This window comes from Actinophytocola sp. NPDC049390 (assembly GCF_044466355.1).
Lineage (GTDB): Bacteria > Actinomycetota > Actinomycetes > Mycobacteriales > Pseudonocardiaceae > Actinophytocola.
This window is the reverse complement of record NZ_JBITMQ010000014.1, coordinates 69,101-124,672: the sequence shown is the minus strand read 5'-3', so window position 1 is coordinate 124,672 and position 55,572 is coordinate 69,101. Positions and strand designations below refer to the sequence as shown.

59 protein-coding genes (1 of these 59 running past the window's edge) are annotated in these 55,572 nt (G+C 70.8%); 40 read left to right on the top strand and 19 right to left on the bottom strand.

Going from position 1 to position 55,572, the window contains the following annotated elements:
• The first annotated feature begins 308 nt into the window (after positions 1-308).
• From ACIBVP_RS33905 to dapC, 11 genes are all read left to right on the top strand, one after another.
• Complete coding sequence (locus ACIBVP_RS33905) at positions 309-2,015, top strand: ABC transporter substrate-binding protein (RefSeq protein WP_396110519.1); 1,707 nt, start codon at positions 309-311, stop codon at positions 2,013-2,015.
• A 119-nt stretch (positions 2,016-2,134) separates the two neighbouring features.
• A complete protein-coding gene (locus ACIBVP_RS33900) occupies positions 2,135-3,067 on the top strand; it encodes an ABC transporter permease (protein WP_396110518.1) in 933 nt (310 codons plus the stop codon).
• A gap of 12 nt (positions 3,068-3,079) precedes the next feature.
• Positions 3,080-4,036, top strand: coding sequence for an ABC transporter permease (locus tag ACIBVP_RS33895; protein ID WP_396110517.1), 957 nt, complete (start codon positions 3,080-3,082; stop codon positions 4,034-4,036).
• A gap of 28 nt (positions 4,037-4,064) precedes the next feature.
• Entirely contained in the window at positions 4,065-5,111 is a 1,047-nt protein-coding gene (locus tag ACIBVP_RS33890; RefSeq protein WP_396110516.1) for an ABC transporter ATP-binding protein, read from the top strand.
• A 53-nt stretch (positions 5,112-5,164) separates the two neighbouring features.
• The gene (locus tag ACIBVP_RS33885) at positions 5,165-6,175 is read left to right on the top strand and encodes an ABC transporter ATP-binding protein (RefSeq protein WP_396110662.1); all 1,011 of its coding nucleotides are present in this window, start codon (positions 5,165-5,167) and stop codon (positions 6,173-6,175) included.
• 77 nt (positions 6,176-6,252) lie between these two features.
• Positions 6,253-7,203, top strand: a complete 951-nt coding sequence (locus tag ACIBVP_RS33880; protein ID WP_396110515.1) for an ABC transporter permease — start codon at positions 6,253-6,255, stop codon at positions 7,201-7,203.
• A 2-nt stretch (positions 7,204-7,205) separates the two neighbouring features.
• Complete coding sequence (locus ACIBVP_RS33875; RefSeq protein ID WP_396110514.1) at positions 7,206-8,156, top strand: ABC transporter permease; 951 nt, start codon at positions 7,206-7,208, stop codon at positions 8,154-8,156.
• On the top strand, positions 8,156-8,998 hold the full coding sequence (gene mshB, locus ACIBVP_RS33870; RefSeq protein ID WP_396110513.1) for an N-acetyl-1-D-myo-inositol-2-amino-2-deoxy-alpha-D-glucopyranoside deacetylase: 843 nt from the start codon (positions 8,156-8,158) through the stop codon (positions 8,996-8,998). Before ACIBVP_RS33875 ends, mshB begins: the two co-directional genes overlap by 1 nt.
• Positions 8,995-9,390 (top strand): hypothetical protein, encoded by a 396-nt coding sequence (locus ACIBVP_RS33865; protein WP_396110512.1) that lies wholly within the window; start codon positions 8,995-8,997, stop codon positions 9,388-9,390. Before mshB ends, ACIBVP_RS33865 begins: the two co-directional genes overlap by 4 nt.
• An 86-nt stretch (positions 9,391-9,476) precedes the next feature.
• Positions 9,477-9,803 carry a ferredoxin gene (gene fdxA, locus ACIBVP_RS33860; protein ID WP_396110511.1) on the top strand — a complete coding sequence of 109 codons (327 nt, stop codon included), beginning with the start codon at positions 9,477-9,479 and terminating at the stop codon, positions 9,801-9,803.
• Positions 9,800-10,885 (top strand): succinyldiaminopimelate transaminase, encoded by a 1,086-nt coding sequence (gene dapC, locus ACIBVP_RS33855; protein WP_396110510.1) that lies wholly within the window; start codon positions 9,800-9,802, stop codon positions 10,883-10,885. Before fdxA ends, dapC begins: the two co-directional genes overlap by 4 nt.
• On the opposite strand, the gene ACIBVP_RS33850 is transcribed toward dapC, so the two are convergent.
• Both ACIBVP_RS33850 and dapD read right to left on the bottom strand, forming a co-directional pair.
• A complete protein-coding gene (locus tag ACIBVP_RS33850; RefSeq protein WP_396110509.1) occupies positions 10,874-11,677 on the bottom strand; it encodes a CHAD domain-containing protein in 804 nt (267 codons plus the stop codon). The genes dapC and ACIBVP_RS33850 overlap by 12 nt on opposite strands.
• A 16-nt stretch (positions 11,678-11,693) precedes the next feature.
• Complete coding sequence (gene dapD, locus ACIBVP_RS33845) at positions 11,694-12,665, bottom strand: 2,3,4,5-tetrahydropyridine-2,6-dicarboxylate N-succinyltransferase (protein WP_396110508.1); 972 nt, start codon at positions 12,663-12,665, stop codon at positions 11,694-11,696.
• A gap of 43 nt (positions 12,666-12,708) precedes the next feature.
• Between dapD and dapE the strand changes: the two genes are divergently transcribed.
• The 8 genes from dapE (at position 12,709) to ACIBVP_RS33805 (ending at position 18,399) form a co-directional block, all read left to right on the top strand.
• Positions 12,709-13,773: a succinyl-diaminopimelate desuccinylase gene (gene dapE / locus ACIBVP_RS33840; RefSeq protein WP_396110506.1), complete on the top strand. Its 1,065-nt coding sequence runs from the start codon at positions 12,709-12,711 to the stop codon at positions 13,771-13,773.
• 186 nt (positions 13,774-13,959) lie between these two features.
• Positions 13,960-14,277 carry a DUF6235 family protein gene (locus tag ACIBVP_RS33835; RefSeq protein ID WP_396110505.1) on the top strand — a complete coding sequence of 106 codons (318 nt, stop codon included), beginning with the start codon at positions 13,960-13,962 and terminating at the stop codon, positions 14,275-14,277.
• A 27-nt stretch (positions 14,278-14,304) separates the two neighbouring features.
• Positions 14,305-14,832 (top strand): NADAR family protein, encoded by a 528-nt coding sequence (locus ACIBVP_RS33830; RefSeq protein WP_396110504.1) that lies wholly within the window; start codon positions 14,305-14,307, stop codon positions 14,830-14,832.
• A 10-nt stretch (positions 14,833-14,842) separates the two neighbouring features.
• The gene (locus ACIBVP_RS33825; RefSeq protein ID WP_396110503.1) at positions 14,843-15,613 is read left to right on the top strand and encodes a TIGR00730 family Rossman fold protein; all 771 of its coding nucleotides are present in this window, start codon (positions 14,843-14,845) and stop codon (positions 15,611-15,613) included.
• Positions 15,614-15,695: 82 nt separating this feature from the next.
• Positions 15,696-16,565 carry a dihydropteroate synthase gene (gene folP / locus ACIBVP_RS33820; RefSeq protein WP_396110502.1) on the top strand — a complete coding sequence of 290 codons (870 nt, stop codon included), beginning with the start codon at positions 15,696-15,698 and terminating at the stop codon, positions 16,563-16,565.
• Positions 16,565-17,485, top strand: coding sequence for a glucosyl-3-phosphoglycerate synthase (locus ACIBVP_RS33815; RefSeq protein ID WP_396110661.1), 921 nt, complete (start codon positions 16,565-16,567; stop codon positions 17,483-17,485). Before folP ends, ACIBVP_RS33815 begins: the two co-directional genes overlap by 1 nt.
• A 30-nt stretch (positions 17,486-17,515) precedes the next feature.
• On the top strand, positions 17,516-17,827 hold the full coding sequence (locus ACIBVP_RS33810) for a DivIVA domain-containing protein (protein WP_396110501.1): 312 nt from the start codon (positions 17,516-17,518) through the stop codon (positions 17,825-17,827).
• Positions 17,824-18,399: a DNA-3-methyladenine glycosylase I gene (locus ACIBVP_RS33805; protein WP_396110500.1), complete on the top strand. Its 576-nt coding sequence runs from the start codon at positions 17,824-17,826 to the stop codon at positions 18,397-18,399. The genes ACIBVP_RS33810 and ACIBVP_RS33805 overlap by 4 nt, the downstream gene beginning before the upstream one ends.
• Here ACIBVP_RS33805 and ACIBVP_RS33800 read toward each other — a convergent pair.
• Entirely contained in the window at positions 18,388-18,972 is a 585-nt protein-coding gene (locus tag ACIBVP_RS33800; protein ID WP_396110499.1) for a DUF4245 domain-containing protein, read from the bottom strand. The genes ACIBVP_RS33805 and ACIBVP_RS33800 overlap by 12 nt on opposite strands.
• Positions 18,973-19,087: 115 nt before the next feature.
• Here ACIBVP_RS33800 and glpX point away from each other — a divergent pair, with 115 nt between their 5' ends.
• The 4 genes from glpX to ACIBVP_RS33780 all read left to right on the top strand — a co-directional run bounded on the left by glpX (position 19,088) and on the right by ACIBVP_RS33780 (position 22,312).
• On the top strand, positions 19,088-20,155 hold the full coding sequence (gene glpX / locus ACIBVP_RS33795) for a class II fructose-bisphosphatase (protein WP_396110498.1): 1,068 nt from the start codon (positions 19,088-19,090) through the stop codon (positions 20,153-20,155).
• Between the two features lie 138 nt (positions 20,156-20,293).
• Positions 20,294-21,061, top strand: a complete 768-nt coding sequence (locus ACIBVP_RS33790) for a S1 family peptidase (RefSeq protein ID WP_396110497.1) — start codon at positions 20,294-20,296, stop codon at positions 21,059-21,061.
• A gap of 105 nt (positions 21,062-21,166) precedes the next feature.
• Entirely contained in the window at positions 21,167-21,745 is a 579-nt protein-coding gene (locus tag ACIBVP_RS33785) for a L,D-transpeptidase (RefSeq protein WP_396110496.1), read from the top strand.
• Positions 21,746-21,814: 69 nt separating this feature from the next.
• Entirely contained in the window at positions 21,815-22,312 is a 498-nt protein-coding gene (locus ACIBVP_RS33780) for a L,D-transpeptidase (RefSeq protein ID WP_396110495.1), read from the top strand.
• Positions 22,313-22,441: 129 nt separating this feature from the next.
• Here the strand turns inward: ACIBVP_RS33780 and ACIBVP_RS33775 are convergent, their stop codons facing one another.
• Together ACIBVP_RS33775 and ACIBVP_RS33770 are read right to left on the bottom strand one after the other, a co-directional pair.
• Positions 22,442-22,837 (bottom strand): DUF2784 domain-containing protein, encoded by a 396-nt coding sequence (locus ACIBVP_RS33775; protein ID WP_396110494.1) that lies wholly within the window; start codon positions 22,835-22,837, stop codon positions 22,442-22,444.
• Entirely contained in the window at positions 22,838-23,833 is a 996-nt protein-coding gene (locus ACIBVP_RS33770; RefSeq protein WP_396110493.1) for an NAD(P)/FAD-dependent oxidoreductase, read from the bottom strand. It abuts the gene before it with no gap.
• Positions 23,834-23,922: 89 nt separating this feature from the next.
• Between ACIBVP_RS33770 and ACIBVP_RS33765 the strand changes: the two genes are divergently transcribed.
• Entirely contained in the window at positions 23,923-25,317 is a 1,395-nt protein-coding gene (locus tag ACIBVP_RS33765; protein WP_396110492.1) for a class II fumarate hydratase, read from the top strand.
• Here ACIBVP_RS33765 and ACIBVP_RS33760 read toward each other — a convergent pair.
• Positions 25,269-26,213 (bottom strand): DMT family transporter, encoded by a 945-nt coding sequence (locus ACIBVP_RS33760; protein ID WP_396110491.1) that lies wholly within the window; start codon positions 26,211-26,213, stop codon positions 25,269-25,271. The two genes, ACIBVP_RS33765 and ACIBVP_RS33760, sit on opposite strands and share 49 nt — an antisense overlap.
• 47 nt (positions 26,214-26,260) lie before the next feature.
• On the opposite strand from ACIBVP_RS33760, the gene ACIBVP_RS33755 reads away from it, so the two are divergent.
• Complete coding sequence (locus ACIBVP_RS33755) at positions 26,261-27,637, top strand: PLP-dependent aminotransferase family protein (RefSeq protein ID WP_396110490.1); 1,377 nt, start codon at positions 26,261-26,263, stop codon at positions 27,635-27,637.
• Here the strand turns inward: ACIBVP_RS33755 and ACIBVP_RS33750 are convergent.
• A complete protein-coding gene (locus ACIBVP_RS33750; protein WP_396110489.1) occupies positions 27,624-28,643 on the bottom strand; it encodes a MerR family transcriptional regulator in 1,020 nt (339 codons plus the stop codon). The two genes, ACIBVP_RS33755 and ACIBVP_RS33750, sit on opposite strands and share 14 nt — an antisense overlap.
• Before the next feature lie 142 nt (positions 28,644-28,785).
• On the opposite strand from ACIBVP_RS33750, the gene ACIBVP_RS33745 reads away from it, so the two are divergent.
• Genes ACIBVP_RS33745 through ACIBVP_RS33735 form a run of 3 tightly spaced genes read left to right on the top strand, consistent with a single transcriptional unit; the run spans position 28,786 to position 32,247 of the window.
• Positions 28,786-30,300, top strand: coding sequence for an ATP-dependent DNA ligase (locus tag ACIBVP_RS33745; RefSeq protein WP_396110660.1), 1,515 nt, complete (start codon positions 28,786-28,788; stop codon positions 30,298-30,300).
• Positions 30,301-30,313: 13 nt separating this feature from the next.
• A complete protein-coding gene (locus tag ACIBVP_RS33740) occupies positions 30,314-31,786 on the top strand; it encodes a GuaB1 family IMP dehydrogenase-related protein (protein WP_396110488.1) in 1,473 nt (490 codons plus the stop codon).
• A 2-nt stretch (positions 31,787-31,788) separates the two neighbouring features.
• The gene (locus ACIBVP_RS33735) at positions 31,789-32,247 is read left to right on the top strand and encodes a GNAT family N-acetyltransferase (RefSeq protein WP_396110487.1); all 459 of its coding nucleotides are present in this window, start codon (positions 31,789-31,791) and stop codon (positions 32,245-32,247) included.
• Between the two features lie 6 nt (positions 32,248-32,253).
• On the opposite strand, the gene ACIBVP_RS33730 is transcribed toward ACIBVP_RS33735, so the two are convergent.
• Both ACIBVP_RS33730 and ACIBVP_RS33725 read right to left on the bottom strand, forming a co-directional pair.
• Complete coding sequence (locus tag ACIBVP_RS33730; RefSeq protein WP_396110486.1) at positions 32,254-32,934, bottom strand: DUF998 domain-containing protein; 681 nt, start codon at positions 32,932-32,934, stop codon at positions 32,254-32,256.
• Positions 32,935-33,008: 74 nt separating this feature from the next.
• Positions 33,009-34,352 carry a PhoH family protein gene (locus ACIBVP_RS33725; protein ID WP_396110485.1) on the bottom strand — a complete coding sequence of 448 codons (1,344 nt, stop codon included), beginning with the start codon at positions 34,350-34,352 and terminating at the stop codon, positions 33,009-33,011.
• Positions 34,353-34,605: 253 nt separating this feature from the next.
• Here ACIBVP_RS33725 and ACIBVP_RS33720 point away from each other — a divergent pair, with 253 nt between their 5' ends.
• A complete protein-coding gene (locus tag ACIBVP_RS33720; protein ID WP_396110484.1) occupies positions 34,606-34,902 on the top strand; it encodes a hypothetical protein in 297 nt (98 codons plus the stop codon).
• A gap of 39 nt (positions 34,903-34,941) precedes the next feature.
• Positions 34,942-35,163 carry a hypothetical protein gene (locus ACIBVP_RS33715; protein ID WP_396110483.1) on the top strand — a complete coding sequence of 74 codons (222 nt, stop codon included), beginning with the start codon at positions 34,942-34,944 and terminating at the stop codon, positions 35,161-35,163.
• Between the two features lie 35 nt (positions 35,164-35,198).
• Here the strand turns inward: ACIBVP_RS33715 and ACIBVP_RS33710 are convergent, their stop codons facing one another.
• Entirely contained in the window at positions 35,199-35,990 is a 792-nt protein-coding gene (locus ACIBVP_RS33710) for an isoprenyl transferase (RefSeq protein WP_396110481.1), read from the bottom strand.
• Positions 35,991-36,038: 48 nt separating this feature from the next.
• Between ACIBVP_RS33710 and ACIBVP_RS33705 the strand changes: the two genes are divergently transcribed.
• Genes ACIBVP_RS33705 through ACIBVP_RS33695 form a run of 3 tightly spaced genes read left to right on the top strand, consistent with a single transcriptional unit; the run spans position 36,039 to position 37,776 of the window.
• Positions 36,039-36,476: a CoA-binding protein gene (locus ACIBVP_RS33705; RefSeq protein ID WP_396110480.1), complete on the top strand. Its 438-nt coding sequence runs from the start codon at positions 36,039-36,041 to the stop codon at positions 36,474-36,476.
• 51 nt (positions 36,477-36,527) lie between these two features.
• Positions 36,528-37,205: a hemolysin III family protein gene (locus ACIBVP_RS33700; RefSeq protein WP_396110479.1), complete on the top strand. Its 678-nt coding sequence runs from the start codon at positions 36,528-36,530 to the stop codon at positions 37,203-37,205.
• A 40-nt stretch (positions 37,206-37,245) separates the two neighbouring features.
• Entirely contained in the window at positions 37,246-37,776 is a 531-nt protein-coding gene (locus ACIBVP_RS33695) for a pyridoxamine 5'-phosphate oxidase family protein (protein WP_396110478.1), read from the top strand.
• A 104-nt stretch (positions 37,777-37,880) separates the two neighbouring features.
• Here ACIBVP_RS33695 and ACIBVP_RS33690 read toward each other — a convergent pair whose 3' ends face one another.
• Positions 37,881-38,483, bottom strand: a complete 603-nt coding sequence (locus ACIBVP_RS33690; protein ID WP_396110477.1) for a hypothetical protein — start codon at positions 38,481-38,483, stop codon at positions 37,881-37,883.
• A gap of 161 nt (positions 38,484-38,644) precedes the next feature.
• On the bottom strand, positions 38,645-40,651 hold the full coding sequence (locus ACIBVP_RS33685; protein WP_396110476.1) for a thioredoxin domain-containing protein: 2,007 nt from the start codon (positions 40,649-40,651) through the stop codon (positions 38,645-38,647).
• A gap of 128 nt (positions 40,652-40,779) precedes the next feature.
• On the opposite strand from ACIBVP_RS33685, the gene ACIBVP_RS33680 reads away from it, so the two are divergent.
• The 4 genes from ACIBVP_RS33680 (at position 40,780) to ACIBVP_RS33665 (ending at position 47,624) form a co-directional block, all read left to right on the top strand.
• Positions 40,780-44,652, top strand: a complete 3,873-nt coding sequence (locus ACIBVP_RS33680) for a Calx-beta domain-containing protein (RefSeq protein ID WP_396110475.1) — start codon at positions 40,780-40,782, stop codon at positions 44,650-44,652.
• Between the two features lie 64 nt (positions 44,653-44,716).
• Entirely contained in the window at positions 44,717-46,069 is a 1,353-nt protein-coding gene (locus tag ACIBVP_RS33675; RefSeq protein WP_396110474.1) for a serine hydrolase domain-containing protein, read from the top strand.
• Positions 46,066-46,983 carry a sensor histidine kinase gene (locus ACIBVP_RS33670; protein ID WP_396110473.1) on the top strand — a complete coding sequence of 306 codons (918 nt, stop codon included), beginning with the start codon at positions 46,066-46,068 and terminating at the stop codon, positions 46,981-46,983. The genes ACIBVP_RS33675 and ACIBVP_RS33670 overlap by 4 nt, the downstream gene beginning before the upstream one ends.
• Positions 46,980-47,624, top strand: a complete 645-nt coding sequence (locus tag ACIBVP_RS33665) for a response regulator (RefSeq protein WP_396110472.1) — start codon at positions 46,980-46,982, stop codon at positions 47,622-47,624. Before ACIBVP_RS33670 ends, ACIBVP_RS33665 begins: the two co-directional genes overlap by 4 nt.
• Here the strand turns inward: ACIBVP_RS33665 and ACIBVP_RS33660 are convergent.
• Positions 47,621-47,992 (bottom strand): hypothetical protein, encoded by a 372-nt coding sequence (locus tag ACIBVP_RS33660; RefSeq protein ID WP_396110471.1) that lies wholly within the window; start codon positions 47,990-47,992, stop codon positions 47,621-47,623. The genes ACIBVP_RS33665 and ACIBVP_RS33660 overlap by 4 nt on opposite strands.
• Entirely contained in the window at positions 47,989-48,870 is an 882-nt protein-coding gene (mca, locus tag ACIBVP_RS33655) for a mycothiol conjugate amidase Mca (protein WP_396110470.1), read from the bottom strand. Before mca ends, ACIBVP_RS33660 begins: the two co-directional genes overlap by 4 nt.
• Positions 48,871-49,010: 140 nt before the next feature.
• Here mca and ACIBVP_RS33650 point away from each other — a divergent pair, with 140 nt between their 5' ends.
• Positions 49,011-49,451, top strand: coding sequence for a DUF4307 domain-containing protein (locus tag ACIBVP_RS33650; RefSeq protein ID WP_396110469.1), 441 nt, complete (start codon positions 49,011-49,013; stop codon positions 49,449-49,451).
• A gap of 176 nt (positions 49,452-49,627) precedes the next feature.
• A complete protein-coding gene (greA, locus tag ACIBVP_RS33645; RefSeq protein ID WP_396110468.1) occupies positions 49,628-50,125 on the top strand; it encodes a transcription elongation factor GreA in 498 nt (165 codons plus the stop codon).
• A gap of 30 nt (positions 50,126-50,155) precedes the next feature.
• On the opposite strand, the gene ACIBVP_RS33640 is transcribed toward greA, so the two are convergent.
• A complete protein-coding gene (locus ACIBVP_RS33640; protein WP_396110467.1) occupies positions 50,156-50,665 on the bottom strand; it encodes an Lrp/AsnC family transcriptional regulator in 510 nt (169 codons plus the stop codon).
• 124 nt (positions 50,666-50,789) lie between these two features.
• Here ACIBVP_RS33640 and hppD point away from each other — a divergent pair, with 124 nt between their 5' ends.
• A complete protein-coding gene (gene hppD, locus ACIBVP_RS33635) occupies positions 50,790-51,959 on the top strand; it encodes a 4-hydroxyphenylpyruvate dioxygenase (RefSeq protein WP_396110466.1) in 1,170 nt (389 codons plus the stop codon).
• Between the two features lie 54 nt (positions 51,960-52,013).
• Here the strand turns inward: hppD and ACIBVP_RS33630 are convergent, their stop codons facing one another.
• The 4 genes from ACIBVP_RS33630 to ACIBVP_RS33615 all read right to left on the bottom strand — a co-directional run.
• Positions 52,014-52,283 carry a hypothetical protein gene (locus ACIBVP_RS33630; RefSeq protein ID WP_396110465.1) on the bottom strand — a complete coding sequence of 90 codons (270 nt, stop codon included), beginning with the start codon at positions 52,281-52,283 and terminating at the stop codon, positions 52,014-52,016.
• 79 nt (positions 52,284-52,362) lie between these two features.
• A complete protein-coding gene (locus ACIBVP_RS33625; RefSeq protein ID WP_396110464.1) occupies positions 52,363-53,520 on the bottom strand; it encodes a cystathionine gamma-synthase in 1,158 nt (385 codons plus the stop codon).
• A gap of 138 nt (positions 53,521-53,658) precedes the next feature.
• Positions 53,659-54,894, bottom strand: coding sequence for a hypothetical protein (locus ACIBVP_RS33620; RefSeq protein WP_396110463.1), 1,236 nt, complete (start codon positions 54,892-54,894; stop codon positions 53,659-53,661).
• 117 nt (positions 54,895-55,011) lie between these two features.
• On the bottom strand, positions 55,012-55,572 hold the 3' end of the coding sequence (locus ACIBVP_RS33615) for a cystathionine beta-synthase (protein WP_396110462.1). The gene runs 816 nt beyond the window's last position; 561 of the gene's 1,377 nt are visible here — the last part of the coding sequence; the start codon falls outside the window, past its right edge; the stop codon is at positions 55,012-55,014.

Sequence of the window (55,572 nt, the reverse complement as noted above, 5' to 3'; positions counted from 1 at the left end):
TAATCGACAGATCGCGTGCCGCCACCACCGTGTCACCCTTTGGTCACGATCAAGGCCAATCCCGTGACGGGACCAGGTGGAGTTCCTACCGTCCTGCAACGGTGCGTCGGCGACAGGGCTCCGACGCGTCACAAGATCGACATGACTCGTGGTCCGCACATAGCACAAGAGGCGACCGCGCGGCTGCACGGTGCATCCCCGACCTGGCCCCCGCCGCGCGGTACCCACCGGCTCCGTGCACGATGTGTCACGACAACACCGGGCGCACGCTCGTCGAGTGCGTGCTCGCTCATGGAGGAACTATCTTGATGAGGAAACAAGCGTGGCTCCGGTCCGCGGCCGGCCTCACGGCTGCCGCGCTGGTGCTCACGGCCTGCTCTCAGAAGTCGAACGAGGGCTCCGGTGACACCGGTGGCGACAACTCCGCCCCGTCCGCGGGCTGGCCGGAGACGCCCGAGGTCGAGATCAAGGAAGGCAAGCCGGGCGGCACGTTCCGCTTCGGCATCACCGAGCCGACCGCGATCGACCCCTACAACGCCCAGGAGTCCGAAGGTCTGCTGGTCACCAAGTACCTGTTCACGGGCCTGACCCAGGTCGAGCCCGATGGCGAGGTCGTGCCCGGTGTCGCCGAAAAGTGGGAGCCGAACGACGACTGCAGCGAGTGGACCTTCGAGCTGAAGACGGGCACGAAGTTCCACAACGGTGAAGAGGTCAACTCCGAGTCGTTCAAGCGCGGCTGGGAGCGGGTCTCCGCCAAGGGGTCGGCCTCCGAGGTGGCCTACCACCTGACCGGCATCGAGGGCTTCGCCGAGATGCAGGCCGGCACCGCGAACGCGCTCTCCGGCGTGGACGCCTCCGACCCGGCCAAGCTCACGGTGAAGCTGACCGACCCGAACTGCGAGTGGTTCCTCCGGACGGTCCACCCGGTGTTCAGCCCGGTGCCGTCGACCGCAGGCGCCCCGGCCACCAACACCGCCTACGTCGAGGCCCCCATCGGCAACGGCCCGTTCATGATGGACGGCAAGTGGGAGCACGACCGCGGCATCAAGCTCAAGCGGTACGAGGACTACTCGATCGGCCACAAGGCATACCTGGACGCCGTTGAGATCACGATCACGGCGAACGGCGCCGACGACGAGTACGCCGGTTACCAGAACGGCACCTTCGACTGGGCGCGCATGCCGACCCCGGTCCTGGAGCAGGCCCGTGCGACCTACGAGCCGCAGGACCAGTGGATCACCAAGAACACCAACGGCATGAACTACCTGCTGGTGATGGGTACGCAGAAGCCGCTCGACAACGCGAAGGCCCGCAAGGCCCTCTCGATGGCGATCGACCGCAACGCGATCATCAACGGTGTGTTCAAGGGCTCGCAGACCCCGGCCAGCTCGTTCGTGCCGCCGGTGTTCCCGGACGCCTTCCAGGAGGGCGTCTGCGAGGCGTGCGTCTTCAACCTCGACGAGGCCAAGAAGCTCGCCAAGGAGGCGGGCCTGACCGAGGGCACCGAGCTGAACTTCCAGTTCAACGTCGACGCGGGTCACGAGGAGTGGACCGCGGCGGTCAAGGACCAGCTCGAGACCAACCTGGGCCTGAAGGTCAACCTGTCCGGTGTCCAGTTCCCCGACCTGCTGAACAACGAGCAGCAGCCGGGTGCCAGCGGCATCTACCGCGCCGCGTGGGGTGCCGACTACCCGACGCCGTCGAACTACCTGCAGCCGCTGCTGTCGACCGAGGCCATCGGTGCCGGCCCGACCGAGCCGACCACCGGTGACAACCGTGGCCGCTACAGCAACGAGAAGTTCGACACCCTCATCAAGGAGGGTCTCGCGTCGAAGGACGAGGCCGAGCGGACCAAGAAGTTCCAGGAGGCCGAGAAGATCGCCATCGGTGAGGACCAGGCGCTGATCCCGCTGTGGAACCGCACCCAGCACCGTCTGGCGAACACCACGAAGTTCATCAACCTTCGGATGGACTTCAGCGAGAACCCTGACCTCTACGAGATCAGCATCAAGTAACTGAATAACCTGGGTGGCCGTGGTCTGTGTACACAGACCACGGCCACCATCGGGTTGGGACCTCGATTCCAACCGGGACGAGGTTTCGACGCAACGCTGAAGAAAGCCGGCGCTAACCTATGGGGAAGTTCGTAATCCGCAGGCTCGCCCAGGCCATCATGGTCGTGATCGCGGCGACGATCCTGCTGTTCATCGGCCTTTTCGTGCTCGGGGACCCGTTCGCCTCCAGTGGCGACAAGGTGGTGCCGCCCGAGACACAGGCGATCCTTCGCGAGAAGTTCGGCATGGACCAGTCCCTGCCGATGCAGTACCTGACCTACCTGGCGAACCTGGTGACCGGTGACCTGGGCATCGATCTCAACCAGCGTCGCCCGGTGGCCGACATGATCGGCGCGGCCCTGCCGAACACCGCGCGGCTGGCGCTGGTAGCGATCATCATCGACGTCATCATCGGCGTGGTCGCCGGCATCATCGCCGCCGTCTGGCGCTACTCGTTCTGGGACGTCCTGGTCACCATCCTGACCACGCTCACCATCGGTGTGCCGACCTTCGTGATCGGCGTCTGGCTGCGGCAGACCGTGACCGGTGAGCTGTTCTTCCCCCAGGTCCCGCGTCCGTTCACGGAAGTGGTGCCGTGGTACACGGAAGTGCTGCTCCCCGCCATGACGCTCGCGATCGTCGACGCGGCGTTCATCGCGCGGCTGATGCGTGGCTCCATGCTCGAGGTACTTCGCATGGACTACATCCGCACCGCCCGCGCCAAGGGCCTCGGTGAGCGCACCGTGATCATGAAGCACGCCTTCCGCAACTCGATCATCCCCGTGGTCACCTACGTCGGCATCAGCATCGGCATCCTGCTCGGCGGCGCGATCATCACCGAGACGTTGTTCCAGTACAACGGGGTCGGGTACCTGCTGTACAGGTCGATCCTGCAGAACAACAACCCGGTGATCATGGCGATCGTGACGTTCGCCGTGCTCATCTACGTGACGCTCAGCATGATCGTCGACATCTTGTACGCATACTTGGATCCACGGATCAGGCTGAGCTGAGGCGGAGCGGACATGACCACCACACCTGACCCGGCCACGGCGGCACAGGCCGTGTTCGTCGAGGCGCCCGAGCACGCGGGCCCCGACGAGGCACCCGAGCCACAGAAGCAGGCCAAGCAGAAGTCCCACGGGCAGTTCGCCGACATGTGGCGGCGCTTCCGGCGCAACAAGCTCGCGCTGGCCGGCCTCGTCGTCGTCGCGATCCTGATCGTCATCGCGTTGCTGCAGCCGTTCATCTCGCCGTACGACCCGTACGACCAGAACCTGCTGAACACGCTGGCCCCGCCCGGCGGCGACCACCTCATGGGCACCGACGCGCTCGGCCGTGACCTGTTCTCCGGTCTGCTGTACGGCCTGCGGCTCGCGCTGCTCGTCGGCCTGCTGACGATGCTCGGTGCGATGATCCTGGGCACCACGCTCGGCGCGCTCGCCGGTTTCCGCGGCAAGATCGCCGACGCGCTCGTGATGCGGGCCACCGACATCTTCCTGGCGTTCCCGTTCCTCATCGGCGCGATCCTCGTGGTCCGCACGTTCGGCACAGGTGTGTTCCAGGTGATCATCGCGCTGGTGATCCTCGGCTGGCCGACCGCGGCCCGGCTGATGCGCGGCCAGATGCTCGCGCTGCGGGAGGCGGAGTACGTCGAGGCGGCCCGTTCGATCGGCGCGTCCGACTGGCGGATCGTGACCCGGCACATCCTGCCGAACGCGATCCAGCCGGTGTTCATCTACTCGTTCACCAGCATCGGCATCGCGGTGGTCGCCATGGCTTCGCTCGCGTACCTCGGCGTCGGCGTCCCGCCGGACACGCCCGAGTGGGGCCGGATGATCAACATGGGCATCGAGCAGGTGCGGGTCGAGGGCAAGGACTTCCTCTGGATGTTCCCCAGCGGAGCCATCTGCCTGACCACCCTCGTGTTCGCGTTCGTGGCCGACGGCCTGCGCGACGCGCTGGACCCGAAGCTGCGATAGACCGCCACAAGCAAGGAGAACCACCCAGATGACCGGCGCAGCCGACATCGACCTCGACGGGCCACCAGCCCCGCTGCTCGAGGTACGTGACCTGCGGGTCCACTTCAAGACCGACTACGGCATGGTGAAGGCGGTCGACGGCGTCTCGTGGAGCGTGAGCGAGGGCGAGACGCTCGCGATCGTCGGCGAGTCCGGCTCCGGCAAGTCCGTGTCCGCGATGACGATCCTCGGCCTGGTGCCCTCGCCTCCGGCGACCTTCCCGTCCGGCGACATCTTCCTGCGTGGCCGGTCGCTGCTGAAGATGCCGGAGAAGCAGCAGCGCAAGCTGCGGGGCAGCCAGATCGCGATGATCTTCCAGGACCCGCTGACCGCGCTGAACCCGGTGTTCCGGGTCGGTGACCAGATCGCCGAGATGGTCCGCACCCACCAGGACGTGTCCAAGCACACCGCGAAGAAGCGGGCGCTGGACCTGCTCGGTGAGGTCGGCATCCCGAACCCGAAGGTGCGGATCAACCAGTACCCGCACGAGTTCTCGGGCGGTATGCGCCAGCGCGCGATGATCGCGATGGCGCTGGCCAACGACCCGCACGTGCTGCTGGCGGACGAGCCGACCACCGCGCTCGACGTGACGGTGCAGGCGCAGATCATGGCGCTGCTGCAGAAGCTGCAGGAGGACCGCAACACCGCGATCGTGCTGATCACGCACGACCTCGGCGTGGTGGCGTCCTACGCCGACCGCATCAACGTCATGTACGCGGGCAAGATCGTCGAGTCCGGCACCGCGGACGAGATCTTCTACTCGCCCCGGCACGCCTACACCTACGGTCTGCTGTCCTCGCTGCCGAGGATGGACCAGAGCCGTCAGGCCCGCCTGCAGCCGATCAAGGGCATCCCGCCGTCACTGGCGAAGGTGCCGCAGGGCTGCCCGTTCCACCCCCGCTGCGCGTTCGCGACGGACGCCTGCCTGCCGCAGGTGCCCGCGCTGGAGCCGGTGGACGGACAGCAGCACCTCGCGGCGTGCGTGCACAGTGACCGTGTGGCGATCGCCTACGACGAGAGGGTGGGAGCCAAGTGACCCAGGCGTCCTCGCAGGGTGGGCTCGGCACCGCCGAGGCCCAGCAGCAGCCGATGCTCGAGGTGAGCAACCTCGTCAAGCACTTCCCCATCCGCTCCGGCGTGTTCTTCAAGCGGACGATCGGCCAGGTCAAGGCCGTCGACGGGGTCGACCTGAACGTCTACCGCGGGCAGACGGTGGCGCTGGTCGGCGAGTCCGGCTGCGGCAAGTCGACGACCGCGCGGGCGATCCTGCGTCTGCTCGAGCCCACGTCCGGCAAGGTCGTGCTCGACGGCGTCGACGTGACGGGGCTGGGCAAGACCGAGCTGCGCAAGGCCCGCCGCGACATGCAGATCGTGTTCCAGGACCCGTACGCGTCGCTGAACCCGCGCATGACGATCCGGCAGATCCTGTCCGAGAAGTACCAGCTGCTCGGGCAGGAGGCGAGCCGCAAGACCATCAGCGACCTGCTGGACACGGTCGGTCTCGCCGAGGAGTACGCGGACCGCTACCCGCACGAGTTCTCCGGTGGTCAGCGCCAGCGCGTCGGCATCGCCCGCGCGATCGCGATGAACCCCAAGTTCATCGTGCTGGACGAGCCGGTGTCGGCGCTGGACGTGTCGATCCAGGCCCAGATCGTGAACCTGCTGGAGGACCTGCAGGACGAGCTGGGGCTGACGTACCTGTTCATCGCGCACGACCTGTCCGTGGTCCGGCACATCGCCGACCGGGTCGCCGTGATGTACCTGGGCAACGTGGTGGAGATCGCCAACCGGGACGACCTGTTCGACCGGCCGTACCACCCCTACACCCAGGCGCTCATCTCGGCGGTGCCGATCCCGGACCCGAAGCTGGAGCGGCAGCGCGAGCGCATCGTGCTGCGCGGTGACGTGCCGAACCCGGCCAACCCGCCGTCGGGCTGCCGGTTCCGCACCCGTTGCTGGAAGTTCGAGCAGCTGGCCGAGTCCGACCAGCGCCGTTGCATCGAGGAGCCGCCCCCGCTGTACGACGTGGGCGCCGGCGCCGGCGCCGGCCACCAGGCCTCGTGCCACTTCGCGTCTCTCCGCGAGGTCGTGCGCGCCTGACGCGCTTGTCAGAAGGCGCGTCCGGGACTCGCACGACGTCCCGGACGCGCCTTCTGTGTGTTCCATGAGGGGGGCGAATGGTCACGTTCCTCGTGCGCCGGTTCGCACGCATGATCTTCGTCCTGGTCGTGACCACCTTCGGCGCGCTCGTCGCGGTGACCGAGTGGGGCGACCCGTTCAAGATTATCGGCGACCGGATGCAGACGCCCGAGGCGCGGGCGATGCTGAACGAGACGTTCGGCCTCGACCAGCCGCTGGTCGTCCGCTACCTGCGGTTCGTGGGCAACCTCGCCACCGGTGACCTCGGCATCGACTTCGAACGAAGACGCCCGGTGTTCGACCAGCTCGCCGCCGCGGCGCCCAACACGTTCCGGCTGGCCCTCGCCGCGCTGGCGATCCAGGTGGTCTTCGGCGTCACCCTCGGCATCGTCGCCGCCTGGCTGCACCGCTCGTTCACCGACATGGTGATCACCGCCGCCGCGATCGTGATCACGATCGTCCCGCTGTTCGTGCTCGGCGTCGTGCTGCGGCACACGCTGTCCGGCGTCTCCGTGTTCGGCTGGGAGGCGTTCCCGCTCATACCGCGGTCCATCGGCATCGAGACCAGCTGGCTGCAGGACCTGTTCCTGCCCGCGATCACGCTGGGGGTCGGCGCGCTCGCGTACACCGTCGGGTTGGCGCGGGGGTCGATGCTGGAGGCGCTGGGCGCCGACTACGTCCGCACGGCCCGTGCCAAGGGCCTCACCGAACGCAAGATCGTCTTCAAGCACGCGGCACGCAACGCCATGATCCCCGTCGCCGAGCTGTCGGCGATGCAGCTCGGCGCGCTGATGGGCGGCTCGGTCATGATCGAGGCGATCTTCCAGTACCCGGGCCTCGGCTACCTGTTCGTGCGGTCGATGAACGAGAACAACCACCCGGTCATGCTCGCCATCACCCTGTACTCCGTCGCGGCGTTCGTGGTCGTGCTGATGCTCGCCGACGTCGTGACCGCCTGGCTCGACCCACGCATCCGGACCGGGGACTAGACATGGGCAAGTTCCTGCTACGCAGAGTCGCGAACGCCGTGTTCGTGGTCCTCGTGACGACGTTCGGCGCGCTGGTGGCGGTCACCGAGTGGGGCGACCCGTTCCGGATGATCGGGCCACGCATGCAGACGCCCGAGGCGCGGGCGATGCTCAACGAGACGTTCGGCCTCGACAAGCCGCTGTTCGTCCGCTACCTCGTCTACGTCGGCAACCTGTTCTCGGGCGACCTCGGCATCGACTTCGAGCGCAGGCGGCCGGTGATCGACCTGCTCGCCGAGGCCGCGCCGAACTCGCTGCGGCTCGCGCTCGTCGCGCTCGCCATCCAGGTCGTCGTCGGGGTGTCGCTGGGGATCGTCGCGGCCCGGCTGCGGCACTCGTTCGTCGACACGACGATCACGTTCGCGGCGATCACGATCACCGTGCTCCCGCTGTTCGTGCTCGGTGTGTGGATCCGCGACGCGTTCTCCGGCCGGTCGATCTTCGGCTGGGAGGCGTTCCCGCTGATCCCCCGCTCCATCGGCATCGAGACGACGTGGCTGCAGGAGCTGATCCTCCCCGCGATCACGCTGGGGGTCGGCGCGCTCGCGTTCACCGTGGTGCTCGCCCGCGGCGCGATGATCGAGGTGCTCGACGCCGACTACATCCGCACCGCACGGGCCAAGGGGCTCACCGAACGCAGGGTCCTGTTCAAGCACGCGGCCCGCAACGCCATGATCCCGGTGGCCGAGCTGTCGGCCGTGCAGCTCGGCGCGCTGATGGGCGGCACGATCCTCGTCGAGGCGATCTTCCAGTACAACGGCCTGGGCTACCTGTTCGTGCGCAGCATGAACGAGAACAACCACCCGGTCATGCTCGCCGTCACCGTGTACTCGGTCGCCTTGTTCGTGATCGTCCTGATGCTCGCCGATATCCTGACCGCCTGGCTGGACCCACGGATACGGACCTTTGACTGATGACCCTCTCAACAGCGCCGCGACTCCTGCTCGTGCACGCGCACCCCGACGACGAGAGCCTGTGGACGGGCGGCACCATCGCCCGGTACGCGGCCGCCGGTGCGCAGGTCACGCTGGTCACGTGCACCCTCGGTGAGGAGGGGGAGATCATCCCGGCGAGCCTGCGGGGCCTGGCCGCCGACGCCGCCGACCAGCTCGGCGGGTACCGCATCGGCGAGCTGCGGGCCGCGTGCGCCGCCCTGGGCGTCTCCGACCACCGCTGGCTCGGCGGTGTGGGCCGCTGGCGCGACTCCGGCATGGCAGGCGTCGGCTCGAACGCCCACCCGCGTGCGTTCGCGGGCGGTGACCTGGCCGAACAGGCCGCGGCGCTGGCCGACGTGCTCGCCGACGTGCGCCCGCAGGTCGTGGTGACCTACGGCCCGGACGGCGGCTACGGCCACCCCGACCACATCCGCGCCCACGAGGTCACCATGGCCGCGTGCGGGCCCGAGGTCGACCGGGTGTTCTACGCGGTCACGTCGCGGCGGGCCACCGACGAGGGCGTCGCCGCGCTCGCCGACCGCGAGGGGCTGCCGTTCCGGCTGCCCGAGCCGGGCGAGCTGCCGGTGACCGACGACGCGCGGATCACCACCACGATCGACACCTCGGACGTGCTGTCGGTCAAGGTCGAGGCGCTGGCCGCCCACTCGACGCAGGTCAGCGTGTGGCAGGGCGCCGACGGCGCGCAGGCGTACGCGCTGTCCAACGGCATCGCGCAGCCACTGCCGCCCGCCGAGTTCTACCTGCTCGGCCGCGGCGACGGGGACGGGGCGGACACCGACCTGTTCGGCGGGCTCGCGTGACGGTCAGGAACTGGCTGACGCTCGCTGTACTGGTGGTGGACGCCGTCGTCCTCGCGGTGCTGGAGCTGCTGTTCCTGCCGTTGCGGCTCGACGGCTACGTGCTGCCGTACGCGCTGGGCGGAGTGCCGGTGCCGGCGAGCGCGATCGTCGCCGCGCTGACCACCCCGTGGCTCGTCTCAGTCGCTGGGAAACTTTCGCCGAAACTGCTGGTGGCGGCGGCTCCGCTGCTCGCGTGGATTATCGTCGTGGGGGTGTTCGGGATGTTCGGACCAGGCGGTGACCTGGTGCTGATCGCCGACTGGCGCTCGCTGCTGCTGTTCGCGTGCGGGGCCCTACCCTCGGCGGTGGTGCTGGGCAAGGTGCTCGCCACCACACTGACCCCACCACGGTGAACGCGGGCCTGCGCTGAGAGGGATACTAGCGGTGGCCGGTAACCTCGTGCCTTGCTGGACACGCTGGACATCAAACAGGAGAAGCAGTGACCTACGTGATCGCCGAGCCGTGCGTCGACCTGCTCGACAAGGCATGCATCGAGGAGTGCCCGGTCGACTGCATCTACGAGGGTGACCGGATGCTGTACATCCACCCCGACGAGTGCGTTGACTGCGGCGCCTGTGAGCCGGTGTGCCCCGTGGAGGCCATCTACTACGAGGACGACGTCCCCGACCAGTGGAAGGACTACACCAAGGCCAACGTCGACTTCTTCGACGAGCTCGGCTCCCCGGGCGGCGCGGCCAAGGTCGGCAAGACCTCGAACGACCCCCAGTGGATCAAGGACCTCCCCCCGGTCCAGCACGACGAGTGAAGGCTCGCCTACCCGACTTCCCCTGGGACACGCTGGCGGACGCCGGCGCGAAGGCCCGTGCGCACCCGGACGGCCTGGTGGACCTGTCGGTGGGCACCCCGGTCGACGCGGTGCCCACGGTCATCCAGGAGGCGCTGACCGGCGCCGCCTGGATCCCCGGCTACCCGACGACCCACGGCACCCCCGCGCTGCGCCAGGCCGCGGCCGACGCGCTCGCGCGGCGGTACGGGGTGCTGGTCGACCCGGTCGCCGTGCTGCCCACGATCGGCTCGAAGGAGCTGGTGGCGTGGCTGCCGACGCTGCTCGGCGTCGGCGCGGGCGACCTGGTGGTGCTCCCGTCGCTCGCCTACCCGACCTACGAGGTCGGCACGCGCCTCGCCGGTGCCGACGTGCTGCGCACGGACAGCACGGTCGCCGTCGGTCCGGCCACGCCGAAGCTCGTGTGGCTGAACTCCCCGTCGAACCCGACCGGCCGCGTGCTGCCGCCCGAACACCTGCGCAAGGTGGTGGACTGGGCCCGCGCACGGGGCACGGTCGTGGTGTCCGACGAGTGCTACCTGTCGCTGGGCTGGGAGACCGAGCCGGTGTCGGTGCTGCACGAGTCGGTCAGCGGCGGCTCCCACGACGGCGTGCTCGCGGTGCACTCGCTGTCGAAGTCGTCGAACCTGGCCGGGTACCGCGCCGGGTACGTCACCGGGGACCCCGCGCTGGTCGAGCGGCTGCTGGCGGTCCGCAAGCACGCGGGCATGATCGTCCCGCACCCGGTGCAGGCGGCGATGACCGCGGCGCTGGCCGACGACGAGCACGTGGCCACGCAGAAGGCCTGCTACGCCGCCCGGCGGGCGGTGCTGAAGCCCGCGCTGGAGGCCGCCGGGTTCACGATCGACCACTCCGAGGCCGGCCTGTACCTGTGGTCGACCCGCGGCGAGGACGCGTGGGTCACCGTCGACTGGCTGGCTGAACGCGGCATCCTGGCCGCCCCGGGCACGTTCTACGGGCCGACCGGCGACAGGCACGTCCGGATCGCGCTCACGGCGACCGACGAACGCGTCGAGGCGGCGGCGAAGCGGCTAACCGCGTAGCGCCCGCGCGCGACGGTCGACCTCGAGCCACGCGTCGTACCATTCCGCGCGCATCTGGAGTTGCTTGGCCCGTTCCCGCTCGACCAGCCGCCCGGCCACGAACGCCTCGTCCAGGTCACCCGGTGTCAGCGCCCGCACGCGTTCCTCGGCGACGCAGGCGTCGTGGAAATCGCCCAGCACGTCCTGGAACCGCTTCGTGGCCTTGACCAGCGACTTGACGTCCTTGCCGGTGGACATCTCCGCCACGTACCGCAGCTTCTTCCCGAAGATCCGCAGCTCGTGCAGCTGCTCGTCGGCCGGTTCGGTCCCGATCGCGGCCACCTCGGCGCGGAGCCGGTCGTGGGGCCTGCCGATCTCCGCGACCAGGTCCAGCCCGGCCGCGCCCTCGGACGGCGTCGCGGCGTCCAGGGACCCGACGAGCCGTGTGAACCGCTCGTCCCGCAACGCCTTGGACGCCCGCCGCAGTGCCTTCCCCCGCTCCGCGACGAGCCCGGCGAGCAGCCGGTCGACCGCGGCCAGTTCGTCGGGTGAGAACCCGGCCGTGTCGCCGCGGAAGCGCGCCAGCAGCACGTCGAGGTCGCGGAGCGGGCCGAGCTTGCGGAAGATCCACCGCAGCTCGGCCGTCAGCTCGTCGTACCCGCCGGACGTCTTCAGGGCCGCACGCGCACGCCGCACGGCGACGCGGAGCTGGTGCACCCCTTCCGGGTCGGTGTCGGCGAGCGCGACCTCGGCCTGGACGGTCAGCTCGCGTGCCTGTTCAGCCAACCTGGCCTGCAGCGTGTCAGCGGACATCCATCGATATTAGGTGTTAGTTCGCGTGCAACGCCGCGTTCAACTCGACGCCGGCTCCCGTTCGCGCGACGACCTCGACCGCACCGGTCGCGGAGTTGCGGCGGAACAGCAGGTTGTCCGCACCGGACAGCTCGAGCGCCTTCACGAGCTTGCCGTCGGGCAGCGTCACCTTCGTCCCGGCCGTGACGTACAGCCCGGCCTCGACGACGCAGTTGTCGCCCAGCGAGATGCCGATGCCCGCGTTCGCGCCGATGAGGCAGCCCTCGCCGAGCGAGATGGTCTCCTTGCCGCCGCCGGACAGCGTGCCCATGATCGACGCGCCACCGCCGACGTCGGAGCCGTCGCCGACCACGACGCCCGCCGAGATCCGGCCCTCCACCATGGACGCGCCCAGCGTGCCCGCGTTGTAGTTGACGAAGCCCTCGTGCATGACGGTCGTGCCGGTGGCGAGGTGCGCGCCGAGCCGCACCCGGTCGGCGTCGCCGATCCGCACGCCGGACGGGACCACGTAGTCGACCATCCTGGGGAACTTGTCGACCCCGTACACCGTGACCGCCCCCCGGGCGCGCAGGCGCAGGCGGGTGGCGGCGAAACCGTCGACGCGGCACGGCCCGTGGTTGGTCCACACGACGTTGGACAGCAGCCCGAAGATGCCGTCGAGGTTGCACCCGTGCGGCTGGACCAGGCGCGCCGACAGCAGGTGCAACCGCAGGTAGACGTCGTAGGCGTCGACGGGCGGCGTGGACAGGTCGGTGGTGCCGGTGCGCACCGCGACGACCTCGACGGCGCGGGCGTCGTCGGGTCCGAGCAGCGCCGACACCCCGGCGCCCAGCTCGTCGGCGGCCTGCTGCTCGGAGAGCCGCTGCGTGCCCGGCACGGCGTTGTCGTCCAGCTTGGGGTTCGGGAACCAGGTGTCGAGCACGGTGCCGTCGTCGGTGACCGTCGCGAGGCCGACGCCGAGCGCTCCGGTGGTGTCTGCACTAGTCACGGCAGCAACGGTAACCGGAAGGCCGGTCGGTAGCGTGTGCGGCGTGCCCGTTGAACTGGATCTTGCCGGTGACCCCGTCGAGCTGACCGCCGCGCTCGTGGACATTCCCAGCGTCTCCGGCGACGAGGCCCTGATCGCCGAGTCCGTCGAGGCCGCGTTGCGCGCCCAGGCCCCGCACCTGGAGGTGGCCAGGTCCGGCAACGCGGTGCTGGCCCGCACGTCGCTTCGCCGCGGTTCCCGGGTGGTCATGGCTGGCCACCTGGACACAGTGCCGGTGAACGACAACTTCCCGGTCCGCCGGACCTACGGCTACCTGCACGGCCTGGGCACCGTCGACATGAAGAGCGGCGACGCGGTCATGCTGCACCTGGCCGCCACGCTCGCCGACCCGCGTCACGACGTGACGTTCGTGTTCTACGACTGCGAGGAGGTCGAGGCCGAACGCAACGGCCTCGGCCGCATCGAACGTGAGCTGCCGGAGTGGCTGGCCGGCGACCTGGCGATCGTGTGCGAACCGTCGAACGCGGTGGTCGAGGCGGGCTGCCAGGGCACGATGCGGGCCGAGCTGCGCACGTCCGGCAAGCGGGCGCACACCGCGCGGGCGTGGATGGGCTCGAACGCGATCCACGCGCTGTCCGGCGCGCTGGCCACGCTGGCCGCCTACGAGCCGCGCGTGGTCGACATCGACGGGTGCACGTACCACGAAGGCCTGCAGGCCGTGCGCGTCGGCGGCGGGGTGAGCGGCAACGTCGTCCCGGACGAGGCCGTGCTGACGGTCAACCACCGCTTCGCCCCGGACCGGACACCCGCCGACGCGGAAGCCCACCTGCGCGAGGTCTTCGCGGGCTACGACCTGAGGGTGACGGACATGGCGGCGGGCGCGTTGCCCGGCCTGTCGGCCCCGGCCGCGGCGGAGCTGGTGACGGCCGCCGGTGGCGCCCCGGTCGCGAAGCTGGGGTGGACGGACGTGGCCCGCTTCGCCGCGCTGGGCATGCCCGCGGTGAACTTCGGCCCTGGCGACCCCGTGCTGTGCCACACCCACGAGGAGAACGTCCCGATGGCGCAGATCACCCGCTGCGTGGACGTGCTGAACCGCTTCCTGTCCTGAGCCCTGTCCTGAAGGGGTCCTTCCTCACCCTGAGGGTGACGAAGGACCCCTTCAGCACGTCGGCCGCGCCCTTCGCAGCGCCGCTTCTCCCCACGTGCGCACCCGTCACCACTCATTGACGGTGTTATATAACGGCGATATCTTATAAGTACGCCACCAAAGACCCCGCCAGGCAGGAGCCACGCCATGAAGAACCACAACGAGCCCGCGGCCACCCTCCCGCGGTGCCGGATGCAGTTCGGCTCGGACGTGCTCGCCGAGTGGAGCGAAGACGCCCGCCAGACGCACAAGAACGCCGTCCACGCGGCCCTCTTCTCGATGCTCGACCGCACCCTGTTCGCCACCCACCAGGTGATCGACGACCCGCGGCGCCCCAGCGAGTTCTTCGTGGCCGTCAAGGAGAACGTCGTGCTCAAGCTCCGCGCCAACGGCTTCGACTCGTTCGACCTCCTCTACGTCGGCGCCTGGGAGGGCGCCCCCGGTCTCGAATTCACTCGCGCCTGACCCACCGGCCGCGCCACCATGTCCGGCATGCGTTCCGTTGCCGACGTGGAGAAGGCCGTCGCCGCCGGCGAGCGGGTGGAGTTCGTGTTCTTCTGGGGCCCCGAGAACTGCCTCAGCCAGTGGCACCCGTCGTCGTTCACCGACGACGAGCACACCTTCGCCACCGCCGAGCACTACATGATGTGGCGCAAGGCGGTCCTGTTCGACGACCACGGCACCGCGGAGCGCGTCCTCGCCGCCGGCCACCCGAGGTCGGCCAGGGATCTGGGCCGCCAGGTCAGGAACTTCGACCAGGCCGCCTGGGAGGCCAACCGCTCCGAGATCGTCGTCGACGGCAACACGCTCAAGTTCGGCCGGCACGAGGAACTGGGGAAGTACCTGCTCGGCACCGGCGACCGCGTGCTCGTCGAGGCCAGCCCACTCGACCGGATCTGGGGCATCGGGCTCCGCGAGGACGACCCGCGCGCGTCCGACCCGGCGCGGTGGCGGGGCCTGAACCTGCTCGGGTTCGCGTTGGGTGCCGTTCGCGACAATCTCCGCGGCTGGAACGCCTAGACTCGCGCGCGTGACTATCCAGCAGGAGGACAACGAGCACCCGGCCGAGAAGCAGCGCGGACCGGTCGTGCTGCGCAGGTCGCGGCGGGACGAGTCGTCGACGACCGACCAGCGGCTGCTCGACTCCCGCGGCAAGGGCGACTGGGTGCACACCGACCCGTGGCGGGTCCTGCGCATCCAGGCCGAGTTCGTCGAGGGGTTCGGCGCGCTGGCCGAGGTGCCGCGCGCGGTGACGGTGTTCGGATCGGCGCGCACGCAGCGCGACCACCCGGAGTACAAGCTCGGCATGGAGATCGGCGCCGCGCTCGCCAAGGCGGGGTACGCGGCGATCACCGGCGGTGGCCCCGGTGCCATGGAGGCGGTCAACCGCGGCTGCTCCGAGGCGGGCGGGCTGTCGATCGGTCTCGGCATCGAGCTGCCGTTCGAGCAGGGCATCAACCCGTGGGTGGACCTCGGCGTCAACTTCCGGTATTTCTTCGCCCGCAAGACGATGTTCATCAAGTACTCGCAGGCGTTCATCTGCCTGCCGGGCGGGTTCGGCACGCTCGACGAGCTGTTCGAGGCGCTGACCTTGGTGCAGACCAAGAAGGTCACCAAGTTCCCGGTTGTCCTCTTCGGACGGTCCTACTGGGAGGGTCTGTACAACTGGCTGCGGGACAGCCTGCTCGCCGAGGGCAAGATCGGCGAGAAGGACCTCGCGCTGCTGCACCTCACCGACGACGTCGACGACGCCGTGCGGGTGGTCGAGGAGGCCTACCAGGCCTGGGAAGAGACGCACTGAGGGGTGTTTCCCGTAGGTCACCAATTGTGACCTCGGTGTATCGCGTCCGGATTTCCCCCGCGCACCATGGCACCCTTGCGAGGTGAGCACACTTCGCTTCGGCGGCCGTGAGGTCCCCCAGGACCGCGCACTGGTGATGGCGATCGTCAACCGCACCAGGGACTCCTTCTACGACCGGGGCGCCACCTTCGGCGACCGGGAGGCCCTGGCCGCGGTGGACCGCGTCGTCGCCGAGGGCGCGGACATCGTCGACGTCGGCGGCGTCCGTGCCGGTGCGCACGGCGAGCACGTGGGCACGGACGAGGAGATCCGCCGGGTCGTGCCGTTCCTCGAGCAGGTGCGGGACCGGTACCCGCACCTGGTCATCAGCGTGGACACCTGGCGGCACGAGGTCGGCCGCGCGGCCTGCGCGGCCGGCGCCGACCTGGTCAACGACACGTGGGCGGGTGCGGACCCCCTGCTCGCCGAGGCCGCGGCCGAGTACGGCGCGGGCATCGTCTGCTCCCACACCGGCGGCGTCGCGCCGCGCACCGACCCGCACCGGGTCCGGTACACCGACGTGGTCGCCGACGTCACCGAGGAGCTGGTCGCCCGCGCGGAGCGGATGGTGGCGCTCGGTGTGCCCCGCGAAGGGGTGCTGATCGACCCGACGCACGACTTCGGCAAGAACACCTGGCACGGCCTCGAGCTGCTGCGGCGGCTCGACGAGCTGGTGGGCACCGGCTGGCCGGTGCTGATGGCGTTGTCCAACAAGGACTTCATCGGGGAGACGCTCGGCGCGGCGGTGTCCGACCGAGTGGACGGCACGCTCGCCGCGACGTCCGTCGCGGCGATGGCCGGCGCGCGGGTGTTCCGCGCGCACGAGGTGTCCAGGACCAGGAAGGTGGTCGAGATGGTGGCGAGTATCAGGGGCACCCGCCCGCCGACCCGGTGCCTGCGGGCGCTGGCGTGATGCACGCCGACGCGCACGCGTGGTTCGCGGAGCGGACCTGGCAGAGTCCTTCGTGGACAGTGCCGGACCTGGTGGCCGCCAAGGGCTCCCGCACGGTCAGCGTGGTGTTGCCCGCGTTGAACGAGGAGGCGACCGTCGCCGACGTGATCGCCTCGGTCCGGCCGCTGCTGGGCTCGCTCGTGGACGAGCTGGTGGTGGTGGACTCGGGGTCGACGGACCGGACGGTCGAGGTGTCGCTCGCGGCGGGGGCGCGGGTCGTCCGCCGGACCGACGTCCTCCCCGAGCTGGAACCCGTGCCCGGCAAGGGCGAGGTGCTGTGGCGGTCGCTCGCGGCGACCACCGGTGACCTGCTGGTGTTCCTCGACTCGGACCTGGTCGACCCGGACCCGGAGTTCGTGCCGAGGCTGCTCGGCCCGATGCTGACCGAGCCGGACATCCACCTGGTCAAGGGCTTCTACCGGCGGCCGCTGACGTCCGAGGGCGCCTCCGGGGCGGGCGGTGGCCGGGTGACCGAGCTGATGGCGCGCCCGCTGCTGTCGACGCTGCGGCCCGAGCTGACCGGCGTGATCCAGCCGCTCGGCGGCGAGTACGCGGGCACGCGTGAGCTGCTGGAGGCGGTGCCGTTCGCGTCCGGCTACGGCGTGGAGATCGGGCTGCTGCTCGACGTGCACGCCATCGTGGGGCTGGACGGGATCGCGCAGGTGAACCTGGGGGTGCGCAGGCACCGCAACCAGCCGCTGCGCGCGCTGGGCCTGATGGCGCGGCAGATCCTGGGCACGGCACTGGCGCGCTGCGGGCTGCTGCCGTCGCACGCCGGCACGCTGACGCAGTTCGTGCAGGTGGCCGACGAGTGGCTGCCGGACACGTCCGGTGTGGTCGTCGCGGACCGGCCCCCGATGCGTGAGTTGCTCGTGCGCTGATTGTCGGTGGTGTATGACACCATCCCTCGCGTGACAACAGCACTGATCTACCTGGTCGTCATGATGCTCGTGGCGGCCGTGGTGTTCCTGCTGGCCTCGGTCGTCTTCGGGCGGGGTGAGGAGCTGCCCGCGCTGCCGCCGGGGGCCTCGCCCACCCGGCTGCCCTCGTCGGGGGTGACGGCCGAGGACGTGCGGGACGTCCGGTTCCAGCTCGTCGTCCGCGGCTACAAGATGTCCGAGGTCGACTGGGTCCTACGCCGCCTGTCCGTCGAGCTGGACGACTTACGGGCGGAGAACGCCGAGCTGCGTGAGCGCGCCGCGCGCGGCGGGGCGGGCGAGTGACGGCCGCGCTGCCAGGCGCGGACGGCGTGCGGCGCTGCCCGTGGGGAAACACCACCGAGGACTACGCCGCGTACCACGACGAGGAGTGGGGCGTCGAGCTGCACGGCGAGGCCGCGCTGTACGAGCGGCTGTCCCTGGAGGCGTTCCAGTCCGGGCTGTCGTGGCTGACGATCCTGCGCAAGCGGGAGGCGTTCCGGCGCGCGTTCGCGGGCTTCGAGCCCAAGAAGGTCGCCGAGTTCGGCCCCGAGGACGTCGAACGGCTGATGGACGACGCCGCGATCGTGCGCAACCGCGCCAAGATCGACGCGACGATCCGCAACGCCCAGGCCATCGCCGACCTGGACGTGCCCCTCGACGACCTCCTGTGGTCGTTCGCCCCGAAGGGCAGGCGGCGGCGGCCGAAGCTGCTCTCGGACGTCCCCGCGGTCACCGACGAGTCGAAGGCCATGGCGAAGGCGCTGAAGAAGCGCGGCTTCGCGTTCGTGGGCCCGACGACCGCCTACGCGCTGATGCAGGCGACCGGCATGGTCGACGACCACCTGAGCGGCTGCTGGCGGGCGTCAGCGCGGTAGCGGGGTCGCCTCCTGGGCGGCCTTCGCGAGCTGCCGGAACTCCGACTCGGGCGCGCTGCCGGTGACCAGCAGGACGACGTCGTCCAGCTCGGCCACCCAGGCGTCCTCGTCGCGTCGCCCGGGGTAGGTGGTCCAGGTGACGCCCTCGACGTCGACGGTCCCGGTCGGCTTCGGCGGCTCGGTGTGGCCCGCCTCCTTGGCCACCACCTCGGCCGCGTCCCCGCCGGACTGGCTGAGCTGCACGAACGCGCCCGCGGTCGTCACGAAACCGACCCGCACGACCACGCTCGCGGTGGCACCGGTGCCGACAGCGGTGGTCGACGTCGAGTTGGCCCGCCACCCCTTCGGCACCTCGGGCTCACGCACGGGGAACGCCGCCGACCTGGCCGCCCGCCGCAGCTCGCCCGAGGCGTCCGCGCTCGGCGCCGTGTTCGGGTCGACCGTGGGCCCGCCGGGGCTGAACTGGCAGCCGCCGTAGAAGGCCAGGATCGCGCCGATGATCACCAGGAGCACGACCACCGCACCGATCATGTCCCGCATCCGCAGGCTGCCGCGCTCAGGCTTGTCCGTCACCGGCCCATACTCGCAAACCGGCCGAGACGACCCTCACGCACGCTCACCGACCACGGCATCCCGAATTCTGGGAGGATCGGTGAGTCCGTGACGTGCGCGATTCCGGGAGGACGGCATGACCACCACGACCCAGCCCAGGAGCCAGGAACGCAGGCCGGAGGAGCCGGACCGCAACCTCGCGCTGGAGCTGGTCCGGGTCACGGAGGCGGCGGCCATGGCCGCGGGCCGGTGGGTCGGCCGCGGCGACAAGAACGGCGGCGACGGCGCGGCGGTCGACGCCATGCGCAAGCTCATCGGCACCGTGTCGATGCGCGGTGTCGTGGTCATCGGCGAGGGCGAGAAGGACCACGCGCCGATGCTCTACAACGGCGAGCACGTCGGCAACGGCGCGGGCCCCGAGTGCGACGTGGCGGTCGACCCGATCGACGGGACGACGCTGATGTCGAAGGGCATGCCGAACGCGATCGCGGTGCTCGCGGCCACCGAGCGGGGCGCGATGTTCGACCCGTCGGCCGTGTTCTACATGGAGAAGCTGGCGGTCGGTCCGGAGGCGGCCGACGTCATCGACATCACCGCGCCGGTCGACGAGAACATCCGGCGGGTCGCGAAGGCCAAGCACACCGACGTGTCCGACGTGACCGTGTGCATCCTCGACCGCGCCCGGCACGCCGACCTGGTCAGGGCGGTCCGCGAGGCAGGCGCCCGCATCCACTTCATCTCCGACGGCGACGTCGCGGGCGCCATCTCGGCCGCGCGCCCCAACACCGGTGTCGACATGCTGATGGGCATCGGCGGCACGCCGGAGGGCATCATCGCGGCGTGCGCGCTGAAGTGCATGGGCGGCGAGATCCAGGGCCGCCTGTGGCCGAAGGACGACGCCGAGCGCGACAAGGCGATCCAGGCCGGCCACGACCTGGACCGCGTGCTGCGCACCGACGACCTGGTGAGCGGCGACAACGCGTTCTTCTGCGCGACCGGCATCACCGACGGTGACCTGCTGCGCGGCGTGCACTACCGCAGCGGCGGCTGCACGACGCAGTCGATCGTGATGCGCTCGAAGTCCGGCACCGTGCGGATGATCGACGGCTTCCACCGCCTGGAGAAGCTCCGCCGATACTCCACAGTGGACTTCGACCGGCCGGCCGACGCCACGGCGGAGCACTCCATCCCGCCGCTGCCGTAGACTGTCCACTTCGGACCAACCCGACGATGGTAGGGAATTCCCGGCCGCCCTACTTTCGAGGGTGCCCGGCGTTCCCGCAGGTCATCTACCTTCCGCACAGTGCCCGACAACCGGGCACGGGCCGTGGGAGGAGAGAGAATGCGGGCACGTTCTCTGGTCGTGGGCCTTCTCGCCGGTGCGGCAACGGCGTTCGCCGGGGTGGGTTCGGCGGCGGCCGACGACCCCGGCGTGACGCCGATGATCGTGGGTGGCGGCGACGCGGACCAGACCTACTCGTTCATGGTTTCCCTGCAGGACGGCGGCAGCCACTTCTGCGGCGGTTCGCTGATCGGCGCCGACTGGGTGCTGACCGCGGCGCACTGCGTGCAGGGCACGTCGGCGGAGAGTGTGGGGCTGCGGATCGGCAGCAACGAGTACGCCTCGGGCGGCGAGGAGGCGCAGGCCGCCGAGATCATCGTCCACGAGGACTACGACGGGGTGTCGGCGGGCAACGACATCGCGCTGGTCAAGCTGGCCGCACCCGCCACGTCCGCGCCGGTCGCGCTGGCCGGGGACGCGCCGGTGGGCACCGCGTCCCGGCTGCTCGGCTGGGGCCAGACGTGCCCGGAGCCGGGTGGCTGCGGCGCGCCGGACTACCTGCAGCAGCTCGACGTCGCGGTGCTCGACGCGGGTGACTGCACCGGCATCGACGGCGCGCTCGAGCTGTGCACGAGCAACCCGGGCGGCAACGCGGGCGCCTGCTACGGCGACTCGGGTGGCCCGCAGATCGTGGGCGACGGCAGCGGCTGGCAGCTGATCGGCGTGACGAGCCGCAGCGGCAACAACGACTCGACGTGCGCGACCGGCCCGTCGATCTACACGGACGCGACGGCCTACGCGGACTGGATCGCACAGCACACCGGCTGACCGATTAGTTCGAAATGCCGCATTCACCGAGGTGGGTGCGGCATTTCGCTTGTCACGGTTGGATTACCACGACAACGCCCACCCGGTTCGTGGCGTCCTCACGACATGCGGACGAGACTACTGGCAGGTTTCGCGATCGCGGTCATCGGCTTCCTGTCGGCGTGCGCGAGCACCCCGACCGCCGCCCCGTCCCCCACCCAGCCCGCACCGACCACCACGACGTCGACGACGCCGACCACCGTGCCCGAGGTGCCGATGCCACCGCTGCCGAAGGTGGCGGCGGCGAACGAGACCATCGTGAAGGAAACGCCCCCACCGCCCCCACCGCCGGCCGGTGTCCCGTGCGGTGCCGGTGTGGACGCCTGTATCGACCTGTCCGCGAACAAGTCGTGGCTGCTCGACGACGGTGCCGTGAGCTACGGCCCGGTGCCGATCACCCACGGCAGGCCGGGCTGGGAGACCCCGCCGGGCACGTTCAACGTCGGGTGGAAGGACATCGACCACAAGTCGTCGGAGTTCGACGGCGCCCCGATGCCGTTCTCGGTGTTCTTCAACGGCGGGATCGCGTTCCACGAAGGCAGCCTGACCGACCTGTCGCACGGCTGCATCCACCTGTCCCCGGCGGCCGCCGAGACGTACTACAACGCACTGGCGGTGGGCGACACGGTGCAGGTCGTCGCGTAATCGCAACCTTTACCGCGAGTACGTCGTGGGTAACCAGTGGTGCCCCACGATCACCCGCGGAAGGTGGACATGAGACGCGGACTGGCCTGCCTCGCCCTACTGGCCACAACCCTGCTGTCGGCGTGCGCGACACAGGCGGCGACCGGCCCAACCCCCAGCCACACCCAACCTCCGGCCACGACCACCACGACGGTGGTGGCTCCACCGCCGCCGCCACCACCTCCGTGCGGCCGGGGCATCAGCGCGTGCGTGAGCCTGTCGGCGAGGCAGGCATGGCTGATGAACAACGGCAAGGTGCTGCTGGGCCCGGTCCGGATCACCCACGGCGGCACGACGAACCCGACCCCGACGGGCACCTGGCCGGTGGCGTGGAAGGACCAGGAACACACGAGCAGCATCTACGGCGACCCGATGCCGTACTCGGTGTTCTTCGCCCCCGGCGGCATCGCGTTCCACGAGGGCGAGCTGAACGAGGACTCCCACGGCTGCATCCGCCTGGAGATGGCCAACGCCCAGGAGTTCTTCACCACGCTGCACGTGGGAGCGCTGGTCCAAGTGGTGGCCTGACCCGCGCGGCCGGTGCGACCCCGGCTGGCCTCCGGCCCCCTCGAACCACGCTACCCGCGCCCACCGACAATTCCGTGCCGCCACAAGGAAGTTGTCCACAACCGTGCCGAGGTGTCCACAACCCGGCCGTCAACGCCCCGTCGCTGTCGGCCCCCGCCGGTACGCTGGCAACCGGGGGCCGGAGGCCGCCGCCCGCCGGCGGCGCCACACCACGATCGCGCCCACGTACCCCACGACCACCACCAGCGCCGCGAGCACCCGCGACGCCACCAGGTACTCGTCCGGGTACAGCACCCCGTCCAGGTACTCCGCGATGAACCCGTCCGGGTCGCCGTCCCGCCCGCGCAGCCGGTTCTCCAGCTCGGTCAACGGGCACACGAACCCGAGGAACACGTTCCCCAGGCCCCACACCAGGAACGGCACGTGCACGAGCAACGCGCGCGGCCACCGCCACGCGAGGAACGCACCCAGGACGATGTAGGCCAGCACCACGAAGTGCACGGCCATCACCGCCGTGGCGCCCACCTAACTCACGTCGCTCGAATGTCCAGGGAACAGGTGCGCGTCCGGGTTGAGCGCCACCGCGATGTTGTTCACCGCCGTCGCCGCCTCGCCGAAACCGGTCGCGATCAGCTTCACCTTGCCCGGGTACGCGGCGATGTCGCCCGCCGCGTAGATCCGGTCCCGTGCCGTCCTCATCGTGGTGTCCACCGCGACCGCGCGACGCGTGATCTCCAGACCCCACGACTCGATCGGCCCGAGGTCCGCGGTGAACCCGAGCGCCGCCACCACGGTCTGCGCGGGCAGCACCACCGGCGCGGGATCCGACGCGACCGCCAGCTCCACCTCTTTGAGGCCGCCGTCGTCGCCGCGCAGCTCGGTCACCTGCGCGTCGGTGATGATCGGCACGCCCAGCTCCCGCACCTGCCGCACCGTCGCCGCGAACGCACGGAACTTGTTGCGCCGGTGGACGATCGTCACCGACTTGGCGATCGGGTGCAGCGACAGCGCCCAGTCGAACGCCGAGTCACCGCCGCCGACGACCACCACGTCCTGGTCCCGGTGCTCCTCCAGCGCGGGCACGAAGTGCACCATGCCGCGCCCGAGCCACCCGTCACCGGCGGGCAGCGGCCGCGGCGAGAACTCGCCCATGCCCGCGGTGATGAGGATCGCGCCGACCCGCAGCTCGGCGCCGTCGTCGAGCCCGACGAGGTAGCCGCCGTCGTCGAGCTCGGTCACCGTGCGCGCCTTGCGCCCCAGCAGGTACGTCGGCTTGAACTGGTCCGCCTGCTCCACGAGCGCGGACACCAGGTCGCGCCCGATGATCGACGGGAAGCCCGCGACGTCGAAGATCTTCTTCTCCGGGTACATGGCGGTCACCTGCCCGCCCGCCTCCGGCAGCGCGTCGACGATCGCGGTGGACAGTTCGCGGAAGCCCGCGTAGTAGGCCGCGTACAGCCCGGTCGGACCCGCTCCGACGATCAGCAGGTCAACCTCGGACGGGGTCTCTACGGAACTCATGCGCACCTACCCGGCGTGGTGGGAGAACGTGTCCGGCAACACCACAAGCTACCCGGGCGCGCGCCCAGTTGGGCGATCAAACTGGTTACATGACCGAGAATCAGTTCAGGATCGAGCACGACACGATGGGCGAGGTCAAGGTGCCCGCCGCGGCACTCTGGCGGGCCCAGACCCAGCGCGCCGTCGAGAACTTCCCCATCTCGGGCCGCGGCCTAGAGCGCACGCAGATCCGTGCGCTCGGCCTGCTGAAGGGCGCCGCCGCACGCGTGAACGAGCGCCTCGGCGTGCTGGACGCCGACGTCGCGCAGGCCATCGCCGCCGCGTCGGACGAGGTCGCGGAGGGCAAACACGACGACCACTTCCCGATCGACGTGTTCCAGACCGGCTCGGGCACGTCGTCGAACATGAACGCCAACGAGGTGATCGCGACCCTCGCCACCCGCGCCCTCGGCCGGGACGTGCACCCGAACGACCACGTCAACGCGTCGCAGTCGTCGAACGACACGTTCCCGACGACCATCCACGTCGCCGCGACCGAGGCCGTCGTCCGCGACGTCATCCCCGCGCTGACCCACCTCGCCGAGGTAGTCGAGGGCCGCGCCGCCGAGTGGGCCGACCTGGTGAAGTCGGGGCGTACCCACCTCATGGACGCCGTCCCGGTGACGCTCGGCCAGGAGGCCGGGGCGTGGGCCGCGCAGGTCCGCTACGGCGTCGAACGCCTCACGGACACGCTGCCCAGGCTCGGTGAGCTGCCGATCGGCGGCACCGCCGTCGGCAGCGGCCTGAACGCCCCCGAGGGCTTCGGCGCCGCGGTCGCCGAGGAGCTGGCACGGCTGACCAACCTGCCGCTCACCGAGGCCAGGGACCACTTCGAGGCGCAGGCCTCCCAGGACAGCGTCGTCGAGGCGTCCGGGCAGCTCAGGGCCGTCGCCGTGGCACTGTTCAAGATCGCCAACGACGTCCGCTGGCTCGGTTCCGGCCCGCGCACCGGCCTCGGCGAGCTGGCGCTGCCGGACCTGCAGCCGGGCAGCTCGATCATGCCGGGCAAGGTGAATCCGGTGATCTCCGAGGCCACGATGATGGCGGTCGCCCAGGTGATCGGCAACGACGCCGCGGTCGCGTTCGCGGGCTCGCAGGGCAACTTCCAGCTCAACGTGATGCTTCCGGTCATCGCGCGGAACGTGCTCGAGTCGGCGCGTCTGCTGTCCGCGGTCGCCCGGCTACTGGCGGACAAGGTGTTCGCCGGCGTCGAGGCCAACGCGGACCGCATGCGTGAGCTGGCCGAGTCGTCCCCGTCGATCGTCACCCCGCTCAACCGCTACCTCGGCTACGAGGAGGCGGCCGCCATCGCGAAGCAGTCGCTCAAGGAGCGCAAGACCATCCGCGAGGTCGTGCTGGAACGCGGCCACGTCGAGAACGGCAAGCTCACCGAGGCTCAGCTCGACGAGGCACTCGACGTGCTGCGCATGGCCCGCGGCGGCTGACCGGTTCCGCGCGCGCCCTGCCGCGGGCGCGCGAGTCCGAGTGCGCAGCCGGCGGCGACGAGCGCCGCGCCGCCGGCCGCGACCAGCGTCAGCGGCTGGCGCCCCAGCACCACGGCGGCCACGAGCCCGGCGACCGGCATCAGCCCGACCAGCACACCCACGCGATCCGCGCCGAGCACCGACACGCCCGTGTACCAGAACCCGAACGCGACGGCCGTCACCAGCGACCCGAGCACGACGATCGCCGCCAGCTCGGTCCCGCTCGGCGTCGGCCACGCACCCGTGCCGTCCAGGAACGTGGCCAGCACGGCTCCGCCGACCGCGGCGAGCACGCACGACCACATCGACGCGGCCAGCGCACCCAGCCGCGCCACGACACCGACACCACCGAGCGTGAACGCCACCTCGCAGGCCATCACCAGCACCGCGAGCACCAGCCCCGGCCCGTGCCACGACCCACCGCCGCTGAGCACGACCACGCCGAACCCCACGACCACGGCTCCCGCCACCGCGAACGGTGCCGGCCGCCTGCCCCGCAACGCGGGTGCCGCCACCGCGAGCACCAGCGGCGACGCGCCGAGCATGGCCGCGATGAACCCGGGCGTCGCGTACCGCTGCCCCACCAGGATCAGCGCGTTGAACCCGAGCATGCCGAACCCGACCATCACGCCGAGCCCGACGAGGTCCCGCGCGGACGGCACCGGCACGCGCCGTCCGGTCACGAGGAGCCAGCCGAGCAGCAGCACGGCACCGATCGCGTAGCGAACGGCCTGGGCCGACAACACGGGGTAGCCGTCAAGCAGCCCGGTCACGGGCACCGCGGCCCCGACCAGCACCGACGCGACTGAGGCGAGTCCGATGGCACGTCCGGCCCGGGGAGTGGTCTCACGTTGCACGACCACACTGTCGCCGAATCATTGGTACATACGTAAGCTCCACTTCGATGACTGCTAACTGGACCACTTTGCGGGAGCTGCTCCTGCCCGACGGCGCGTCCGGCCGGGGCCGCGCCGTCGAGTCCGCGCTGCGCGGGGCGATCCGCGACGGACAGCTCGCCCCGGGCGTGCGACTCCCGTCGAGCCGCGACCTGGCCGCCCAGCTCGGCGTCGCCCGTGGCACGGTGACCGCCGCGTACGGTCAGCTCACGGCCGAGGGCTACCTGACCGCGAAGCGCGGCTCGGGCACGACGGTCGCGTCCACGCTGGCCGCCCCGGCACCGGTCGCACCCCCGGCGCCGACGGCCCGGCAGTGGCGCTACGACCTGCGCCCCGGCCTGCCCGCGCTGAGCGAGTTCCCTCGCGCCGAGTGGGTCGCGGCCACCCGCGCCGCCCTGGCCGAACTACCGGACGAGGCCCTGGGCTACCCCGACCCGGCAGGCCTGCCGGAGCTCCGCACCGAACTGGCCGCCTACCTGGGCCGCGTCCGGGCGGTCACCGCGACGGCCGACGACGTGGCGATCACCCACGGCGGCGCGGAGGCCCTGTCCGTGCTCACGGCCGTACTGCGCGCGCAGGGGCACGACGCGATCGCCGTGGAGGACCCCGGCCACCCCGGACAGGCGGACCTGCTGCGTGAGCACGGCCTGCGTCCGGTCCCCGTTCCGGTGGACCGCGACGGACTGGTGGTGTCCGCGCTGCCGCCGAACGTGCGCGCGGTCGTGGTGACGGCGGCTCACCAGTTCCCGCTGGGCACGACTCTCCACCCGGCCCGCAGACACGCGTTGCTGGCGTGGGCCCGCGAGCACGACGGCGTGATCATCGAGGACGACTACGACGCCGAACACCGCTACGACCGTCCTGCCCTACGCGCGATGCAGGCGATGGACCCGGGCCATGTCGCCTACCTGGGCAGCGTGAGCAAGACCCTCGCACCCGCGCTGCGGCTGGGCTGGCTGGTGTTGCCCCCCGCGTTGCGTGCGAACATCGTGTCCCGCAAGCAATTGACTGATCTCGGTTGTTCTCCTCTCCCGCAGGCCGCGTTCGCCGGTCTGTTGCGCGGCGGTGGTTACGACCGTCACCTGCGCCGCACCCGCTCGGCCTACCGCCGTCGTCGTGACGCCTTGTTGACGGCGGTGGCCGAGCATGTGCCCGCGTGGCAACCGATCGGCGTCGCCGCCGGCCTTCATGTTGTTCTCAGGCTACCCGCGGGCACCGACGATTCCCTTGTCTCGCAACGATTGGATGACGCGGGCATCCACGCGCCCGCGCTGTCCGGATACACGCGGTTGGGCACGTACCCCGGACTGGTGATCGGCTACGCGGCCACGTCACCCGATCGATTACGGGAAGCAGTAAAGGAAATCGCGCTCACTGTGCGATGAGGTGCGCGACGACGCAGCTGATGTTGTCGGGTCCGCCCGCGTCGTTGGCGAGACCCACGAGCCGGTCGACGGCCTGCTGCGGCTCGTCCTCGGCGAGCACCCGCGCGATCGTCCCGAGGTCGAGCACGGTGTGCAGCCCGTCGGAGCAGAGCAGGTAACGGTCCCCGGCCCGCACGTCCCGCACCTGCACGCCAGGGCTCATGTCACCGGTCAGCGCCTTGAGGAGGATGGACCGCTGCGGGTGCGACGCGACCTCGTCCGGCAACAGCTTCCCCTCGTCCACCATGGACTGCACGACGGTGTCGTCATGGGTGATCTGGAACAGTTCGCCGCCACGCAGCAGGTAGGCGCGCGAGTCGCCGATGTGGACGAGCCCGAGCCGCGAGCCCGCCCAGATGAGCGCGGTGAGGGTGGTCCCGCTGTCGTCGAGGCCCTTGACGGCTTCGTTCGCGTTCCTGGCGGCGTCGTCCATGGCGTTGAGGAGGTCGCCGACCGCGACCTGCCGCACCGCGTCGACAGCGGCGCGAGAGGCACGGGTCCCGTGGTACCCGAAGCCGTCCGCGACGGCGAAGACCCGCTCCCCGGCGAACGCGAAGTCCTGGTTGGCGACCCTGACCAGGCCCCTGTCGGTGCGGACGGCGTACTTGACGGCAAGTGATGTGGACACAGCGGTGTTCCTTCCGGACAGGTACTCGACGAGGACGGCCGCGAGCTGCCGCCTGTTCTCGGTGTCGTCCTCGACCCGCCGCCAGTACCCGGCGACCGCCGCGGCCGCCTGGTCCGCGGGCATGCCGACGACGGCCCGGATCTCGGCGAGCGGCATCCCGATCCGCCGCAGCCAGGCGACGACCCGCGCGGTCTCCAGCTGGTCGGGCGAGTACCGCCGGTACCCGTTGACCGGGTCCACGACGACAGGACGCAACAGGCCCAGCTCGTCATAGAGCCGCAACGCCTTGGCGGACAGGCGGGACGCCCTGGCGAACTCGCCGATGGTGAGCAGCTCCACGACCCCTCCTCGTTCTGACAGCACCACCGTGGGCCTTGCCCCTTGGTCAAGGTCAACACCGAGTTGTCCACAGGTCACCCGGTTGTCCACAGGCAGCGCCGGTCTCCGGAAATTGTCGGTGGTGCGGTGCATCATGGCTGACGTGTTGCTCAACGACGTGGTCACCACCTCCTCGGCGGTGTCCGCGACCCGATCCCGGTTGGCCAAGGTCGACGCCCTGGCCGGCCTGCTGCGCCGTGCCGGTGACCAGGTCCGCGCGGTCGTCGCGTTCCTCGCGGGGACACCGCTGCAGGGCCGCATCGGCGCGGGCTGGCACACGTTGGTCAAACTGCGCGAGACCCCGGCCGACCAGCCCGGTCTCACGGTCGCCGAGGTCGACCGCGCCTTCGACGAGGTGGCGGCGACCAGCGGCAAGGGCTCGACCGCCCGTCGCAACGAGTTACTCGGCGGCCTGTTCGGCGCCGCCACCAAGGACGAGCAGAGCTTCCTCTTACGGCTGCTCACCGGTGAGCTCCGGCAGGGGGCGCTGGAGGGCGTCATGCTCGACGCCATCGCGAAGGCGGCCGAGGTCGACAAGGAGACGGTCCGGCGGGCGTTCATGCTCTCCGGCCAGTTACCCGACACCGCCGCGGCCGCTCTCACGGGCGGCACGGCGGCCCTGAACACGTTCGGGCTGCGGCTGGGCAGGCCGATCCGGCCGATGCTGGCCTCGCCCGCGGAGAACCTGGAGGCGGCCCTCGACGGCGGCGGCCGGTGCGTCGTCGAGTACAAGCTGGACGGTGCCCGCATCCAGGTGCACAAGAACGGTGACGAGGTCCACGTCTACACCCGCACCCTGCGGGAGATCACGGCCGCGGTACCGGAGTTGGTGGAGCTGGTGCGGAAGCTGCCCGCACGGCAGGTCGTGCTGGACGGGGAGACCCTGGCGCTCGCGGACGACGGCAGGCCGCGACCGTTCCAGGAGACCATGAGCCGGTTCGGGGCGACCAGTGAGCGGGAGCTGCTGCTGCACCCGTACTTCTTCGACTGCATGCACCTGGATGGCAGGGACCTGATCGACGCGCCGCTGCGGGAACGCAACACCGCGCTGCGCGAGACGGTTGGCGAGCTGGTGATCCCGGGTGCGCTGGAGCCGTCGCAGGAGGAGGCCGACCAGGTGCTCGCGGACGCGCTGCGGCACGGGCACGAGGGTGTGGTGGTCAAGTCGCTCGACTCGACCTACCAGGCGGGCAGGCGCGGCAAGTCGTGGCGGAAGGTGAAGCCGGTGCACACGCTCGACCTGGTCGTGCTGGCGGCGGAGTGGGGGCACGGGCGGCGTACCGGCACGCTGTCGAACCTGCACCTCGGCGCCCGCGACCCGGACGGTGGCCCGCCGGTCATGGTCGGGAAGACGTTCAAGGGCCTCACCGACGAGTTGCTGGCGTGGCAGACCAGCGAGTTCCCGAAGTACGAGGACCACAGGGACGACTGGACCGTGTACCTGAAGCCGCACCTGGTGGTGGAGATCGCGCTCGACGGGGTGCAGGTCAGCCCGCGGTACGCGGGCGGCGTCGCGCTGCGCTTCGCCCGCGTGGTCCGCTACCGCCCGGACAAGGAGCCACCGGAGGCCGACACGATCGACACCGTGCGCGCCATGCTGCGGAAGGGAGGCGCGTAAGTACCCTCGACACGTGCGCTTCTACTCGGACACACCACCGTTCGACCTGACCTACGACGACGTCTTCCTGATGCCGAACCGCTCCGCGGTGGCATCGCGGTTCGACGTGGACCTGGCGACCTCGGACGGCACCGGGGCCACCATCCCGGTGGTCGTCGCCAACATGACGGCCGTCGCGGGCAGGCGGATGGCGGAGACCATGGCCCGGCGCGGCGGGCTTGTCGTACTGCCGCAGGACGTGGACCCGGCGGCGGTCGGCGACATCGTGTCGTGGGTCAAGTCACGGCACCCCGTGTGGGACACGCCACTGGTGCTGACGCCGGGTGACGCGGTCGCGGACGCGCTGAACCTGCTGCCCAAGCGTGCTCACGGCGCGGTGGTCATCGTCGACGACGAGGGCCGCCCGGCGGGCGTCGTGGACGAGGCGGCCTGCGCGGGGGTGGACCGCTTCACACGGCTGGGCGACGTCGCGGACCCGGAGGTGCTGACGATGCCGATCAGCGCCACACCCCGGGAGGTGTTCGACCAGCTGCACGGCCGCACGGCGGGCATCGCGCTGGGCGTCGACGAGCAGGGCAGGCTGGCCGGTGTGCTGACCGGCGTCGGCGCGCTGCGGGCCGAGCTGTACCGCCCCGCGCTGGACGGGCGTGGTCGCCTGCGGGTGGCGGCTGCCGTCGGCGTGAACGGCGACGTGTCCGGCAAGGCGCAGGCGCTGCTGGACGGCGGGGTGGACACGCTGGTGGTCGACACCGCACACGGCCACCAGGAGAAGATGATCTCCGCGCTGAAGGCCGTCCGCGCGACGGTCGACGCGGCGGGCCGGAGCGTCCAGCAGCACGGGGACGGCGGCGTGGCGGTGGTGGCGGGCAACGTCGTCACCGCGGAGGGCGTGCGTGACCTGGTGGAAGCGGGCGCGGACGTGGTGAAGGTCGGCGTCGGCCCGGGTGCCATGTGCACGACGCGCATGATGACCGGCGTGGGCCGCCCGCAGTTCTCGGCGGTGCTGGAGTGCGCACAGGCGGCGCGCGAACTGGGCGCCCGCGTGTGGGCGGACGGCGGCGTGCGGCATCCCCGCGACGTGGCGCTCGCGCTGGCGGCGGGTGCGTCGAGCGTGATGGTCGGTTCGTGGTTCGCGGGCACGTACGAGTCACCGGGCGACCTGCTGCGCGACGAGCAGGGCAACCCGTACAAGGAGAGCTTCGGCATGGCGTCGAAGCGCGCGGTGACGGCCCGCACTCGTGGAGACAGCGCGTTCGACCGTGCCCGGAAGGCGTTGTTCGAGGAGGGCATCTCGACGTCGCGCATGAAGCTGAACCCGGCGGCCCCGAGCGTGGAGGACCTGCTGGACAGCATCTGCTCGGGCGTCCGCTCGGCCTGCACCTACACCGGCGCGACGACGCTGGAGGACTTCCACGCGAAGGCGGTCGTGGGCATCCAGTCGGCGTCGGGCTTCGCGGAGGGCGCCCCACTACCGCGCGGCTGGTAGCGGTGAACGTCCGTCGCCTGACCACAGAGGACGCACCGCTGCTGGTGGAGGCCACGAGCGCGGAAACCGGTCATGCGCTGTGGGATCGCACACCGGTCGGCCCGTACTCCTTGGCGGACGCGCGGACCGCGCTGGGCAAGTGGGAGAAGGACACGTCGTTCGGCGTCTTCGAGAACGGCAGGCTGGTCGCGGCGGTGGGCCTGATGCCGGACGCCCCGGGCAGCGCGGAGATGGCGTACTGGGTCCGCCCGGAGTCCCGTGGCCGGGGCCTGGCGGTGGCGGCACTGCGCCACCTGACCGACTGGGCCCACGTCAACGGGTACACCCACCTGTGGCTGGAGATCCGGCCGGACAACCAGGCGTCCCAACGTGTAGCCGAACGAGCCGGCTACACGTACACCCAACGCATCCCGAATCACTGCGAGGACCACGACTGCCTGATCTGGGAACACCACATCTGAGCGGGGTCAGGCGGCCAGCGCGTAGTCGAGCCGCGGTTGGGACACCACCCGGATCAGCTGCCCCAGCACCGCCAGTTCCGCCACGAACAACAGGCGTTGCAGCAGACCGCTCATCTCGCCCAACGCGTCCGGCATCGGCCCCAGGTGACACGTCAGGAAAAGAGCCAGCAGCACCGACGCGACCGTCGCGCCGACGTACAGCGCGCGGCGCCGCCCCATGCGCCGCGCCACGAGAACCGCCGTGATCGGGACGCAGAAGAACACGACACCCGCCGCGTACCGGTGGATCTGGGCGGACAGGGTCAGCGACACGTCACCCAGATCGGTCGGGAACACCGCCGCCAGCAACAGACCCGCCAGGGCGAGCCCAAGCGACAGCTTCGGCAGGAGCCCACGGAGCAAACCTCGTGCCGCCAGGCCCACAGTGGCGCCAACACCCGCGGCGCACATCGCCAGCAGGGCGGCCGGGAACATCCAGCCCGCGCCCGGCACGAACACGTAGTCCGACATCGTCGTGTTCATGGGGTTCATCCGGTCGTACGCGACCAGGTTGAGCCCGCCCATGAGCAACGCGGCGAGGACCAGGCCGACCACACCCAGGAACACGCCGATTGGCGCCGGCCGCGGCGTGGGGATCACCACGCCGCGGACCGGCAGCGAACGGGAGGTCAGAGCCAGGTTTGCCATGGCTCAACGGTCTCGTTCCGGCGACCGTCAAACCATCAGGGAAGCTCCCGAATCCGACCGGGGGTTACCCCTACCTAGGCCCCGTGATCCTCCAACATCTCCGTCACGAGCGCGGCGATCGGCGAGCGCTCGGACCTCGTCAGCGTGACGTGTGCGAACAGCGGATGACCCTTCAGCTTCTCGATCACCGCCGCGACGCCGTCGTACCTGCCGACCCTCAGGTTGTCGCGCTGCGCGACGTCGTGCGTGAGCACCACCCGGGAGCCGCTGCCCAGTCGCGAGAGCACGGTCAGCAGCACGTTGCGCTCCAGTGACTGGGCCTCGTCGACGATGACGAACGAGTCATGCAGCGAACGGCCGCGGATGTGGGTCAGCGGCAGCACCTCGAGCATCCCGCGATCCAGCACCTCGTCGATCACGGGCTGGCTGACCAACGCACCGAGCGTGTCGTACACGGCCTGCGCCCACGGCGCCATCTTCTCGCTCTCGGAACCCGGCAGGTACCCGAGGTCCTGGCCGCCGACCGCGTACACCGGGCGGAACACCACGACCTTGCGATGGAGGTTGCGCTCCATCACCGCTTCGAGGCCCGCGCAGAGCGCGAGCGCCGACTTGCCGGTACCGGCCCGGCCGCCGAGCGAGATGATGCCGACCTCCGGATCGAGCAGCAGATCCAGCGCGACCCGCTGCTCGGCGGAACGTCCGTGCAGGCCGAACGCCTCACGGTCGCCCCGCACGAGCTGCACCTGCTTGTCCTTCGTGACGCGGCCGAGTGCGCTCTGCGAACCCGACAGCAGCCGCAGACCCGTGTTCGTCGGGAAGTCGGCCGGGCTCGTCCCGCCGAACTCGGCCAGCTCGGCGACGCCGTCGCGGTAGAGACCGTCGAGCGTCTCGGCCGCGACCTCGAGGTCCACCATTCCGGTCCAGCCGGACGGGGTGACCTCGTGTGCGCGGTACTCGTCGACATCGAGCCCCACCGACGCCGCCTTGATCCGCAGCGGCATGTCCTTGGTGATGAGTGCCACACCTGGTGTGTGTGCGGCCATGTTCAGGGCGCACGCCAAGATCCGGGCGTCGTTCGTGTCGGTGCGGAACCCGGACGGGAGGACCGTCGGGTCGGAGTGGTTCAGCTCGACGTGCAGCGTGCCGCCTGCCGTGCCCACCGGGACGGGCGCGTCGAGCCGCCCGTGGCGTTTCCGCAGGTCATCCAGTATCCGCAGGGCCTCTCTGGCGAACCAGCCAAGCTCCGGGTGATGACGTTTGCCCTCCAACTCGTTGATGACCACCAGCGGCAGCACGACCGCGTGCTCGTCGAAACGGGACATCGCCCAGGGGTCCGACAGCAGGACAGAGGTGTCCAGGACGTACGTCCGGCGCTGGTCGTCAGGGTCAGGGGAAGAGGAATGCGAAGCAGTCACGGCAACTCCTCGGCGAACGCGCACCGACGTCCGCGTGTTCCTCGAAGGGCCGGGCACCTCCCTGACCAGGCGATACGTCTGCGCCGAAGCGTCAGCCGCACCGCCCACGAGGGCCGGGTGCCGGCCCCCTCGCGATCGTTGCCGTCACGACCAGGGCCTCCCGGGACGGACCGCGTGGGCACGACCCGTCACTTTGGACGCTACCCGTGGATCGGCCTCTCGGACAGGCAGCCACGCAGGTGATTTTCGTTTCGTGACCGAGACACGAGATCCACGCGAATGCCGCTTGCGCACGCCGACCCGACTACCCGGCGTGATCAACATCCTCGTTCGGATCATCAGCCACCTGAGCGACCTCGACCCGCTCACAAGCCATCTACCAGGCACGAGCTACGCGCAGGTGATCACGGAGCGACCTCGAAGCGATCCGCCGACAACCAGAAATGGTGAATATTTCGGCATTTGTAACACGACCGAGTGTTCAGCGACGCGGACCGTGGAAAACACCGATGACTTCGTGCCGGCGGAGTGCACGGAACGGACCCCGTGAAGTTTCCCGAAACCCCCCAATGTCGAAGGAGATGGAAACGTGCGGAAGAAGGTTGGCGTTGTCGCCGCAGCCGCTGTCGGCCGCTCGATGATCGCTCCGGCGTTCGCCAGCGCGGCCCCGGTGGCACAGCGTGACGTGAGCCACCTGCCCGGCCTGGTGGAGGAGGGCTCGTACCCGACGTTCGGGGACGCCTACAACACCTTCGTCATCGGCGGTGGCGCTGATCGCGCACTCGTTCGCGGACTGATTTCGCGACAATGACTGGGGCCCGCCGAAAAGCGGGCCCCAGTGTCGTGTTATGAGCCGAACCGACGGTGCCGAATGGCGTAGTCACGCAACGCGCGGAGGAAGTCCGTGCGGCGGAAGTCGGGCCAGTACGCCTCACAGAACCAGAACTCCGAGTGCGCCGACTGCCACAACAGGAAGCCGGAGAGCCGCTGTTCCCCGGACGTCCTGATCACGAGGTCGGGGTCCGGCTGCCCGGACGTGTACAGGTGCTCCGCGATGTGGTCGACGTCGAGGACCTCGACCAGCTCCTCGATCGTCTTCCCGGCCTCGGCCTGGCTCTGGAGCAGCTTGCGCACGGCATCGGCGATCTCACGACGTCCGCCGTAGCCGACCGCGATGTTCACCTCCATGCCGGTGCGCCCCTCGGTGCGCCGCGCGGCGGCCGACAGCCGGGCCGCGGTCTCGTCCGGCAGCACGTCCAGCGCGCCGATGACCCGCAGCCGCCACGGCTGGTCCGGCTCGGCCAGCTCGTCGACGACACCCTCGATGACCTGCAACAACGGCTTCAGCTCGGCCTCGGGCCGCATGACGTTGTCGGTGGACAGCAGCCAGAGGGTGACCAGCTCCACGTCGGCTTCGCGACACCAGCTGAGCAGGTCGGCGATGCGCTTCGCACCGGCGATGTGACCGTGCTTGACGTCGGTGAACCCGGCCTCACGTGCCCATCGTCTGTTGCCGTCGAGCACGACCCCGACATGGCGGGGATGGCGGCCCGCGGCCTGCTGGATGAGCCGCTTGTCGTAGACGCCGTAAACGAGCTTCGCGGCTTTTTTGCGGAATCTCCGCCAGGCTGGTGTCACGTCCCTGCAGGGTACGCCGGTCCCATGACGGTGGAGCACACTGGAAGCATGCGGCGAACGGAGATCGACCAACGCTGGCAGGACATCGCGGTGATCGAGCGGCTGGTGCACGAGTCACGCACCGTGGCGATCGTGGGGCTCAGCGCCGACGCGTCGCGACCCAGCTTCGGCATCGCGAGGTACCTGGTGCACGCGGGGCTGACGGTGTTCCCCGTGAACCCGGCGCTGACGTCCTGGCAGGGCCTGACCGCGTACTCCTCGCTCGCCGAGGTGCCGGAGCACATCGACATCGTGGACGTGTTCCGCCGTCCCGAGCACGTGCCGGCGATCGCGCGGGAGGCGGTCGAGGTGGGGGCCGGGGCGCTGTGGCTGCAACTCGGCGTGATCTCCCCGGAGGGCGCCAGGATCGCCGCCGAAGGAGGCCTGGACGTGGTCATGGACCGCTGTCTCGCGGTCGAACACCGCGAGGTCGTCGGCTGGTCGTGACCCGATTCACAGCGTTTCGAAGCTCAACCTACGGTCCCGTAACCTGATGACGTGCCCGCTGCGACGCTGAACCAACCCCCCGCCCAGCACACCAAGCCGCGCATGCGCGGCGTGATCCACTACTGGTCCTTCTGGGTTTCCCTGGTCCTCGGCGCCACCCTGATCTCGGTGTCCGCGTCCACGGTGTCGGCGACCGCGGCCGTGGCGACGTCGGTGTACGGCGCGACGGTGCTCGGCCTGTTCGGCGTGAGCGCGCTCTACCACCGGCGCTGGTGGGTGAGCCTGCGCGTGCGGGCGTGGATGAAGCGGCTCGACCACTCGATGATCTTCCTGTTCATCGCGGGCACCTACACGCCGTTCTCCCTGCTGGCACTGCCGCAACCGACGGGATACGTGGTGCTGTCGGTCGTGTGGGGCGGCGCGCTGCTGGGGGTCGCGCTGAAGCTGCTCTGGCCGCACGCGCCGAGGTGGCTGGGCACGCCGATCTACATCGCACTGGGCTGGGTAGCGGTGTTCGTGCTGCCGGAGCTGCTGGCGCACGCCGGGGTCGCGGCCTTCGTGCTCCTGCTGGTCGGCGGCGCGTTCTACACGTTGGGCGCGGTCTTCTACGCCACCCGCTGGCCCAACCCGTGGCCCACGATCTTCGGCCACCACGAGTTCTTCCACGCGGCCACGGTCCTGGCCGCGGCCTCGCACTACATCGCGATCTGGCTCGCCATCTACTCGTAGCGGGGTGTCGATCCCGGGCTGGGTGGTTCGACGCACAGGCATGACTGACACCAGGACCGAGCCGATCTCGACCACCAACCTCGACCAGTACGGGTCTGCTGAGCTGCCATGGAGCCGCGCCCGCGACGTTCTTGCCACCGACTCAGCCAGCGCCGATCTGACGTTCTTCATCGGGACGGTGCGGCCTGACGGGCGACCGCACTCGGCGGGGGTCGGGGCGATCTGGGTGGCTGACGCCCTGTACTTCGTGAGTGGGCCGGGTACGCGCAGGGCCCGCAACCTGGCCGGCAACCCCGCCTGCACGGTCTCGGTACGCCTGCGTGGCGTCGACCTCGTGCTGGAGGGTGAGGCTCACCGGGTCACCAATTCCGGCACGCTCGAGCAGGTCGCCGCCGCCTACCGCACCGCGGGCTGGCCCGCTTCCGTCGAGGGCGACGGCCTCACGGCCCCCTTCACCGCGCCGAGCGCTGGGCCGCCGCCGTGGCACCTGTACCGGCTCACCCCGCACACCGCGTTCGGGGTGGCCACCGCTGAACCGCACGGGGCCACTCGGTGGGACTTCGTTCACTGAGCACCGTTCGTGATGGCCGGGCCGCGGCCGCCCGGTGAGTGTCACTCACCACCGGGCGGACCGCGTTCAGCCTGGTGATCCTGGTCGTGCTGACCGGGTTCGGGCTACAGCTCCGGGCCCTTCGCGCGTAGGTCGTCGACCTTGGACATCGCGTTCCGCAGCTCGGTCAGCCACTCGTCGGCGTGCTCGCCGACGAGCCGGACCGCCCACGCGAGCGCCTCCGACCGCGACCGGGCGACGCCCGCGTCGACCAGCGTGTCGAGGACGAGCCGCTCGTCCTGCCGCAGCCGGGTCATCACCGGCACGGACAGGGTGGTGAACAGCTCTTCGGTGCTGCCGAGCTTCGCGCCCCACGCGACCTTGCGGCCGTAGCGGTGCTCGGCCTGGCGCGCGATCTCGATGCGTTCCTCGCGGGTGTCCTCGCGGAACCGGCTGATCCGGCCGGACTCGGCGGCCGCGCGGGCCGCGTCGTCGGCGAACTCGCCGTCCAGCGACGGCAGCGTGCCGACCACCGTGATCTCCTCGCGGTCGACGACCACGACCGGCGACTCGGTGAACCACGCGTCCGGCAGCCTGCCCGCGAACCACGCCGAGGCGTCCTCCGCCGACGGCAGGTCCGCCTGCTGCCAGCCGCCTCGGCCACGGCCCCGGCCGCCGGGACCACCCCAGCCGCGTCCCGGACCCCAACGGTGTCCTCTCGGTCCCATGTCGCACCTCCTGCTTACATGATTACACCGCTACCGACCTTACGGAAGTGCGACTGAGAGCGGGCACAGGTTCGCTCCGGGCAGACGAGGTGCACGAAACCGACAACTCGGTGTGCGCGAGCGCGCGACTCGCGGTGTTTGAGAGCGCGACTCGCGGGGTTTTACGTCAGGGAGTGGGTTAGGTCGGCTGCTGCTGTTACTGGGCGGTCGCAGACGTAGCCGTGGCAGACGTAGGCCGCGGGTTGGTTGTCCACCAGGGGGCGGTCGGTCAGCAGGGGGGTCGCGTCGGGTTCGCCTGCCTGGACGACCGCGCCGCCCGGGGCGTGGTGCAGGGCGGTTTCCAGGAGGGCTGCTCGGGCGGCGTCGTTCGCCGGACCCACGATGGCTATCTGCAGCGGGCCTTGTGCCAGTGCTTCCGCCACCGAGAGCCAGTGGCCCGCGAAACGTGGGGCGCGGGCCGCCAGCTGGCCCGCTCGCGCGACCGCGTCCTCCGCCGCCGCGCGGTACCGCGTCGCGTCCTCGGGCCCCACCAGCGAGGACGCCGTCAGGAGTGCGCCCGCCAGTGCCGACGCGCCCGACGGGCTCGCGTTGTCGCTGGGGTCGGCCGGGCGCCACACCAGCGCGTCCGCGTCGTCGGCGGTGTCGTGGTAGGCGCCGGGGGCCTCCGGGTCGGCGAAGTGTGCCAGCGCGGTGTCCAGCAGCGACACCGCCGACGTCAGCCAGCGCCGCTCGGCTGTCACCTGGTGCAGGGTCAGGAGCGCCTCGGCCAGGCAGCCGTAGTCCTCGAGGACGCCCGCCGCCGCGCCCACGACGCCGTCCCGGGAGGCGCGGCGCAGCCTGCCGTCCACGACGTGCGTGGACGTCACGAACTCGGCCGCCGCCACGGCCGCCGCCAGCCAGCGGGGTACGTCGAACGCGGCACCGGCCGCCGCCAGGGCGCCGATGGCCAGGCCGTTCCACGCGGTGACCACCTTGTCGTCGCGGGCGGGCTGCGGGCGGGCCGTGCGGGCCGCCAGGAGTTTGCGGCACACCTCGTGGAACCGCTCGTCCTCGTCCGGCTCGGACAGCAGCCGCAGGGTCGACGTGCCGTGCTCGAACGTGCCTTCCTCCGTCACGCCGAACAGGTCCGCCGCCCACGCGCCGTCCTCCACGCCCAGCACCTCGGTGAGCTGCGCGGGTGTCCACGCGTACGTCAGGCCCTCGACGCCGTCGGTGTCGGCGTCCAGCGACGCGGCGAACCCGCCCTGGGCGGTGCGCAGGCGGTGCAGCAGGAAGTCCGCGGTCTGTTGTGCGACGACCCGGTACCGTGTCGTGCCCGTCCGCAGCGCGAGCCTGGTGTACAGGCGCAGCAGCAAACCGTTGTCGTACAACATCTTCTCGAAGTGGGGCACCACCCAGCCCGCGTCCACGCTGTAGCGGGCGAAGCCGCCGTCGAGCTGGTCGTAGATGCCGCCCGCGGCCATGGCCCGCGCCGTGCCCTCCACAATGGACAGCGCCTCGACCGAGCCGGTGCGTTCGTGGTGGCGCAGCAGGAACTCCAGCACCATCGACGGCGGGAACTTCGGCGACGTGCCGAAGCCGCCGTTGCGGCGGTCGTACTCGGCCAGCATCGACGCGGCCGACGACGCGAGCACCTCGTCGTCCACTGTGGACGCAGGCAGTGCGGCGGTCTGCCTGCGCAGCTCCGCGACGATCCGGCCGCCCGCGTCACGCACCTCGGCGTCACGGGTCTGCCACGCCTCGTCCACCGCGACCAGCAGCTGCCGGAACGACGGCATGCCGGGCCGCGGCGATGGCGGGAAGTAGGTGCCGCAGTGGAACGGCTCACCGGACGGGGTGAGGAAGCACGTCATGGGCCAGCCGCCCTGGCCGGTCATGGCCTGCGTCGCGGTCATGTAGACCGCGTCGACGTCCGGGCGCTCCTCGCGGTCGACCTTGATGTTGACGAACTTCGCGTTCATGACCGCGGCCGTCTCCGCGTCCTCGAACGACTCGTGGGCCATCACGTGACACCAGTGGCAGGCCGCGTACCCGACCGACAGCAGGATCGGCACGTCCCGGCGACGCGCCTCCTCGAACGCCTCCGGTGACCAGGGCCACCAGTCGACCGGGTTGTCCGCGTGTTGCAGCAGGTACGGGCTCGTCGCGTGCGCCAGCCGGTTCGCCATGCCACCAGCCTGTCAGACGAACGCCCGTGCTGCCGGGGTCGCCCCATCGGGCACCGATTGCTGCCTTCGGAGCAGCGGCCGTACCGCCGTCTTGCCCCGGTTTCCCTCGCGGACGGAGTCTCGGGGACATGCGCAGACGCAGCCTGGTCCTCACCGCCGCGATCGTGCTCACCACGGCCGGCGTCACCGTGCCGTTCCGGCAGGCCGCCGCCACCGCCGGGGTCGACCCCGCCGCGGTGGAGCTGACGCTCGCCGCCGGTGCGAGCGCGACGTTCGCCGCGCACCTCACCACGCCGGCGGTACCGCCTGCGCCGGACATCGTGTTCCTCGCCGACACCACCGGCAGCATGGACCCCGCGCTCGCGAACGTGCGCAACAACCTGCCGTCGATCATGGCGGAAGTCCGTGCGGCGCAACCGAACGCACGGTTCGGCGTGGCCGAGTACAAGGAGCAGGCCGACGGGCCACGCGTGTTCCGGGTGAACACGCCCGTCACCGACGAGGACGCCGCGGTCCTCAACGGCGCGCAGGAGTGGCTGTACAACGTGGGCGGTGGCGGGCAGCCGCAGACCGACTTCGTCAACGCGCACTTCCAGCTCGCGACCGGCGCGGTCGCGTACCGACCCTCGGGCAGCAGGGTGATCGCGTGGTTCGGCGACGCCCGGTCCAACGACCCGAGCGTCGGACACACGCTCGCCGACACGGTGAACGCGTTGCGCGCCAACGGGATCCGGGTCGTCGCGGTGCCCGTGACCGGCACGCCTGCCCCCGGCCTGGACGAACGCGGGCAGGCCACGACGATCACGAACAGCACCGGCGGAGTGCTCATGCCCGGCCAGGGCGCCGGCGACGTGGCGTCCGCGATTCTCGCCGGGATCCAGGCGCTCGCGGTGCCGGTGCGGCCGGTGCCCGCGTGCGACCCGCGGCTCACCCTCGCACCCGACCCCGCAACCCGCACCGTGCGCGGCGGCGCCACCGCCGACTTCACCGAGACGGTCACGGTCCGCCCCGACGCGGGGCCGGGCACCTACCACTGCACCGTGGACTTCCAGGTCAACGGCCTGTCCGCGGGGTACACCCAGACCGTCACGGTGCACGTGCCCGGCACCGACCCGCGCCTGCGGATCAGCGACGTCACGGTCGACGAGGGCGACTCGGGCACCACGCCCGCGACCGTCACCGTGAGCCTGGACCGGGCGAGCACGGAGACGGTGACCGTGGCGTGGGCGACCGCGGCGGGCACCGCGACGGGTGAGGACTTCGCCGAGGGCGGCGGCACCGTAACGTTCGCGCCCGGCGAGACGAGCCGGCAGCTCACCGTCGACGTCACCGGTGACCTGCTCGACGAACCCGACGAGACGTTCACCGTGCGCCTGTCGACACCGGCCGGCGCCGTGCTCGACGACGCCGAGGGCACGGTGACCGTCCGCGACGACGACGAACCCGGCGCCCCGCCGCTGCTGCGGATCAGCGACCTCGCGGTCCCCGAAGCCGACGCGGACACGACGGGCTCGCTGACCGTGAGCCTCGACCGACACGGCACGGAACCCGTCACCGTCGACTGGGCGACCGTTCCGGGCACGGCAGGACCCGAGGACTTCGCCGAGGCCGGTGGCACCGTCACGTTCACCCCGGGGCAGACCGCGCGGCCGCTGCCGGTGACGGTGCGCGGCGACGACCTCGCCGAGGCGGCGGAGACGTTCGCCGTGCGGCTGTCGACGCCGACCGGTGCCGTGATCGACGACGCCGACGGCGCGGTCACGATCCTCGACGACGACGGCGGCCCGCCCGGCAAGTCGCCGAGGCTGCGGATCGGGGACGCGGCCGGACCGGAAGGCAACACCGGGACCACCCCGGCCACGCTCACCGTCACGCTGGACCGGCCGAGCACAAGCCCCGTGACCGTGCGGTGGGCGACCGAACCCGGTTCGGCGGACACCGAGGACTTCAGCGCGGCGAGCGGCGAGGTGGCGTTCGCGGCCGGCGAGGTGAGCGCGGCGGTGAGCGTCCAGGTGCACGGCGACGGCGCGACCGAGGCGACCGAGGCGTTCGGCGTGCGGCTGTCGAGCCCGTCCGGTGCGGTGATCGACGACGCGGACGGCACGGTCACGATCGTCGACGACGACGCGACCGAGCCGGGCCTGGTGCCCGAGCTGCGGATCGGGGACGTGTCCGTGCCCGAGGGCGGCAGCGGCGGCACGCCGGCGACGGTGACCGTCGTGCTCGACCGGACCGTCGACGAGCCGGTGACCGTGCGCTGGGCCACCGAGGACGGCACCGCGGCCGCGCCCGGCGACTACACCGCGGGCGGCGACGTGCTCACGTTCGCGCCGGGCGAGACCAGCGAGCAGATCACCGTGCCCGTCGCGGGCGACCGTACGCCGGAACCGGACGAGACGTTCGCGGTGCGGTTGAGCGATGCCACGAACGCGACGATCGCCGACGGGTCCGCCGCGGTCACGATCGTCGCCGACGACGAAGCCGGGCAGGTGGCGGTGAGCGTCGACGACGTGACCGTGGCGGAGGACGCCGGGCAGGCCGAGGTGGCCGTGCGGTTGTCGGCGGCGAGCACGGAACCGGTGTCCGTGCGGGTGACGACCGTCGACGGCGGCGCGACCGCGCCCGCCGACTACACGGCCGTCGACGCGCGCGTGGAGTTCGCGCCGGGCGACACCGTGCGGACCGTGCCGGTGCCGGTGGCCGCGGACGCGGTCGAGGAGGGTGACGAGACGTTCACCGTCCAGGTGTCCGAGGCGGACGGTGCGGCGATCGCGGACCCGTCGGCGGTGGTGACGGTGCTCGACGGCGGCGCCGGTGACGAGCCGGTGGTGAGCGTCGACGACGCGTCGGTCGCGGAGAACGGCGGCAGCGCGGTGTTCCGGGTGCGGCTGACCAGGACGGCACCCGTGACCGTCCGGTGGGCGACGGCGGCGGGCACCGCCACGGCGGCGGACTTCACCGGCGGCACGGGCGAGGTGACGTTCGCGCCGGGCGCGGTGGTCGCCGACGTCGAGGTCCCGGTGACGGACGACGCGGCCGTCGAGGGCGACGAGTCGTTCACGCTGACACTGTCCGAGCCCGTCGGGGCGACGCTCGGTGACGCGGACGCCGTCGGGGTGATCCTCGATGACGACGACACCGTGGTGCGACCGGTGCTCGGCGTGACCGACACGTCCGTGGCCGAGGACGCGGGTCCGGCGGTGTTCGAGGTGCGGCTGTCGGAGGCGGCGACCACCCCGGTCTCGGTCGCGTGGGCCACCGGAGACGGCACCGCGGTCGCGCCCGGCGACTACGCGGGCGGCGCGGGCCGGGTCGAGTTCGCCCCCGGCCAGGTCAGCGCGCGGGTGTCGGTGGCGGTCGTCGACGACGGCGCGGTCGAGCCGGACGAGACGTTCACGCTGACGCTGTCCGCCCCGGACGGCGCGACGATCGGCGACGGCACCGCGGTCGGCACGGTCGTCGACGACGACACCGTGGCCGGTGTCTTCACCTGCACGGCGACCGCGGCGAAGGTGCTCGGCGCGGGTGTCGCGGTCGCCGGGGGCGATCCGTGCGTGACGGACGCGGAATCGGTGGCCAGGACCCGGTTGGGCCTCGGGTTGCTGACGGTCGAGGCCAACGGCCTGACCGCGTCGACAGAGGCGACCCCGGCCGGTGCGTCCGCCGGACTGCTGACCACGCGGATCCGCATGCTCGGGCTGGTGATCGAGGTCGGGGCCGTCACCTCGACGGCCACCGCGACCTGCGTCGCCGGGCCCGCCGGGCCGGTGCCGGTGTTCGCAGGCAGCTCGCGGATCGCGGCGCTGAGGATCAACGGGGTGACGGTGCCGATCGGGTCGGGGCCGGTGACGCTGCCGCTGCTGGTGGGCTCGCTGTCGCTGAACGGCACGGTCGAGACGGCGCACGGGCTCACGCAGCGGGCGTTCGAGCTGCGGACCCCGCTCGGCGACGTGGTGATCGGCGAGTCGTCGGTCGACGCGACCGGTAACCCCTGCCGATAGTCGGGGGTGATCGTGGCCGATCGGCAGATCCGGCGCTGACCTGCGGGTTCGTAGCGTCTGTCGCATGAAGTCACTGGTGTTCGGGCTGGTGCTGGCGCTCACGCCGGCGCCAGCCTCCGTGGACGGCTATCTCGACGACGCGCTCGACGCGACCGGCCTGCCCGGGGTGTCCGTGGTCGTCACCCACGGCGACCGGGTCGTGCACGCGACCGGCGCCGGACACGACTCGGCGGGCAGCCCCGTCACGGCGGACACGCCGATGCGGGTGGCGTCGGTGAGCAAGTCGTTCACGGCGGCGGGGGTGCTGACGCTCGTCGAGGACGGGCGGCTCGCGTTGGACGACCCCGTTCGCCGCTGGCTGCCGACCGTGCCCGGTGGGGTGACGGTGCGGCACCTGCTGAACCAGACGTCGGGGCTCGCGGACTCGTCGGTGAACATCGGGGAGTTGGAGTCGACGCGCACGCTCGCCGAGTACGCGGAGGTGTTCGAGGGAACGCTCGTGGCGCCGCCGGGCACGACGTGGTCGTACTGCAACGTGAACTACGACCTGGCGGCGCGGGTCGCGGAGGTCGTGTCGGGGCAGCCGTTCGACGAGTTCATGGCGGACGCGGTGTTCGAGCCGTTGGGCATGCACGACACGGCGGTCGGCGGCGCGGCGGCGGACGGGTACAACTCGCTGTTCGGCATGTGGTTCTCGCGGCCGGAACTGGACGGCGGGCCCGCGGTGAACGGGGCGGGCGGCGTGGTGACGACGGCCGCCGACATGGGGCGGTGGCTCGTCGCGCAGAACGGCCACGGGCCGTTCCCGGCGTCGCTGTTGGAGACGATGCGGGAGCCGTCCGCGGTGGACCAGTACGGCATGGGCTGGGCGCCGGCGGACGGGCTGCTCGTGCACAGCGGGAACCTGTGGACGTACAACGCGGTGCAGGCCATCGACCCGTCGACCGGGTACGGATACGCGGTGATGACCAACGGGGCCGGGTTGTACGACGACACGCAGGACATCCTGGACGGGTTGGTGTCGCTGACGCGTGGCGAGTCACCCGCGTCGCCGGGTGGGGGCAGGCAGACGTTCGAGTGGGTGCTGGCCGGGATCGGTCTGCTCGCGCTCGCGCTGGCCGTGCTCGGGGTGGCGCGTGCCCGCCGGTGGTCGACCCGACGCCTGGCACAGCACCCGGGCCGTGGCCGGCTTCGGTGGTGGGTGTGGACCTGCCTGCGGATGGTGCCGTGTCTGCTGCCCGTGTCGCTGCTCGTCTTCTACCCGCAGGTGGTCTCGTTCATCAGTGCCGGGCGGACGGTGTTGTGGGCGCAGCTGTTCTACTTCGCGCTGCCGTTGACCGTGGTCGTCGCCGTCGCGGCCGTGGCCGGGTTCGCGGTCCTCGTGGCGCGGGTGTGGCGGCTAAGGTCGGCCTGGTGAGGCTCGGGGTGCTCGCCGTCCTCGGGCTGGTCGGCGGGCTGGACGTGAACAACATGCCCGTGTGGCGGGTCGCCGCCTACCTCGCGCTCGGCGTCCTCGCCTACCTGCACGGACGGCACGTCGACCAGCGGTTCGGCTGGTGGATCCTCGGCGCCGCCGCGCTCGGCGGGTGCGGGGTCGGGGTCGTCGTCAGCATCCCGGAAGGCGTCTCCACCCTGCTGATCCTCGGCGTGGTCGTCGTGCTGCCGTGGCTCGCCGGGCGGTACCGGCGGCAGCAGGCACTGCTCGTCGCGGCCGAGCGGGAGCGGGTGCGCCAGCTGGAACGCGAGCAGGAGCACGTCGCCGAGCGGGCGCGGCTCGCCGAGCGGGGGCGGGTGGCCGCCGACCTGCACGACTCGCTCGGGCACGAGCTGGCGCTGATCGCGTTGCGGGCCGGCGCGCTGGAGCTGTCGCCCGCGCTGACCACCGAGCACCGGCAGGTGGCCGGTGAGCTGCGCGCCCTCGCCGTCAGCGCCACCGACCAGCTGCGGCAGACCATCGCGATGCTCCGCGACCGCGACGACGCGCCGTCCGTCGAGGAGACCGTCGACCGGGCCAGGGCCGCGGGCATGACCGTCCACACCCGTGGCCTCGTGCCCCTGCCCGACCTGGTCGACCAGGCGATCCGCCGGGTCGTCCGCGAGGCGCTCACCAACGTGGCCCGGCACGCACCCGGCGCACCTGCGACGGTCACGCTCGACGTCACCGCGCACACCGCGCGCCTCACCGTGTCCAACCCGGCCCACACCGCGCCCGGCACCGGCGGCAGCGGGCTCGTCGGGCTGGCGGAACGGCTGCGGCTGCTCGGTGGGCGTCTCGACACCACCAGCGGCGACGGCCGCTTCGACCTCACCGCGGAGGTGCCGCTCACGTGATCCGGGTCCTGCTCGCCGACGACGAGGCCATGATCCGCGCCGGGTTGACGGCGATCCTCGCGACCGACCCCGGCATCACGGTCGTCGCGGAGGCGGCCGACGGACGGGAGGCCGTGGAGCTCGCACACGCGCACCAGCCGGACGTCGTGCTCATGGACATCCGGATGCCGCGGCTCGACGGCCTGGCCGCGTCCGCCGAGCTGGCGGGTGTCGTGCCGGTGGTGGTGCTGACGACGTTCGACGAGGACGACTACGTGGCGAGGGCGCTCGCCGACGGGGCGAGCGGCTTCCTGCTCAAGGCCGCCGACCCGCGTGAGCTGCTGATCGCGGTGCGGGCGGTCGCGGACGGCGCCGCCTACCTGTCACCGAGGGTGGCGCACCGGGTCATCGCCGGGCTCCGTACGAGCGAGCTGACCAGGCCCGCGGTCGCGCGGAAGAAGGTCGAGGCGCTCACGCCGAGGGAGCGGGACGTGCTCACGCTCGTCGGGCGGGGGCTGTCGAACCAGGAGATCGCGCGGGACCTGCACCTGGCGGAGGGGACCGTGAAGGCCCACCTGTCGTCGATCCTGCGTGGTCTGGACGTGCAGAACCGCGTCCAGGCCGCGATCACCGCCTATGAGGCGGGCATCCTGGGTGGCTAGCTCTTCTTCTCTTCGGCGTTGCTCTCCGCGGGCTTGTCCGCCGGGGTCTCCCCGTCTTCCGGAGCCGTGTCCCCGGGTTCCTTGTCGGCTGCGTCGGACTCGTCCGACTCGTCCGAAGCGTCGGGCTCCTTGTCGAACGACGCGGGCACCCGCTTGAGGTGCTTGGTCATCGACCGGACCAGGAACGCGACCGCGATGAAGAACAGCAGCAGCACCAGGAGGCCGACCGGTGACGACTTGCCGAAGTCCGCGCCCCGCCCACCGGGCTCGTTCTGCTCGGAGGGCTGGGACGCGACCTCGACGACCGCGACCGTCTGTGCGTCGGCCACGTCCGGCCCCATGAACAGTGGGCCGGAACCTGAAGTCATGCGCTTACCTTCTCCGTGATCCCCGAGAACAGGTCGTCCTCAGGCAGTGTCGTGTCCACCAGGGACCGCACCAGCTCGTACTCCTCGTACGGCCAGACCTCCCGCTGGATCTCCAGCGGCACGAAGAACCAGCGGCTGTTGGGGTCGATCTGCGTCGCGTGGGCGAGCAGCGCGGCGTCCCTCTTCTCGAAGTATTCCCCACACTCGACACGCGTCGTCACCCGGTCGGCGACATCGCCGCGTGATTCGTCCCATTTCTCGAGCCACTCGGCGTACGGGGACTCCAGGTCGCGGGCCAGCAGCGCCTCGTGGATGGCGGTCATCCGCTTGCGGGAGAAGCCGTGCGAGTAGTAGAGCTTCAGCGGCGTCCACACCTCGCCCGCCTCGGGGTACAGGTCCGGGTCGCCCGCCGCGTCGAACGCCGCGACCGACACCTCGTGGCAACGGATGTGGTCCGGGTGGGGGTAGCCGCCGTTCTCGTCGTAGGTGATGACGACGTGCGGCTTGAACTCACGCATGAGCTTGACCAGCGGCGGCACCGACTCCTCGAGCGGCACCAGCGCGAAGCAGCCCTCCGGCAGCGGCGGCTTCGGGTCGCCCTCCGGCAGCCCGGAGTCGACGAAACCCAGCCAGTGGTGCCGCACGCCGAGGATCTCGGCGGCGCGGGCCATCTCCTTGCGGCGGTACCCGACCATGTCCTCGAGCACCTCGGGCCGCTCCATGGCCGGGTTGAGGATGTCGCCCCGCTCCCCACCCGTACAGGTCACGACCATGACCTCGTGCCCTTCGGCCACGTATTTCACCATCGTGGCGGCGCCCTTGCTCGACTCGTCGTCGGGATGCGCGTGCACCGTCATCAGACGCAGCTTCTCAGCCATGACCCTTCGGTTCCTCCCTGAACGTCCCCCGGAGTCACCCGCCCTCGGCGGTGAGCGGATACTCGGCTCGGACATACGAACCACTCCGGCGGGGTGCATTGTTCCCGTCGGCACCGACATTTTCGTGTGGAGGCCCGAGGATGACCGCCCCCGGTAGCACGCTGCTGGAGGACCGTTACGGCACGAAGCCGAAGCGGGCGTCCAGGCGGACCTACTGGGTCATCGGCGCGATCGCGCTGGTGGTGAGCGGTGTGGTGGCCTGGATCGGCTACCAGAACCTCGGCACGCCCGCCATCGAAACGCAGGTCACGAACTTCGCGAACCTGCCCGACGACCGCATGAGGATGACGTTCGACGTCACCAGGGACACGCCGGAGGAGCCCGCGGTGTGCATCGTGCGGGTGCGGGTGCTCGACGGCAGTGAAGGTGGGCGCAAGGAGGTGTACATCCCGCCTGGCGCGGGCACCATGACGATGACCACCGTCGTCACGAGCAGCGGCGAACCGGTCACCGCCGATGTCTTCGGGTGCTCTTATCAGGTACCGGCATATCTGTCCAAACACATGCCGCCATCAGGGTGAACTAGACCAATCCCCACGGCCAATCGGACATAACGGACAAGCCTCGTCTGGCATCCGTGGTATTCTGACGTACCTGCACGGCCCCATGGCGGGCCGTGTTTTTCCATTCCGGGTGTCCGCCGCCCACCCGGGACTACCGCCCCGAATCCCCGGGATCCGGAAGTATTGACGAGGAGTTGGTGACCGTGAGCGACACCCAGGTGACCTGGCTGACCCAGGAGGCCTACGGTCGGCTCAAGCAGGAGCTCGACGAGCTGATCGCGAATCGCCCGGTACTCGCCGAGAAGATCAACACGAGCCGCGAGGAGGGTGACCTCAAGGAGAACGGGGGCTACCACGCGGCCCGTGAGGAGCAGGGGCAGAAAGAGGCGCGGATCCGCCACCTGCAGGAGCTGTTGCGCAACGCCAAGGTCGGCGAAGCGCCCCAGAACGACGGTCTGGCCGAGCCCGGGAAAGTGCTCACCATCCGCTACGACGGCGACGACGAGGACGAGAAGTTCCTCCTCGCCACTCGGGAGGAGGGTGCGGAAGGGGAGCTGGAGGTCTACTCGCCCGAGTCGCCGCTGGGCAAGGCCCTGCTGGGCGCCAAGGAGGGCGAGACCCGCTCCTACGAGCTGCCCAACGGGTCCATGCAGAAGGTGACCCTGGTCAAGGCCGTGCCGTACGCGGGCTGAGCCCCCACGAATGTCCGAAGGGCCCGGGCGTCATCGCCCGGGCCCTTCTTCGCGTCCCGCGACCTTCTCCAGCAGGGGCCGCACCCGCGACGGGATCGGCGTCGACAGCGCGATGGACGTGGACGTCCTGCTCACCCACCGCACGTCGACCACCTCGTCGATCACCCGTTGCAGGTCCGCGTTCGACGTCGCCACCATCCGCACGAGCAGATCGCCCTCGCCCGTCGTGGCGTGCACCTCGCACACCTCGTCGATGGCGCGGAGCCGCTCGGTCACCTCGGCCCGCTTGCCCTGCGCGATCTCCAGCACCGCGAACGCCGTGAGGCCGTAGCCCATCGCGGCCAGGTCCACGTCCGGCGGGAACCCGGTCAGCACGCCGCGCTGTTCGAGCCGGTCCATCCGCGCCTGCACGGTGCCCCGCGCGACCCCCAGGCGGCGTGAACACTCCAGCACACCGAGCCTTGGCTCGTCGGTGAGCAGGAGCAGCAGCCTGGCGTCCAGCCGGTCGATTTCTCCCATCGTGCTCCACTTCCTGCGCATACTGCTCATCTTGTCCGCCAACTGTGGGCGACTTCTGTGCAGGTTGTCCAGTAAATCAAGCGACTGTTGCACAGACTGCCCGGCACGACAGATCCTGCGGTTACCGCACCACAGGGAGGACGCCATGACCGACACCATCGACGACGTCACCTTCGACCAGATGCGCCAGCTCGTCGGGCTGGTCGACTACGACGAGTCCAAGGACCCGTTCCCCGTCAAGGCGATGGACGCGGTCGTGTTCGTGACCGGCAACGCGACGCAGACCGCGTGGTTCTACCAGGCCGCGTTCGGCATGACGCTCGTCGCCTACTCGGGTCCGGAGACCGGCAACCGCGACCACAAGTCGTTCGTGCTGAAGTCCGGGTCCGCCCGCTTCGTGATCAACGGCGGGGTCGCGCCCGGCAGCCCGCTGCACGCCCACCACGCCAAGCACGGCGACGGGGTCGTCGACCTCGCGCTGGAGGTCGCCGACGTCGACCAGTGCATCGCCCACGCCCGCGCGCAGGGCGCGACCGTGCTCGAGGAGCCGCACGACGTCTCCGACGAGTTCGGCACCGTCCGGCAGGCCGCCATCGCCACGTACGGCGAGACGAGGCACACGCTCATCGACCGCTCCCGCTACGCGGGCCCCTACCTGCCCGGGTACATCGCGAAGACCTCGTCGGTGCCCGCCCGCAAGCGGCTCTTCCAGGCCGTCGACCACTGCGTCGGCAACGTCGAGCTGGGCAGGATGGACTACTGGGTCGAGTTCTACAACCGCGTGATGGGCTTCGTGAACATGGCGGAGTTCGTCGGCGACGACATCGCCACCGACTACTCGGCGCTGATGTCCAAGGTGGTCTCCAACGGCAACCACCGCGTGAAGTTCCCGCTCAACGAGCCCGCGATCGCGAAGAAGAAGTCGCAGATCGACGAGTACCTCGAGTACTACGACGGCGCGGGCTGCCAGCACATCGCGCTCGCCACGAACGACATCGTCGAGACGGTCAAGGCGATGCGGGCGGCGGGCATCGAGTTCCTCGACACCCCGGACTCCTACTACGACGACCCGGAGCTGCGGGCCCGCATCGGTGAGGTGCGGGTGCCGATCGAGGTGCTGAAGGAACACCGCATCCTGGTGGACCGCGACGAGGACGGCTACCTGCTGCAGATCTTCACGGCGCCCATCGGTGACCGGCCCACCGTGTTCTACGAGCTGATCGAGCGGCACGGCTCGCTGGGCTTCGGCAAGGGCAACTTCAAGGCGCTGTTCGAGGCCATCGAGCGCGAGCAGGAGCGCCGCGGCAACCTCTGACCGGGACACGACAAAAAAGTGGCGGTGGCCTCCGGGCCACCGCCACTTTTCGTTCTAGGGGGCTTGGTCGACCCGGCCCAGGTTGTTCAGGGCCGGTGCCACCTCGTCGCTGTCGTAGTGCTCGTCCGGTGCGGGCGGCAGGTGCTCCGGGTCGACGCAGCTGCCGACCAGCTCGATCTGACCGTCGTCGTGCTGGATGTAGTGGCCCGGATCCCCGCAGCCCGCCTGCTGGACCGTGAACACCGCGACCCCGGCCAACGCGACGGCGGCCAGTGTCGCCCCAGCCAACGGAAGCGCACCCGCTACCCGTGCCCCGACCGCCATGCTCGTCTCCTGCGTCCGAGATCCCTTTGTTGCAATCGAGAATACCCGCCGAGGGAGAACACGTGTTGTCCAGCGTGGGTCAGTCCAGTGCCGCCAGCAGGTCGTCGACCAGGTCGGTGGCCTCCTCGATGCCGACGGACAGACGCAGCAGGTTGCCCGGCACCTCCAGCGGCGAGCCCGCCGTGCTGGCGTGCGTCATCCTGCCGGGGTGCTCGATCAGCGACTCCACACCGCCGAGCGACTCGCCGAGGATGAACAACGTCGTGCGGGCCGCGATCGCCAGCGCGGCCTCCTCACCGCCCGTGACCTCGAACGACACCATGCCGCCGAACCGCCGCATCTGCTTCGCCGCGATCTCGTGCCCGGGGTGGTCGGCGAGGCCCGGGTAGTAGACCTTCGTGACCTTGGCGTGGCCGAGCAGCGCCTCGACGACCCGCTCCGCGTTGTCGCTGTGCCGTTCCATGCGGACGGCGAGGGTCTTCGCGCCACGCAGCGTCAGGAACGCGTCGAACGGGCCCGGCACCGCGCCGACCGCGTTGCGCAGGAAGGCGAACTGCTCGTGCAGCGTGTCGTCGGACGTGACCAGCGCGCCGCCGACCACGTCGGCGTGCCCGCCGATGTACTTGGTGGTGGAGTGCAGGACCACGTCCGCGCCAAGGCCGAGCGGCGACTGCAGGTACGGGCTCGCGAACGTGTTGTCCACGACCAGGCGCGCCCCGGCGTCGGCCGCGACCTGGGCCAGCGCGGTGATGTCGGCGATGCCCAGCAACGGGTTGGTGGGCGTCTCGGTCCAGATGACCTTGGTGTTGGGGCGCACGGCGTTGCGCGCGGCGTCGACGTCGGCGAGGTCGACGCTCGTGTACTCGACACCCCACAGCGTCATGACCTTGTCCATCAGGCGGAACGTGCCGCCGTACGCGTCACCGCCGAGGATCACGTGGTCGCCGGGCCGCGTCATGGCACGCAGCGCGATGTCCGACGCGGCCATGCCGGACGCGAACGCGAGCGCGTGCCTGCCGCCCTCGAGCGAGGCCAGTGCCTCCTCGAGCGCGGTGCGCGTGGGGTTCGCGGTGCGCGAGTACTCGTACCCTCCCTCACGCAGCCCACCGACGCCGTCCTGGGCGAAAGTGGACGTCGCGTAGATCGGCACGACCACCGAACCGGTCCGCGGATCAGGCCGCTGACCAGCGTGGATAGCGCGCGTCTCGAATCCCCATCGACTCGTGTCCTCTGCCATGCCGCCAGGGTACGTGGCCCCGGTCAGTCGCCCAGCATGTGGGACTGGAGGAATACTCGCCGACCCCGCGGGAACGCGCCCCAAAGCAGAAACGCCGGCCGGCCCGAGGGCCGACCGGCGAGTTCTCCGCGTGTCAGGTCACCACTGGGGCGGCTGACCACCCTGCGGCGGCTGGCCGAAGCCACCCTGCTGCGGCGGCTGCTGCCCGAAGCCCTGCGGCGGACCGAAGCCCTGCTGGGGCTGGCCGAAGCCCTGCTGCGGCGGCTGACCGAACCCACCGGGCGGCGGGCCGAAGCCGCCACCGCCACCGGGGCCGCCCAACGCGGACTCGGCGCCGAGGAACTTCTTGGTCTGCGGGAAGTAACCCAGCGCACCGGCGCCGGCGACCACGATGCCCGCGATCAGCGCGAGGATCGTCCCGCCCGGCATCTCGGCCGGGAACTGGTCGTCGATGCCGCCGACCATGATCATCTGGATGATCGCGAAGAGCAGCATCAGGCCACCGCCCACGACGAGGACGAGCGGCGCGAGCTTGTGCTTCAGGAACACGAGCACACCGCCACCGACCGCGGCGACACCGCCGAGCAGCATGCCGATGGTGGTGAGCCACAGCATGCCCGGCGACGGCAGACCGAACTGGTCGATCATCTCCTCGGGCACGCTGTCGTACCCGTCGCTGTACGTGCTGATGTCACCCATGTCGGTGAGCCCGATGATGGCGACGATCAGGCCGAGGAGGGCGGCGATACCGGCGATGCCCCACGCGATCATCTGGGTGTTCTGGCCCTGGCCACCGAAGCTCGGCCCCTGGCCCAGCCCCTGCTGTTGCGCGAACCCGCCCTGCGGCGGCGGGAACCCGGGCGGCGGCTGCTGCCCGGGGAAGCCCTGCTGCTGCTGGCCGAACCCGGGCGGCGGCTGCTGGCCGGGGAAACCCTGCTGCTGGCCGAAGCCGGGCGGGGGCTGCTGGCCGGGGAACCCACCGGGAGGCGACGCGTCGGCGCCGGGCGGCGGGGCGTACGGCGGCTGCTGAGGGGGCAGCGACCCCGGCGGCACCATCTGCGTCGCACCCGCGTCCGGCGCCTGGCCGCCCGGGGTGGTCTGCTGGCCGAACGAGCCGGGCGACACGACCTGCGTGGCACCCGAGTCGCTCTGGTCGCCGGGGATCGGCTGACCGGGCTGGATGTGCTGCGTGCGCTCCACACCGTCGGCACCGGTCTGGCCGCCCGGAGGCGGCAGCGGCTGACCAGGCTGGATCGCCTGCGTCGGGCCCGCGTTCGTCAGGGCCGGGTTCTGGCCGGAGTCCTGCGACCCGCCCTCCTGCTGCGGTGGCTGGCCGCCCTGCCACGGTTGGTTCGGCGGCTGCGGAGCGCTCATCGGGTACAACCCCTCTTCACATCTACTTCACATCTACCTGATGTCGACTTGCGTGCGCGCCAACGCTAGTGCATCGTCCGACGCTTCGCGTGTAACGCCCGAGATGACACGAACGATTTACCGGCCCGCCAGGAACCCGAGAAGGTCCTGCCGGGTCACCACACCGGCGGGTTTGCCGTCCACCAGCACCAGCGCGCCGTCGGCCGCGGACAGCGCCGCCATGGCCGCGGTGACCTGCTCACCAGCGCCGATGGTGGGCAGCGGCGGCGACATGTGGTTGTCAAGCCGGTCGGCGAGCTGCGCCTTGCCGGTGAACAGCGCGTCGAGCAGGTCCCGCTCGTTGACCGCGCCGACCACCTCGGCCGCCATGACCGGCGGCTCCGCGTTCACGACCGGCATCTGGGACACCCCGAACTCGCGCAGGATGGTCACCGCGTCGGCGACGGTCTCGGTCGGGTGCGCGTGCACCAGGTCCGGCATGGCGCCGCCGGTCCCCTTGCGCCGCAGCACGTCACCGACGGTCGCGCCGGAGTGCTCGGGCGGCAGGAAGCCGTAGGAGGCCATCCAGTCGTCGTTGAAGACCTTCGACAGGTAGCCGCGGCCGCCGTCGGGCAGCAGCACGACCACCACGTCGTCCGGGCCGAGCCGCTTCGCGAGCCGGACCGCCGCGGCGGCCGC

Excerpts from the sequence above, each read along its gene's own strand:
- ACIBVP_RS33650 (WP_396110469.1), top strand. The coding sequence starts at position 49,011 with ATGACCGCCCCCGGTAGCACGCTGCTGGAGGACCGTTACGGCACGAAG.
- ACIBVP_RS33780 (WP_396110495.1), top strand. The coding sequence starts at position 21,815 with ATGAGACGCGGACTGGCCTGCCTCGCCCTACTGGCCACAACCCTGCTG.
- ACIBVP_RS33675 (WP_396110474.1), top strand. The coding sequence starts at position 44,717 with ATGAAGTCACTGGTGTTCGGGCTGGTGCTGGCGCTCACGCCGGCGCCA.
- ACIBVP_RS33885 (WP_396110662.1), top strand. The coding sequence starts at position 5,165 with ATGCTCGAGGTGAGCAACCTCGTCAAGCACTTCCCCATCCGCTCCGGC.
- ACIBVP_RS33835 (WP_396110505.1), top strand. The coding sequence starts at position 13,960 with ATGAAGAACCACAACGAGCCCGCGGCCACCCTCCCGCGGTGCCGGATG.
- ACIBVP_RS33770 (WP_396110493.1), bottom strand. The coding sequence starts at position 23,833 with ATGAGTTCCGTAGAGACCCCGTCCGAGGTTGACCTGCTGATCGTCGGA.
- ACIBVP_RS33625 (WP_396110464.1), bottom strand. The coding sequence starts at position 53,520 with ATGGCAGAGGACACGAGTCGATGGGGATTCGAGACGCGCGCTATCCAC.
- ACIBVP_RS33660 (WP_396110471.1), bottom strand. The coding sequence starts at position 47,992 with ATGACTTCAGGTTCCGGCCCACTGTTCATGGGGCCGGACGTGGCCGAC.
- ACIBVP_RS33790 (WP_396110497.1), top strand. The coding sequence starts at position 20,294 with ATGCGGGCACGTTCTCTGGTCGTGGGCCTTCTCGCCGGTGCGGCAACG.
- ACIBVP_RS33765 (WP_396110492.1), top strand. The coding sequence starts at position 23,923 with ATGACCGAGAATCAGTTCAGGATCGAGCACGACACGATGGGCGAGGTC.
- ACIBVP_RS33905 (WP_396110519.1), top strand. The coding sequence starts at position 309 with ATGAGGAAACAAGCGTGGCTCCGGTCCGCGGCCGGCCTCACGGCTGCC.
- ACIBVP_RS33830 (WP_396110504.1), top strand. The coding sequence starts at position 14,305 with ATGCGTTCCGTTGCCGACGTGGAGAAGGCCGTCGCCGCCGGCGAGCGG.
- ACIBVP_RS33815 (WP_396110661.1), top strand. The coding sequence starts at position 16,565 with ATGCACGCCGACGCGCACGCGTGGTTCGCGGAGCGGACCTGGCAGAGT.
- ACIBVP_RS33690 (WP_396110477.1), bottom strand. The coding sequence starts at position 38,483 with ATGGGACCGAGAGGACACCGTTGGGGTCCGGGACGCGGCTGGGGTGGT.
- ACIBVP_RS33890 (WP_396110516.1), top strand. The coding sequence starts at position 4,065 with ATGACCGGCGCAGCCGACATCGACCTCGACGGGCCACCAGCCCCGCTG.
- ACIBVP_RS33755 (WP_396110490.1), top strand. The coding sequence starts at position 26,261 with ATGACTGCTAACTGGACCACTTTGCGGGAGCTGCTCCTGCCCGACGGC.
- ACIBVP_RS33785 (WP_396110496.1), top strand. The coding sequence starts at position 21,167 with ATGCGGACGAGACTACTGGCAGGTTTCGCGATCGCGGTCATCGGCTTC.
- ACIBVP_RS33900 (WP_396110518.1), top strand. The coding sequence starts at position 2,135 with ATGGGGAAGTTCGTAATCCGCAGGCTCGCCCAGGCCATCATGGTCGTG.
- ACIBVP_RS33695 (WP_396110478.1), top strand. The coding sequence starts at position 37,246 with ATGACTGACACCAGGACCGAGCCGATCTCGACCACCAACCTCGACCAG.
- ACIBVP_RS33880 (WP_396110515.1), top strand. The coding sequence starts at position 6,253 with ATGGTCACGTTCCTCGTGCGCCGGTTCGCACGCATGATCTTCGTCCTG.
- ACIBVP_RS33875 (WP_396110514.1), top strand. The coding sequence starts at position 7,206 with ATGGGCAAGTTCCTGCTACGCAGAGTCGCGAACGCCGTGTTCGTGGTC.
- hppD (WP_396110466.1), top strand. The coding sequence starts at position 50,790 with ATGACCGACACCATCGACGACGTCACCTTCGACCAGATGCGCCAGCTC.
- ACIBVP_RS33895 (WP_396110517.1), top strand. The coding sequence starts at position 3,080 with ATGACCACCACACCTGACCCGGCCACGGCGGCACAGGCCGTGTTCGTC.
- ACIBVP_RS33630 (WP_396110465.1), bottom strand. The coding sequence starts at position 52,283 with ATGGCGGTCGGGGCACGGGTAGCGGGTGCGCTTCCGTTGGCTGGGGCG.
- ACIBVP_RS33680 (WP_396110475.1), top strand. The coding sequence starts at position 40,780 with ATGCGCAGACGCAGCCTGGTCCTCACCGCCGCGATCGTGCTCACCACG.
- ACIBVP_RS33730 (WP_396110486.1), bottom strand. The coding sequence starts at position 32,934 with ATGGCAAACCTGGCTCTGACCTCCCGTTCGCTGCCGGTCCGCGGCGTG.
- mca (WP_396110470.1), bottom strand. The coding sequence starts at position 48,870 with ATGGCTGAGAAGCTGCGTCTGATGACGGTGCACGCGCATCCCGACGAC.
- mshB (WP_396110513.1), top strand. The coding sequence starts at position 8,156 with ATGACCCTCTCAACAGCGCCGCGACTCCTGCTCGTGCACGCGCACCCC.
- ACIBVP_RS33640 (WP_396110467.1), bottom strand. The coding sequence starts at position 50,665 with ATGCGCAGGAAGTGGAGCACGATGGGAGAAATCGACCGGCTGGACGCC.
- ACIBVP_RS33620 (WP_396110463.1), bottom strand. The coding sequence starts at position 54,894 with ATGAGCGCTCCGCAGCCGCCGAACCAACCGTGGCAGGGCGGCCAGCCA.
- ACIBVP_RS33685 (WP_396110476.1), bottom strand. The coding sequence starts at position 40,651 with ATGGCGAACCGGCTGGCGCACGCGACGAGCCCGTACCTGCTGCAACAC.
- ACIBVP_RS33850 (WP_396110509.1), bottom strand. The coding sequence starts at position 11,677 with ATGTCCGCTGACACGCTGCAGGCCAGGTTGGCTGAACAGGCACGCGAG.
- glpX (WP_396110498.1), top strand. The coding sequence starts at position 19,088 with ATGACCACCACGACCCAGCCCAGGAGCCAGGAACGCAGGCCGGAGGAG.
- ACIBVP_RS33705 (WP_396110480.1), top strand. The coding sequence starts at position 36,039 with ATGCGGCGAACGGAGATCGACCAACGCTGGCAGGACATCGCGGTGATC.